This window comes from Sphaerochaeta halotolerans, from assembly GCF_003429665.1.
GTDB classification, from domain to species: Bacteria; Spirochaetota; Spirochaetia; order Sphaerochaetales; family Sphaerochaetaceae; genus Sphaerochaeta; species Sphaerochaeta halotolerans.
The window spans coordinates 230686-288356 of record NZ_QUWK01000001.1 but is presented as its reverse complement, the minus strand read 5'-3'; the positions used below and the strand labels follow the sequence as shown (position 1 = coordinate 288356).

Annotated in this window: 52 protein-coding genes (2 of these 52 only partly in view); 14 read left to right on the top strand and 38 right to left on the bottom strand. The window is 47.5% G+C overall.

The annotated features are described in order from the left end of the window. From DYP60_RS01300 to aroE, 3 genes are all read right to left on the bottom strand, one after another. Positions 1 to 680: the beginning of a polysaccharide biosynthesis protein gene (locus DYP60_RS01300; protein ID WP_117329052.1), read on the bottom strand. Its footprint begins 1138 nt before the window's first position; 680 of the gene's 1818 nt are visible here — the first part of the coding sequence; it begins with the start codon at positions 678 to 680; its stop codon lies beyond the left edge, outside the window. A gap of 146 nt (positions 681 to 826) precedes the next feature. Continuing rightward, complete coding sequence (locus DYP60_RS01295) at positions 827 to 1354, bottom strand: transcription termination/antitermination NusG family protein (protein ID WP_117329051.1); 528 nt, start codon at positions 1352 to 1354, stop codon at positions 827 to 829. A gap of 34 nt (positions 1355 to 1388) precedes the next feature. Next, on the bottom strand, positions 1389 to 2264 hold the full coding sequence (gene aroE / locus DYP60_RS01290) for a shikimate dehydrogenase (RefSeq protein ID WP_117329050.1): 876 nt from the start codon (positions 2262 to 2264) through the stop codon (positions 1389 to 1391). 218 nt (positions 2265 to 2482) lie between these two features. On the opposite strand from aroE, the gene DYP60_RS01285 reads away from it, so the two are divergent. After that, positions 2483 to 3196 carry a transglutaminase-like domain-containing protein gene (locus tag DYP60_RS01285; RefSeq protein ID WP_117329049.1) on the top strand — a complete coding sequence of 238 codons (714 nt, stop codon included), beginning with the start codon at positions 2483 to 2485 and terminating at the stop codon, positions 3194 to 3196. A 9-nt stretch (positions 3197 to 3205) separates the two neighbouring features. Here the strand turns inward: DYP60_RS01285 and DYP60_RS01280 are convergent, their stop codons facing one another. Next, complete coding sequence (locus DYP60_RS01280) at positions 3206 to 4015, bottom strand: DUF2238 domain-containing protein (RefSeq protein WP_117329121.1); 810 nt, start codon at positions 4013 to 4015, stop codon at positions 3206 to 3208. A gap of 333 nt (positions 4016 to 4348) precedes the next feature. Between DYP60_RS01280 and DYP60_RS01275 the strand changes: the two genes are divergently transcribed. From DYP60_RS01275 to DYP60_RS01255, 5 genes are all read left to right on the top strand, one after another. Then, positions 4349 to 6469, top strand: coding sequence for a GumC family protein (locus DYP60_RS01275; RefSeq protein ID WP_117329048.1), 2121 nt, complete (start codon positions 4349 to 4351; stop codon positions 6467 to 6469). 51 nt (positions 6470 to 6520) lie between these two features. Continuing rightward, on the top strand, positions 6521 to 7699 hold the full coding sequence (locus tag DYP60_RS01270) for a hypothetical protein (RefSeq protein WP_117329047.1): 1179 nt from the start codon (positions 6521 to 6523) through the stop codon (positions 7697 to 7699). Positions 7700 to 7752: 53 nt separating this feature from the next. After that, positions 7753 to 7911, top strand: a complete 159-nt coding sequence (locus DYP60_RS01265) for a hypothetical protein (RefSeq protein ID WP_237446307.1) — start codon at positions 7753 to 7755, stop codon at positions 7909 to 7911. Positions 7912 to 8386: 475 nt separating this feature from the next. Beyond that, positions 8387 to 8683: a type II toxin-antitoxin system RelB/DinJ family antitoxin gene (locus DYP60_RS01260; protein WP_117329046.1), complete on the top strand. Its 297-nt coding sequence runs from the start codon at positions 8387 to 8389 to the stop codon at positions 8681 to 8683. Beyond that, positions 8673 to 8963, top strand: a complete 291-nt coding sequence (locus tag DYP60_RS01255) for a type II toxin-antitoxin system RelE/ParE family toxin (protein ID WP_117329045.1) — start codon at positions 8673 to 8675, stop codon at positions 8961 to 8963. The genes DYP60_RS01260 and DYP60_RS01255 overlap by 11 nt, the downstream gene beginning before the upstream one ends. Before the next feature lie 91 nt (positions 8964 to 9054). Here DYP60_RS01255 and DYP60_RS01250 read toward each other — a convergent pair whose 3' ends face one another. The 4 genes from DYP60_RS01250 to DYP60_RS01235 all read right to left on the bottom strand — a co-directional run bounded on the left by DYP60_RS01250 (position 9055) and on the right by DYP60_RS01235 (position 13807). Continuing rightward, positions 9055 to 10251, bottom strand: a complete 1197-nt coding sequence (locus DYP60_RS01250; RefSeq protein ID WP_117329120.1) for an ATP-binding protein — start codon at positions 10249 to 10251, stop codon at positions 9055 to 9057. Between the two features lie 308 nt (positions 10252 to 10559). Continuing rightward, positions 10560 to 11780, bottom strand: a complete 1221-nt coding sequence (locus DYP60_RS01245) for a BREX system ATP-binding domain-containing protein (protein WP_117329044.1) — start codon at positions 11778 to 11780, stop codon at positions 10560 to 10562. Beyond that, entirely contained in the window at positions 11764 to 13029 is a 1266-nt protein-coding gene (locus DYP60_RS01240) for a BREX system ATP-binding domain-containing protein (protein ID WP_202384433.1), read from the bottom strand. The genes DYP60_RS01245 and DYP60_RS01240 overlap by 17 nt, the downstream gene beginning before the upstream one ends. 13 nt (positions 13030 to 13042) lie before the next feature. After that, the gene (locus tag DYP60_RS01235; RefSeq protein ID WP_117329043.1) at positions 13043 to 13807 is read right to left on the bottom strand and encodes a hypothetical protein; all 765 of its coding nucleotides are present in this window, start codon (positions 13805 to 13807) and stop codon (positions 13043 to 13045) included. Positions 13808 to 13895: 88 nt separating this feature from the next. Between DYP60_RS01235 and DYP60_RS01230 the strand changes: the two genes are divergently transcribed. Next, positions 13896 to 15515 (top strand): DEAD/DEAH box helicase, encoded by a 1620-nt coding sequence (locus DYP60_RS01230; RefSeq protein ID WP_117329042.1) that lies wholly within the window; start codon positions 13896 to 13898, stop codon positions 15513 to 15515. Between the two features lie 440 nt (positions 15516 to 15955). Here DYP60_RS01230 and DYP60_RS01225 read toward each other — a convergent pair whose 3' ends face one another. The 8 genes from DYP60_RS01225 to DYP60_RS01195 form a co-directional block, all read right to left on the bottom strand. Beyond that, the gene (locus DYP60_RS01225; RefSeq protein ID WP_117329041.1) at positions 15956 to 17296 is read right to left on the bottom strand and encodes an ATP-binding protein; all 1341 of its coding nucleotides are present in this window, start codon (positions 17294 to 17296) and stop codon (positions 15956 to 15958) included. Positions 17297 to 17749: 453 nt separating this feature from the next. Then, positions 17750 to 19258 (bottom strand): galactarate dehydratase, encoded by a 1509-nt coding sequence (gene garD, locus DYP60_RS01220; RefSeq protein ID WP_117329040.1) that lies wholly within the window; start codon positions 19256 to 19258, stop codon positions 17750 to 17752. Beyond that, the gene (locus tag DYP60_RS01215; RefSeq protein ID WP_117329039.1) at positions 19255 to 20745 is read right to left on the bottom strand and encodes a tripartite tricarboxylate transporter permease; all 1491 of its coding nucleotides are present in this window, start codon (positions 20743 to 20745) and stop codon (positions 19255 to 19257) included. Before DYP60_RS01215 ends, garD begins: the two co-directional genes overlap by 4 nt. A gap of 15 nt (positions 20746 to 20760) precedes the next feature. Continuing rightward, a complete protein-coding gene (locus DYP60_RS01210) occupies positions 20761 to 21216 on the bottom strand; it encodes a tripartite tricarboxylate transporter TctB family protein (RefSeq protein WP_202384434.1) in 456 nt (151 codons plus the stop codon). A gap of 71 nt (positions 21217 to 21287) precedes the next feature. After that, positions 21288 to 22319 carry a type 2 periplasmic-binding domain-containing protein gene (locus DYP60_RS01205; RefSeq protein ID WP_117329038.1) on the bottom strand — a complete coding sequence of 344 codons (1032 nt, stop codon included), beginning with the start codon at positions 22317 to 22319 and terminating at the stop codon, positions 21288 to 21290. 475 nt (positions 22320 to 22794) lie between these two features. Continuing rightward, the gene (locus DYP60_RS01200; protein WP_117329037.1) at positions 22795 to 23709 is read right to left on the bottom strand and encodes an AEC family transporter; all 915 of its coding nucleotides are present in this window, start codon (positions 23707 to 23709) and stop codon (positions 22795 to 22797) included. 15 nt (positions 23710 to 23724) lie between these two features. Continuing rightward, entirely contained in the window at positions 23725 to 23928 is a 204-nt protein-coding gene (locus DYP60_RS13935; RefSeq protein ID WP_133299262.1) for a hypothetical protein, read from the bottom strand. A 4-nt stretch (positions 23929 to 23932) separates the two neighbouring features. Then, on the bottom strand, positions 23933 to 25258 hold the full coding sequence (locus DYP60_RS01195) for an enolase C-terminal domain-like protein (protein WP_117329036.1): 1326 nt from the start codon (positions 25256 to 25258) through the stop codon (positions 23933 to 23935). Positions 25259 to 25575: 317 nt separating this feature from the next. On the opposite strand from DYP60_RS01195, the gene DYP60_RS01190 reads away from it, so the two are divergent. After that, on the top strand, positions 25576 to 26367 hold the full coding sequence (locus DYP60_RS01190; RefSeq protein WP_117329035.1) for an IclR family transcriptional regulator: 792 nt from the start codon (positions 25576 to 25578) through the stop codon (positions 26365 to 26367). Between the two features lie 82 nt (positions 26368 to 26449). Here DYP60_RS01190 and DYP60_RS01185 read toward each other — a convergent pair whose 3' ends face one another. The 4 genes from DYP60_RS01185 to DYP60_RS01170 form a co-directional block, all read right to left on the bottom strand. Next, a complete protein-coding gene (locus DYP60_RS01185) occupies positions 26450 to 27355 on the bottom strand; it encodes a dihydrodipicolinate synthase family protein (RefSeq protein ID WP_117329034.1) in 906 nt (301 codons plus the stop codon). A gap of 13 nt (positions 27356 to 27368) precedes the next feature. Continuing rightward, on the bottom strand, positions 27369 to 28253 hold the full coding sequence (garR, locus tag DYP60_RS01180) for a 2-hydroxy-3-oxopropionate reductase (RefSeq protein WP_117329033.1): 885 nt from the start codon (positions 28251 to 28253) through the stop codon (positions 27369 to 27371). A 237-nt stretch (positions 28254 to 28490) separates the two neighbouring features. After that, complete coding sequence (locus DYP60_RS01175; protein ID WP_117329032.1) at positions 28491 to 29447, bottom strand: D-2-hydroxyacid dehydrogenase; 957 nt, start codon at positions 29445 to 29447, stop codon at positions 28491 to 28493. A gap of 121 nt (positions 29448 to 29568) precedes the next feature. Then, the gene (locus DYP60_RS01170) at positions 29569 to 31701 is read right to left on the bottom strand and encodes a KamA family radical SAM protein (RefSeq protein WP_117329031.1); all 2133 of its coding nucleotides are present in this window, start codon (positions 31699 to 31701) and stop codon (positions 29569 to 29571) included. Between the two features lie 226 nt (positions 31702 to 31927). Between DYP60_RS01170 and DYP60_RS01165 the strand changes: the two genes are divergently transcribed. Together DYP60_RS01165 and DYP60_RS01160 are read left to right on the top strand one after the other, a co-directional pair. Beyond that, a complete protein-coding gene (locus DYP60_RS01165; protein ID WP_117329030.1) occupies positions 31928 to 32788 on the top strand; it encodes a DUF2156 domain-containing protein in 861 nt (286 codons plus the stop codon). Positions 32789 to 32790: 2 nt separating this feature from the next. Further along, the gene (locus tag DYP60_RS01160; RefSeq protein WP_117329029.1) at positions 32791 to 33570 is read left to right on the top strand and encodes a GNAT family N-acetyltransferase; all 780 of its coding nucleotides are present in this window, start codon (positions 32791 to 32793) and stop codon (positions 33568 to 33570) included. Here the strand turns inward: DYP60_RS01160 and DYP60_RS01155 are convergent. Beyond that, complete coding sequence (locus DYP60_RS01155) at positions 33567 to 34784, bottom strand: hypothetical protein (RefSeq protein WP_117329028.1); 1218 nt, start codon at positions 34782 to 34784, stop codon at positions 33567 to 33569. The two genes, DYP60_RS01160 and DYP60_RS01155, sit on opposite strands and share 4 nt — an antisense overlap. A 102-nt stretch (positions 34785 to 34886) precedes the next feature. Continuing rightward, positions 34887 to 35546 carry a Crp/Fnr family transcriptional regulator gene (locus DYP60_RS01150; RefSeq protein ID WP_117329027.1) on the bottom strand — a complete coding sequence of 220 codons (660 nt, stop codon included), beginning with the start codon at positions 35544 to 35546 and terminating at the stop codon, positions 34887 to 34889. An 88-nt stretch (positions 35547 to 35634) separates the two neighbouring features. Here DYP60_RS01150 and DYP60_RS01145 point away from each other — a divergent pair, with 88 nt between their 5' ends. Continuing rightward, a complete protein-coding gene (locus DYP60_RS01145) occupies positions 35635 to 35958 on the top strand; it encodes a cupin domain-containing protein (protein ID WP_117329026.1) in 324 nt (107 codons plus the stop codon). A 2-nt stretch (positions 35959 to 35960) separates the two neighbouring features. After that, positions 35961 to 36572, top strand: coding sequence for a 4Fe-4S binding protein (locus tag DYP60_RS01140; RefSeq protein ID WP_117329025.1), 612 nt, complete (start codon positions 35961 to 35963; stop codon positions 36570 to 36572). An 87-nt stretch (positions 36573 to 36659) separates the two neighbouring features. Here DYP60_RS01140 and DYP60_RS01135 read toward each other — a convergent pair whose 3' ends face one another. Next, positions 36660 to 37337, bottom strand: coding sequence for a peroxiredoxin (locus tag DYP60_RS01135; protein ID WP_117329024.1), 678 nt, complete (start codon positions 37335 to 37337; stop codon positions 36660 to 36662). 224 nt (positions 37338 to 37561) lie between these two features. Here DYP60_RS01135 and DYP60_RS01130 point away from each other — a divergent pair, with 224 nt between their 5' ends. Continuing rightward, positions 37562 to 40432 (top strand): PAS domain S-box protein, encoded by a 2871-nt coding sequence (locus tag DYP60_RS01130; RefSeq protein ID WP_117329023.1) that lies wholly within the window; start codon positions 37562 to 37564, stop codon positions 40430 to 40432. Positions 40433 to 40466: 34 nt separating this feature from the next. Here DYP60_RS01130 and DYP60_RS01125 read toward each other — a convergent pair whose 3' ends face one another. The 4 genes from DYP60_RS01125 to DYP60_RS14495 form a co-directional block, all read right to left on the bottom strand. Next, positions 40467 to 41693: an MFS transporter gene (locus DYP60_RS01125; protein ID WP_117329022.1), complete on the bottom strand. Its 1227-nt coding sequence runs from the start codon at positions 41691 to 41693 to the stop codon at positions 40467 to 40469. 73 nt (positions 41694 to 41766) lie between these two features. Continuing rightward, positions 41767 to 43290, bottom strand: a complete 1524-nt coding sequence (locus DYP60_RS01120; RefSeq protein ID WP_117329021.1) for a histidine kinase N-terminal 7TM domain-containing diguanylate cyclase — start codon at positions 43288 to 43290, stop codon at positions 41767 to 41769. A gap of 60 nt (positions 43291 to 43350) precedes the next feature. Beyond that, complete coding sequence (locus DYP60_RS01115) at positions 43351 to 43563, bottom strand: DUF4180 domain-containing protein (protein ID WP_272916405.1); 213 nt, start codon at positions 43561 to 43563, stop codon at positions 43351 to 43353. Positions 43564 to 43603: 40 nt separating this feature from the next. After that, a complete protein-coding gene (locus DYP60_RS14495; protein WP_237446308.1) occupies positions 43604 to 45196 on the bottom strand; it encodes a GNAT family N-acetyltransferase in 1593 nt (530 codons plus the stop codon). A gap of 71 nt (positions 45197 to 45267) precedes the next feature. On the opposite strand from DYP60_RS14495, the gene DYP60_RS01105 reads away from it, so the two are divergent. Then, on the top strand, positions 45268 to 46020 hold the full coding sequence (locus tag DYP60_RS01105) for a fumarylacetoacetate hydrolase family protein (RefSeq protein WP_117329019.1): 753 nt from the start codon (positions 45268 to 45270) through the stop codon (positions 46018 to 46020). Positions 46021 to 46394: 374 nt separating this feature from the next. On the opposite strand, the gene asnB is transcribed toward DYP60_RS01105, so the two are convergent. The 11 genes from asnB to DYP60_RS01045 all read right to left on the bottom strand — a co-directional run. Continuing rightward, positions 46395 to 48071 carry an asparagine synthase B gene (gene asnB, locus DYP60_RS01095; RefSeq protein WP_117329017.1) on the bottom strand — a complete coding sequence of 559 codons (1677 nt, stop codon included), beginning with the start codon at positions 48069 to 48071 and terminating at the stop codon, positions 46395 to 46397. 86 nt (positions 48072 to 48157) lie between these two features. After that, positions 48158 to 49351: an aspartate aminotransferase family protein gene (locus DYP60_RS01090; protein WP_117329016.1), complete on the bottom strand. Its 1194-nt coding sequence runs from the start codon at positions 49349 to 49351 to the stop codon at positions 48158 to 48160. Continuing rightward, entirely contained in the window at positions 49348 to 50235 is an 888-nt protein-coding gene (gene argB / locus DYP60_RS01085) for an acetylglutamate kinase (protein ID WP_117329015.1), read from the bottom strand. Before argB ends, DYP60_RS01090 begins: the two co-directional genes overlap by 4 nt. Beyond that, positions 50235 to 51455, bottom strand: a complete 1221-nt coding sequence (argJ, locus tag DYP60_RS01080) for a bifunctional ornithine acetyltransferase/N-acetylglutamate synthase (protein ID WP_117329014.1) — start codon at positions 51453 to 51455, stop codon at positions 50235 to 50237. Before argJ ends, argB begins: the two co-directional genes overlap by 1 nt. 13 nt (positions 51456 to 51468) lie before the next feature. After that, entirely contained in the window at positions 51469 to 52509 is a 1041-nt protein-coding gene (gene argC, locus DYP60_RS01075) for an N-acetyl-gamma-glutamyl-phosphate reductase (protein ID WP_117329013.1), read from the bottom strand. A 97-nt stretch (positions 52510 to 52606) separates the two neighbouring features. Beyond that, entirely contained in the window at positions 52607 to 53293 is a 687-nt protein-coding gene (locus DYP60_RS01070; RefSeq protein WP_117329012.1) for a GNAT family N-acetyltransferase, read from the bottom strand. A gap of 30 nt (positions 53294 to 53323) precedes the next feature. Further along, on the bottom strand, positions 53324 to 53695 hold the full coding sequence (locus tag DYP60_RS01065) for a hypothetical protein (protein WP_117329011.1): 372 nt from the start codon (positions 53693 to 53695) through the stop codon (positions 53324 to 53326). Beyond that, a complete protein-coding gene (locus DYP60_RS01060) occupies positions 53692 to 54345 on the bottom strand; it encodes a cytidylate kinase-like family protein (protein ID WP_117329010.1) in 654 nt (217 codons plus the stop codon). The genes DYP60_RS01065 and DYP60_RS01060 overlap by 4 nt, the downstream gene beginning before the upstream one ends. 61 nt (positions 54346 to 54406) lie before the next feature. Beyond that, on the bottom strand, positions 54407 to 56413 hold the full coding sequence (locus tag DYP60_RS01055; protein WP_117329116.1) for an HD domain-containing phosphohydrolase: 2007 nt from the start codon (positions 56411 to 56413) through the stop codon (positions 54407 to 54409). Then, entirely contained in the window at positions 56413 to 57351 is a 939-nt protein-coding gene (locus DYP60_RS01050) for a sensor domain-containing diguanylate cyclase (protein WP_117329115.1), read from the bottom strand. Before DYP60_RS01050 ends, DYP60_RS01055 begins: the two co-directional genes overlap by 1 nt. Before the next feature lie 141 nt (positions 57352 to 57492). Beyond that, positions 57493 to 57671 carry the final stretch of a glutamine synthetase III family protein gene (locus DYP60_RS01045; protein WP_117329009.1) on the bottom strand. The gene runs 1915 nt beyond the window's last position, so 179 of the gene's 2094 nt are visible here — the last part of the coding sequence; the start codon falls outside the window, past its right edge — the gene reads right to left on this strand; it ends in the stop codon at positions 57493 to 57495.

Here is a 57671-nt window from a genome sequence, read left to right as displayed (position 1 = left end):
TTTGCTGCATCGACGGCAAGAAGCATTCGCTCCTGATCAATCTGGGTAATGGCAATGATCAAGGTCTTGGCTTTCAGGTTCTGAAGAACCTGGGGCAACTCCTGTACACTCCCGTAGACTTTCACCCCAAGCATGTAGGTGCCATGCAGTTGGATCTCATCATCCACGAACCCCACAATATGGTAGGGAAGCTTTCCTTTCTGATACTGACGAACCAGAGTATTACCCAGCTCCCCTGCACCATAGATGACTGCACGAGGGTGTTGGTTGTTGCTCTGCTTGTTTCGATACACTAGGACAGTGCGATACAAAACACGCGAACCCATCACCAAGAGAAACCCAAAAATATCGGCACTGACTATGAATGGGATCAAATCACTATGAAAGCCGAGATAGAAACCAATCAGGAGTATCCCGAGGATGGTTACTGGGATAAACGCAGTTAAACCTCGGCCGAGCAGGTCGAGGGAGCTCTCACTAATTCTAATGTGGTAAAAACGAACAGCAAAGAGAAGAAAGATGGTGGCAAGGATATTGAAGTAAATGAAAGAGTCGAAATTGAATGGCAGTGTTTGAAATACCACCCAAGAAGCCAAGAAACCTGCAAGCAACAAGAGCACTGCATCCATTGCCATCAGGACAACCCAGCGCAAATAACGACTCTTCACCAATTCACTCATGGACTATCACCCCTGGTCTGTATCTTTTTCTGCTCCCATGCAGAATGTGTAGCACAATATCCTTGTGACACAGGAGCTCAGGTAGCGCTACTATACCATGCCAATCATGCCCTGTAAATGAATCGTACAGAAAACGCTCTCTTTGCCTACCTACTCACTTCCACAAACTCAACAGGCATGCTTACCCTTCTAACCACCTCTGCAAACTGGAATTCGACCATGACCCTACTATGACGATAATCGACCTTCACGATCGTACCCATGAAGTCCTTCATCGGACCTTCAATAATTCTGATCGGCTCTCCTTTCTTATATACTACCTTCGATGATGTGATGGTTCCCTTGTTGTGCATGATCCAGGCAGCATACTCGTAGTCTGGGCCTTGAAGCTCAATGGTCTTGTTTAGGTTTTTCAAGAAACCATAACAACCGGGAAGCTTGAGCACATCTCGGCTAAAGTCCTGGAGGGAAATCTCACTGGAGAGTAAAAGATACCCAGGAAGGATTGGATGGTCAGTCATGATCTTCTTTCCCTTCCGTCGGTCAATCATCCGGCGCATGGGAATGAAGGCCATCACCTCATCTTCCTCAAGTTCTCGACTAAAGAATTTGAGCAAATGAGCCTTCACATACTCCTCTCGTCCTGTCCTGCAAGCAATGAAGTAATAGTTCATAGTCGCCCATAGTACAGTATTTGGTACATGTTTGTCATCCGATTGAGAAGGCTTTCTCTAGTGCCGCCCTCATCACTTGAGCATCAGGAACCATTCCTGTCCAATTCTGTAGACCAAGAACTCCCTGGTTCACCAACATTCCCAGTCCATCAAGGGTAGTGGCTCCCACTTCCCTTGCCCTTTTCAAAAAGGCCGTATCGGTGGGGTTGAACACTACATCACAGGCAATGACATCCTGAAGCCCCTGTGAGAAAGCAACATCTATGCAGCGCTTCTCATCGAAAAGACCAACACTGGTAGCCTGCACCACCACCAAACCATCCTCTTCTATCTGATAAGTACCCTCCCAAGCTTGGGTAGATACCGTGGTCTTCGTGACTCCCCTCAAACGCTGCGCAAGCGCTTCGGCTTTTTCCCTGGTTCGGTTTACCAAGATGACCTCTTGCACCTCACAGAGGACCAGCTCAACTGCAATGGCGGAGGCAGCTCCCCCAGCGCCAAAGAGCACCACTCGCCTCTCACTGAGATTCCCGACCTGCTCCTGCAAGGACTGCAGGAACCCCTTGCCGTCAGTATTATCCCCTTGGTAGGTGCCATCTGCTTGCAAGGTAATGCAGTTCACAGCATTGCTGAGACGTGCACTCTCGGTGAAACTGTCGAGGTAGGGGAAAACCAGTTGCTTGAAGGGAGCGGTGACATTGCCTCCTGCTACTTTCAGAGCTTTCAACCCTTCCAATGCTGTTTGCAACTGATTTGGTTCCACTTCACAGGTGATGTACTGACCGGGAAAGTCCATGGCCAAAAAAGCTTCTTCCATCATATATTGGGTGGGGTTTCCCACCACGGGGTTTCCAATACAGAAAAACAGGGAAGGGAGCGGGCCCTTCATCAGTGCATGTAGTGTATCCATTACCATCTCCTAATAATAATTCACCCTATACTTACGATAGGTGATTGATTTTTGATGATATAATTCCGGGACAGAGGACCGCATAACATTTAAGTCTCCTCTCTCTATCGTAGTACAGCTTTATCTCTCTGTCTAATGATTCTACCCAGACCCGTATCATATTCGTGTATGGCAAGAACACGCTCTTAGTGTTATACTGTGGTCCAAGAGAGGTTTAGATGCAATCGGATGAGCAACAATACAGAAGAGCAACACCGCTCCTTGATTATGAACACCCTGCTATTGTAACACTCATCCAAAAGCAAGGGTGGCTCTCCCTCCCTACCTCTGGCGAGCGTATTGATGCAGTCTATACGTTTGTCCGTGATGCAATACCCTACGGATATGCAGAGAGCTTTTGTGTCCCCGCTTCAACAGTACTCGTCCAAGGTATGGGAAACTGCCTTACCAAGACCACGCTCCTGATGGCCCTTCTTCGTGCAGTAGGCATTCCTTGCCGGCTGAAGGCGGCCATGATCAGCAAGGTCATACATCGAGGATTACTCGGTGGAATCTCCTTCCTTTTCAGTCCAAGACATCTGCACCATGCATGGGTGGAAATACAGTACCAAGGCAGCTGGCTTGAGATCGGGGGACATATTGTTGACCGTCCATACCTGGAAAAACTCCAGCAGAAGTTTGCCAACTTCATCGGGAGCTTTTATGGCTACGGAATCGCCGTCTCTCACTTCCGAAATCCTCCTATCAGGTGGGAGGAAAAGGAGACAGCAATCCAGAGCAAGGCAATCAGGGAAAGCCTACACACTTTCAGCGATCCCGATGCCTTCTTCCAAGCCCACCCGGAGGCAGAACGAAGAACACACGCTCTGACCTACCGACTGATTCTCCGTCCCAAACTCAACAGATCCATCCGAAAACTGCGCAGAAGCTGAGTTGCTGCTCTACCTGGATTCTTCCTTCTCAACCAATGTTGGTACAAAGTACTTGAGGAATCCAGCTTTTTTCGAACGATACTTTACATAGAAATAGCCGGCAATGCTGAACGCAACTGCTCCGATGAAATTCACGAAGAGATCCTCCATGGTGTCAAAGAGCCCAATGTCCAAGTACCCACCGACACCCAACGGCTTCCCCTGTACCACAACCTCTTCAATACCGCTGATGGTTATGATCTTCTGGCTGTTTGTGGGATCAAGGGAGACTGAGTGTATGGTGGCAATCACGGTATCCTTCTGCATGTCCAAGCCAAAGGCCACATCCATGAAGAACTCAAAGAACTCCCACATTACCCCAATGGTCATAGAGAAGCAGAAGGCGACGATGGCAACAAAGAAAGGAGAGAGCCGAATGGAGAACCGTTCATTCTGGTTAAGTATATCCACGAGGGAGAACCCGATTGCCGCTGCCAAGAAGCCGTTGAAGGTGTGCAGCAATGTATCCCAGAAGGGAAAGGTCACATAGTAGGAACGCATTTCTCCGAGTATCTCGGCTGCGAAAATGAAGAAGAAGATGAGGTTCTCCAAGGTATCTGGAATATCAATACGGGTGTTTGTCTCTATAAGGGAAGGAATGGTGAACAGGATAAGGGTAAGCACACAGAGAAATACGTTTTCATAGTTGCCGTTGAAAAGCTGGGCAACCAACACGAGGACCACAATGAAACGCAGGGCATAGTGCACGATACGTGCGCTATCCTTCTCCTTCAGTGCCTGACCAAGTGATTTCTTCTCTGGAGCTTTCCACTTCTTCATGGTTGGTATTGTGAGGGGAGAACGTATGACGGTCAATAGCGTTTTTCCATATCAATGAGTAATTACAACCTCTTACAGGCAGTTTTTCGATACAAACCTAGACACTTGTTGCCTTATGACAACTAATCGTTTTCCTAAACTATATTTACTTTCACCTCTGTACATGGTATCGTTTAACGGTTTAAAGAATCACTCTAACAACAAGAAACTATGCACACCTTCGTACCGCACCCAAGTATGCTTGTTGGCGGAGCTATTCTTGCACAAGAGAACATTTCGTCGGGAAAGCGAAATTGTCTCAAAATTTTTGCATAGGGAAATGGGGACGCAGGTATGGAAGAAACGTTGTATGAGGACGAAGGTATTAGCATCAGTGAACTTATTGGCATAGTATTGAAGCATTTCAAACTGCTTCTTATAGTATTTGGCATCATCGTTCTTGCATGTGTGGGATATATCTTGACCAATGATCCCACCTATACCGCAACGACCACGGTAAGCGTGGAGTCAATCAAGAATCTTACTGCTTGGGATACTTCAAGAGGCGATATCAGGAACATCACTACCGAACTCCAGTTCCTCACGCGTGATGAGACTGTTCGTAGTGCCTTAGGGCAATTGAACCTTGCCTCTTACCAAAGAAAGGATGGCTCCACCTATGAAGACCTACTCACTGACAAGAAGAAATTCAAAGGTCTACAGGAAGCAATCACAACCAGCGAGATAAAGGACACCAATTCAGTCTCCATCTCACTTGAACACTCCAATCCTGTGTTTGCCCAAGACTTCCTTAATGCACTAACCAGTGAATTCTCAGCATCTCTCCTTGCCTTTGCAAATACAGACCTTACCTTGCAGCATGATGCCTTGGATAGGCAGCTGGAAGAGAGTACTACCCTTCTGGAATCAAGCAAGGTAGCATTAGCTGCGTTCCAAGAAGAGACAGACATCCTCTCATTGGAAGCAAATAAATCGGCATATCAGCAAATTCTCTCCCTCATCCAGCTCCAACTGGCAGGAGTTGCTCCTGAATCATCATTGGAAGCCTCTCTCCAATCTCTTGGAGTACAGGATGAGCAGACCCTTCTCCTCACCTCCAGATATTCAGATGCTTATAGACAGTATCTATATGATGAAATCGCACGACTACTGGTGCAATCAAATACATCTGAAGAGAACGCAGTTCGTAACCCGGAACTGGAACTTGCACTAACCAACCTAGAAGCTCAATTCTCTGAGCTTTTCCGCTCCCAAGGTTTCGATGAACTTGAGGCCCTTGAAAGAACGCGTAGCATCACATCAAGTGTAGAATTTTCAATCCTTAGTGGGTTGGAGAGCGAATATCTAAATAAGCTGAAAACTGTTACCAACCTCCAGCTCGAATACTCAGAACTACGTAATGATGTCTCCAGAGAGACCAGTACCTCTGTTAGCTTGACTTCACAGATACGATCTCTCGACTCATTCCTTGCTTCAGAACGTACTGCAATACAAGAAGTAGAACCAGTGAAACTGGTAAACGAGGATGGGGAATCAAACAACCTCCTCATTTTGGCAGTTGGTGTGCTGCTGGGAGCAGCACTTGCTCTCTTGGCTACCCTGCTTGCTGAATACCTCTCTGACACGATTGATGACGAACAGTCCCTTATCAAGATACTGGGTAAGGAAGGAAAACTTCTTACCACCATTCCTCTAGGGAGCAAGGATATCAACACCGAGATGGAAATTCTCGAGCATCCTGATTCCGCTGCAGGAAGCGCATACACCCATCTTGCCGGTATTTTAATGTATGCTCCAAACACCAATATTTTCACACTGGGAAGCTTGAGTTATGGTGAAGGAACTTCCTACACGACACTCAATACAGCACTCTCCATGGTAAAGAGCGGCAAGAAAGTTCTCGTCATTGGTACAGCAAACGAGGGAATGAACTACCAACGCCTCTACGCAAAAATTACAAGCCATGTTGAAATTGCTTCATCGGCCAACCTGAAAACCTTCTCCCTCGACAAACCCTGCAAACCTGCTGGAGAAAATCCAGAACTTTCTATTGTAGCAATAGAGGCAGGGCCAAAGGAACTGGGACAGATTCTCAACAGTTCACAGTTTGTCGAGTACCTTGGCAGTGTCTCTGCTCTCTACGATGTGGTACTCATCGATGGACCAACCTTCCGCTCTGCTTCGAATCTGCTCGCAGTTTCAAGAGCCACCAATGGCTTGATCTTGAACATCCGTAGCTTTGTAGGGTCTCGTGGGATGCTGAAAGCACTGCTCCATACATTTGAGCTCTGCAACCTTCCACTTGCTGGTGTTATCCTGAACAATATTGCAGGCAAACCTTCCTATCAGGAGAGACAGGAAATCAAGGCACATGACAAGGCTTTGACTGCACTTATGTCTGGAAATGGGAGTGGTCGTGAAGCGAAGCTGTTAACGAAAGCGTCGTCTCGCTGATGGATGGTACGCTGTCCCACCTCCTTGTAAGGAGGGAGCAGGAGAGAGTGAATGAGATATAGATTGTTATTGCAGGAAACTGAAAACACACTTCCCTCTACACCCGCTCTCCTGCAGGTGTTGCTTCCTGTCTATTTACTACTTCTCTTACTTGATCAGTTCTATCCCATTCCCCACATTGCGGGCATCTCCTTCTTGCTGGCTTTTCTTTGTACCATCATAACCTTATTCACTCAACGGAAGGAACTGGAACTAGTGGACTACCTCATCGGGGGAGTGTTGGTTGCACTTCTGGTCTACGGGAAAACCATTCAAGGACCGGAAGTGTCTCTTCTCAGTGGATTGGGGTACTCCTTGGCTGGGTACAGTATAGGAATTCTGTTCGTGTACACCACTTGGGCGAAGAAGATCTTCCGTATCTTTTTCATCATTTCCTCTGCCCTTCTCGCCATCGCAGTCTGTAGTATCTCGACAAATCTGCCCATCTTGAGCGGTATCAGGAAAGTTCCTCTTACCTATATTGCAACCATCATGTTCTTAGGTGAAGGGTTGCTCTATATTTCGGATTTCTACAACAAACGATATCGTCCAGCCATTTGGCCTGCACTTGTCTCTGTAGTGCTTTCCTTCTGCGCAAGAGGGCGGGCTGCAATCATCATATCGATGTTGTTCTTGACTGCAATCATCGTGATCAACATACGCTTCATTGCTTTCTACTATATTGATTCTGGAACCCATTGGCTGAAGTACTATCGGCTTCCACTTCTACTTGCTTTGATTATGATCGTAATTGCACTGGCATTGCTCCTTCCCCATCTCTACCGTTACTCCCACTTTGGCCAGTATGGATTTACCAATACAGGGAGGCTGAGTGCAACAACGCGGTTCTTGAATGAACTGACACCAAAGAAACTCCTAACTGGTTTCACCCCGTCTTTTTTAGCCACCAAAGGACTTCCAAACTCCTACCTGTGGATGATTGCGACCTTTGGCATCTTCTCTGCCATTCCCTTCCTGGCAATTCTCTTCAGTCTCTATCGCCTATTGCCTACCTCATCCCTTCTCTTCAGCCTCATGGTCATCCTTGCGGCATACTTCCTTGGAGAAATGGTGTACCCCTTCCGATATGGAGACATTCTCTTCGTTCCCTTGGTCATCAGTGCATTCCACGCTGACCGGATCTACATCCCAGGAAAGCATGATGAACCATCGTTCTGGGAACGGTATTGATTACCATCCCTCTACGTAGAAAGTACACCTTGCAGGTGGTCTTGCACTCTCTGATGTTCAAATCCGATGAATCCCTTGGTGGTGGTCAGTATGTCTCCAACAACCTGAAGATTGCTGTCATGGTACTGGGAATGCTCCTTGTTCTCATCATCTATCCTTTTGTACAGAGACACTTCGTCTCAGGCTTAATGCTTGGTGGAGTGAAGGGTTAACCACAAGAGAGAAGCCCTACTGGTTCCCTAAGGGGACTGGTAGGGTTCGATACTGTACTAATTATTTACTGAATGTATACATACTTCAGTATTAGCTGATCCTATGTAAAAGGGACACGTACAAATATCAACATGCTAGTGCTGTATTTTGCACACTGTAGTAACCATTACTCGAGAAAATTAGTTACTACATCCACTATTATTTCGATTTTTTGGTTACTCTGCTAACCTAAAACAAGCACTTTCTTATCTAAATATTAATTGCAGAAGCTTATCCTGCTAAATTTGTAGTACGATACTACATATACCTGAAGGAGATTCCCGGCCGAACAAAGCCTAACCAGCAATCAGTTGCAGATAATTATGGGATTTTCTTGATCTTCGGTAATAACGGGCTGATTACCCTATGCAATGTATGTGCATTGTATTGCCTACATCACTTGGGAATGATAGAATTTCAATAGGGAGAAACTATATGGCTAGTACAACAATCAGTTTGAGAACGGATACGGAACTAAAGGCTCAGGCCGAGGAAATCCTCAATCAACTTGGAATGACACTGAATGGAACCTTCAACATGCTTCTTCATCAGATTGTGAGGGAAAAGTCAGTGCCATTGAGTTTGTCTCTTGCTTCCGAGAATTCATTGTATGCAGATTTGCTTGTTGCAGAAGATGAACGTATAAACGGGTATGTCGGTAGAAGTGGAGATGAAATACTTAAGGATTTTGACTTGATTGTGGCAGAGGCTGAAGCCAAATATGGGGTTTGAAGTTATTGTCTCCAGAAAAGCCGATGAAATGCTTGTCAGTCACGTAAGATTCCTTGCCCAAGTGAGCATTCCTGCTGCCAAAGTATTGAGAAATGAGTTCTGTTCTGTTCTTGTTAAGTTGAAGGATAATCCCTTCCAATTCCAACTGGAAGAGGATCTTGGATTACCTAGCGGAAAATACAGACGGGTTGCTTTCGCTAAAAGGTACAAAGCAGTCTTCTCTGTTTTTGAAAATAGCGTGTTTATTGATGCCATCATTGATTGTAGACAATCAATGTGACCTTTCCAGAAATAAGTCATAAAGAATCGGGAAGGAAATCTGTGGGCAGAAAATATATGACTAAAAATACAGCTATATAGACATGTGCTCTCTAGTATAAAAAGCCAAACAACCAGAGAGGAATCTTCCTCCCAAAACCAAACTCAATATCATCAGAGGCAATATATGCGTCCTCTATCCCCTGCAGCTGCCTTCTACTCTTCTTTTTCCCACCAACTTCGATAGTATAGGTTCCATCAACAAGAAAATCGCTCTGAGGAGAGAACGTGACAGTAGACACCTGAGATAGCTGGCTTGCAAGAAACGTCTCTCGTACCGTACCCATTGAGGGATTATTGTACCCTAAGGTATACATGAGATTCGTATTATCCAAGAATATCTTATCAGGTTTCTGCAAGAGACCAATCCCAGTGGTGCTTCTGTAGAGCAATCGGATTAAGTTTGCCTGTTCCAAATAGGTGATGTATGTAATGAAGGTCTGTCTATTGATTCCTATCCGTTCACTCAACTTGGTAATATTTGGCACAAACGGAGCTGATTGCGCAATAATTGACAGTAGTTGCTTAATCTTCGGGATATAGGCAGGTTCTATACCACGCAACATCGGCAATTCTTGCTCTAATATCACGAGTACAGTCTCTTCCAATCGCATAGAATAATCCCCTACACCCTCAAGATAGTAGGGGTAATATCCGATTTTCAAGTAATCTGAAAAATACATAAAGGGTTTGATATGCGAAACAATCTCCTGAGCAATCTGGCCATGCTTGTCCAAAAGATCAGTAATTGAGAACGCTGGAAATGTCATCTTTGTTTCAATCTCCAGATATTCACGGAATGAGAGCCCAGGCAATTCATACATCAGTGCTCTCCTACTCAGATCAGCCTTGCCCCTTTCCAATTCAAGCAAGGAGGAACCAGTGAAGACGATATGAAGCATAGGAAATTCATCATACAGGTTTTTTATAGCAACAGCCCAATCAGGATATTTATGCACCTCATCCAAAAAGATATGGGTACCCCCATGCTTTACGAAGGTATCAACAAATTCCAGCAAAAGATTATTCGCAAAATATAGATTGTCCAAGCTTACATACAGAGCAACATCAAGATTATTCTGAAACGTCTTTTTTATGTGTTGCAAAATGAGTGTAGTTTTCCCACATCCTCTTGCTCCCTTGATTCCCACAAGCCGAGCATCCCATGAAACGGCAGTCTCAAACTCCCGTACCAAGGTCATATCAGTATACTGTAACCTTCTTCGATAAAACTCATACAATCTATCCATACCGAAAGCATACAGCATATTCTCTATTTTGTACACTGCATTCACCAATTTTTAGATATTTTGGTTACTGCACCAACCAATATTCTTGTTTTTTGGTTTCTTCGGAAACCATTTCTCTATTTCCAGATGCCTGTAATTGTACTCAAAACACTCTATGGTTTTATATACGTGGAATACTGTATCAATTTGCTGGAATATTTCAGACAACACTGCAAAGACATCATGTATTCAAGAGAAAGTGCCTCCAGCCGTACTTCATTACCACAGAAACAACTCCCGATCTCTCCCTAAAACAGGAAAGATCAGGGTCAATGATCAAACAGCTGTTCAAAGGTAGGAGCACTCTCTTCCTCGCTCTCTTCTTCTTCGTAATGCCCCTCTTCCAACTCTCCAACCAAGCTCTCTTCTTCCGTCTGGTAGAGGTAGAGCTGATCGAGGTACTCGATAGCACTTCGAATTTTTGAGCGCAGTAAATACCCACTTCTATCCACCCGCTCCAAAAGCTTTTCCAGCGCTACATTTGGTTGCCAGTCGTAGGCTTTTGCATGAAAGCGTACAATCTTTTCCAGGATTTGCTGCATCTCCTCATGGGTAAGCGGCTTTAGCTGAGGAGCTTTCACAATAGCATCCAGCACTGACTTCATGGGCTCTTGTCCCTCAGGATACAACTCCTCCAGATTCTGATACTCATTCTTTGCCTCAATAATATCCTCCGTGTAGGAAGAACTGAAGGCAAAAAGACTGAAGGTAGCTTCCAGCTGCTTGGCCGGGAAAAGAAACGAAGCAAGATTATTGTACGCCTTCGCCCTTGCCTTCTTGCTTAGGCGGCCAATGAGCTCTGATTCATCAAAGAGAATCACCCACCCATTATATCCGAGCTGCACGAACAAATGGCTGAGAAATGCTACATAGTCTTGGGCGTGGCGAGATTTCACAAAATTCTGGTTGAATACCACCTTTTCACCAAAAATCCTACGATACATTTTCTTGATCTGGAGGTTGGGTACAAAGTCCCCTTCCAAATCAGTCTGCAGCAGGAACTGCTCTTCCATGTCATCCGTATTGAGGTAGGAACGTAGCAAATAGTACAAACGGTCTGTCTCAAGCTGTGTTGCCCCATAGAGCAAGAGGTCGTTCGTCAAAGGGGAATTCGGTGAAAGTTTGTTCAGCTCCTGGGTAAAACCTGGCTGCACGTGGTTGGGCAAGTAGGTATTGTTTACCAACTTTGGATAGACCAAGTAGAGTTTGTCCAGAGGTGTCTCTTTACTCAAAGAAATCAAGGAAACGACCATGTTTCTCTGGTGGGCAAGGGTATAAATGGTATTGATCAGATGCGTTTTCCCTTCACCATATTTCCCGCTGATAATCATGGAATCACTCATCTTGGACTCACTCACTCCATCAAGTTTCTCGATGACACTATCCAAGAGTTCTTGTCGAGCTTCTGCAAAGTGGTGGCCAATCGCCTTGGAAGGAATCCCTGAGCGCAGGGCCTCGATCATATGTCTTTCTTCATAACCCCAACTCATGTTCTTCCTCCTCAGCATCATCTTGTTGGGCAAGGAACCCCAACGTCGCCTGATTGACCAAACGGGGGAGTGACACACCCCCCATTTTTGCCTGCATGATCAAATGTTGTGCTGTCTCTACACCCAGCGGAGATGCCTGTACATTGATATGCTGCACAAGATCAGCCAGTCTTTGGCTCATCTCCACCAACAATGCAGGTGAATACTCTTGAAGCGCTATTGCATCGAGATCGGCAATGTCGTTGAATTTGTTCACTCGTTTCGAACGTACCTCATTCTGGATCCGCATCCAGAGCGCCTGGTAGGACTTCAATCCAGCATTCTCGTTGTCGAGCAACTCCCCTGAGAAGGCATAGACCACCATGAAGTGATTGAATGTATCAATATCATCAATCAATTGTCGGATGCTTTCATACGTATCTTCCCGTTTCATCTTGGTGTAGTGGAGTGGATTCATACCTGACTTATCAACCAGGATTTCAAGATTGTCAACTGTCACCAACAGGCCAGCATATCCACTTAGATGCACTAATTCAGCAAGACTTCGCAGCAAATTACGGGCATTATACTTGGTAATCCTTGTTGGGGCCAAACCCAACGGCCTGAGCAAGGTCATCCGAATCTTTTTATCTCCATGCATCCATGCCAGAAGAAGCTCCTTGTTTGTTTCTTCCAAGACTGGATGACCAAGCAAGGAACCACAGAGTAAACTACAAGCGAGGGAAAAGTTATTGTCCATCTTTGGATTATCAAGGAACATCTCTTTTAGCTGGTTACGCATCTCTCGCCTGGTTATGCCATCAGCAAGGCCTTGTTGGGCGAGAAAATCAATGAACGTGCGACCAGTGCCAATATCTTGGCTCTCAAACCCCATTGCATGGACAATCTTATCACTGCAATGATTGAGCAAGTCCATGATATTGGCTTGTCTGAGCACTTCAAGATAGAACTCCCTAAAATCATGCAACCAGAGCGTTTTTGCAGAAATACTGACCGTTACATACTTTCTTTGCTTTGCAAGGGACTGCAAGAGATGAAGGGTATGGGTCTTCCCACTTCCCTTCCTTCCCGTGATGAACTTGATCTTGCTCCCACCTGCCTTGATGAACTCATCAAGATATTTCTCCTGATAGAAGTCAGTAAGAAACTGAATCCCAACTGAAAGTTGATTGAGCAACTGTTCACTCTCGGGGACTTCTCCTTGAGAAAGCTGGGCAATGGTTGCACGCATATTGGTCTGCATTTCCATCAAACTACCTCTTTTAATAGAATCGTATGGTTGCGAGATAGTACTCTCTTCCAGTCTGGTCAAGAATCCTCAGTGCCTTGGAGTTGTTTCTGCTTGGACCAAACTGGAAGGACCGTCCTCCCTTTACTTCCACCTCTTGGGCATCAAAAAGTCGAGCGATATCAAAGGCATAGCTTTGCTGATCATACTCCTTGCGTGAGCGGCTCATCGGTACCAGGTATTTATAGAGTGTGGTCAGGTAGATATCTGCTCCTGCTTCCTTTCCAAGCTTCAAGCAAGCAAGATCATAAGCAGCGGCTAACTCAGTGGCAAACTGGTTCGCTCTAAAGGATGCCTTATACAGTTTTTCTTGCCCTGCCTTGACAATGGACACCAAGGTGGATGGACGGAGACAAGAGACCTTCTTCCGGTCAAGATATGCTTCCTGGTTCTCTACATCAAACCGTACCTTGTAGGGAAACATCTCGTAGACGGGGAAATCGCCGATGACATCAACATTACTCTGTTCACACTGACTCAAGAGCTGTTGGGCAAAAAGCCCGCTTTCCATGTACTCTCTGGCATCAAAGGTTGAAAGCAATGCTTTGATACTACTGGTCAAATCAGACAGCTCATCGCTTGCTTGATGCAATAGCTCAGTGTCTGAAATACTTTTAGACAGGTCACCACTGCTCATGTTCTTAGCTATAGCTTTTTGTAGTTTGGTTACCAATTTGATCTTTTCTTTAATTGCCTTCTCGTACGCAAGATATTCGTTATATAAAATTTCGTAGTCCATGACTTCTCCTTTCTGGGCATACAAAAAAGCATAAATGATGGTGCGGTTCTATGCAATCCCTTTTACCATTATCGCATGATCTTATTGCATGACATTGCTTGAGGAAGACCTCTCGTGGTATCTTGTGCCAAGGAGCATCAAACCCATGGGCTTATCCCTTCATGCATGGCAAAAACAGTGCATCGATTCCTGGCTGGAAAGGCAGGGACGTGGCGTTGCGCAGGTAGTAACCGGGGCCGGAAAAACAATTCTAGCCCTCTATGCAGCAAAAGCATTACAAGCACGACTGAAAACCAAACTCCAAATTGTCATCATAGTGCCTAAGACCTTCCTAATCGGACAATGGAAATCAGCCATTCTTTCACACCATGAAGACTTAGGAATACAGAGGGAAGATATCGGGTGGGTCTGTGGTACGCACCATCAGGACCATGACAAGCCTGTCATGATTTATGTAATCAACTCTGCACGATACAAGCTTTCTTACATCCTGCACCAGCAACTCAAGAATGAGATGCCCGTATTGCTCATTGCCGATGAGTGCCATCACTATGCCAGTCCAGAAAATAAAAAGATTTTCTCGTTCCTTGAATTGTTGGATGAGCAACAGAAGAAAAACTACTACTCACTTGGCCTTTCAGCAACACCACAAGGAACGGGATTTGAACAGTTTCTGGTTCCTTCTCTTGGACCACTCTTCTATACCTATGGTTTTTCAGATGCAATGCTAGAAGGGGTAATCAACCAAGTGGTCATCTACAATGTTGCCTTGAAGATGACCAAACACCAAGTAGATAAATATGAGGAGCTTTCTGGGCGAATAACCACAACGCTCAGAAAACTCAAGAAGATGGTTCCTTCCCTCAAGAATCTCAAAGGACCTGCATTTTTCACTGAACTACAACGACTTTGTTTGAGCGAGATTCCATCAATTGCCGAAACCGCAAACCTACTGCTTACACTGTTTTATCAAAGAAGGGCTCTTGTGTATGAAGCACCCCAGAGACTTGCCTGTGCCTTTGATCTTATTGCTTTGCTTGACTCTCGCAGCAAGATTATCATATTCGGGGAGCGCATCAGCCAGAGTGAAGCACTCTATGCGAGACTGAAACGCTACTATCCCAACCAAGTGGCACAGTATCATAGCGAGTTGGGAGAGACAGAGAGAACTCTTGCCCTAAGAAGATATCGCTCGGGAGAAGCACGAATCCTTGTCTCATGCAAGGCATTGGATGAGGGACTCGACATCCCCTCTGCAGATGTAGGTATTCTCCTTGCAACCACCTCTGAACAACGACAACGTATACAACGGCTAGGGAGGATTCTCCGGCTCCAAGAAGGCAAGGGAAAAGCAAGCTTGTTCTACCTCTCTCTAGCCCATACCATTGAGGATAACGAGTTATTGGATGCAGGGATCGATTCAGTACAAGAGTGGCATCTCCAGTATACAGACCACTTCATCCATTCAGCATATGATGAGCTTGCGGATACACTGTTCGATACCATGCAAGAGAGAAATGCCTCTACAAGAGGGCTTGAGGTACTACTCAACCAGGGCAGAGTCCGCAATGACTGGTTTGAAGATCCAGAGGTGTTGCAAGAAATGTACAGAAAGGCAACACTTCCACAAGACAAGCGGTACTATTCCCATATGCGCTCCCTCTCCTTGCTCAGAATGAAAACTCAAACCATCCGTTCCCATGAATAGATTGATTCATTGTACACTAACCGGTAGGTTCTTCTTAGAGAAAGTTTTATGATTTTCTTACATGCATGCCATTTGCTGAAACAGAGATTTGGTAAAACTTTGCATGAGTACACACACTGTCTTCATTAAGCAAATGCAGGAAAGGAATAGAACAGTGTGGAGGTATCTTATTACAAAGGTAATTCACAAATCCTGGAAGTGATTCTGGTGCCCTTCTGACAACCTCAGATGCAGGACAAGGGATTCCTCTCCTTGCTACCCTGCCTTGCAGCCAGGCAGGCGTTCTCAGAATCGTTACTTCCCACCAAGAGTTCTTCCGGGTAGTTCCCTTGCCTCTTGGCTTCTGGCTGTAGTACACCACAGAGGTATAAGGAAACTATGCAAAGAATATGAGAAAAGGATAAATGTTGAATTGCTGTAACAATGCTTCTGCGAGTGAACTATGTTGCTTGTATCCCTAACGCCATCGTTATAAGTTGTTCACTCCAATCGGCCATGAAAAGAGGTATATTGAGCATATCTCCATCAAATTTGAGATTCTGCAAAGAGTACCTGATCCTCAGCGGGAACGCCTCTCCATGCAGTCGTTTTATCGCCTTCAACGAAGGACTCGCAATATTGGTATCTGCCTTCACTTCAATAGGAATAACCAGATTCTTGTATTGCAGGAGAAAATCAACTTCATAACGATTGTCGCTACTTGTCCAATACCTCAGAGGCACGGGAAAGGATGCTGAGAGAGACTGCAAAATATAGTTCTCAGCAAAGGAGCCTTTGAACTCCGTAAACAATTGGTTCGGATTAAGAAATGAGGAAATATCAAGCTGGGACAACCTTCTGAGCAAACCGATATCGGCCGCATAGAGTTTGAAGGATGAGAGATCCTCGTAGGCCGACAAAGGCAGTGCAGGCTTGGTGCATCTTGATACTTTAATAACCACTTCTGATGAAACCAACCAATTCAGCGCAGCTTCATATTCCCTAGCTCGTGCACCCTGCTTTACGAGCTGATATAAGAATTTTTTGTTCTCTCTTGCTAATTGAGAGGGAAGCGAATGCCAAATATGCATCAGCTTGGGGTACTCTCTTGGTTCTGGATGCTTTGCAAAATCCCGCTCATACGCTTGTATAATCGACCAGAGGATTGAATCTATACTTCCACTGTCGCGGTCGGTTACCCAACGGGCAAGCACTTCGGGCATCCCCCCCAGTAAAAAATACTTCTTAAAGTGCTCAACCAGTGGATTGAAAAATGCCTCAGGAATTGATTCCATATCAGACTTGGAATCCAGATATGACACCAAACCTGTCTCGTTCTCTGCAACCAACATCTCCCTAAAAGTCATGGGGTGAATTTCCAAGAAATCAACTTGGCCAACAGGAAATGAAGAGGGCTTTGCAAGAGAGACACCCAATAAGGACCCTGCGCAAGCAACATGATATCCATTCCCTTTTTCATGAAAGTACTTTAATGCATTCAAGACGTTTGGTGCGTCTTGTACCTCATCAAAGATAATCAACGTGTTACCCTCTGTTATAGGGAATCCCACAACAAACTGAAGATTATCTACTATCCTGGAAACGTCTTTGGTAGTTTCAAAAAATTGCAGGTATTCTGGATGTTCATCGAAATTGAAATACGCTATGCGCTCATAGTATCGCTTCCCAAATTCCTTGAGCAGCCAAGTCTTTCCTACCTGGCGAATGCCTTGCAAGAGAAGGGGCTTGCGATATGGCGATCGTTTCCATGCCAACAGTGATTGCATTGCAGTTCTTTCCATACAAATCTCCCCCTCGTTCTCACTGGTAAGTATAGGATGACATAAGGAAAAAAGCAAAATATAATCACATAATTTTTGCATAATATGTGATAAATACCACATGTTTTGCATAATTTATGTGATTTGTTATAGTATATGAGTTTTTTAAATACTTTTACAAAAAACCTACCCAATCCCTGCCTCTTAGGCAGGAACCAGATAGTGTGGAGGTTATCTTATTACAAAGGTAATTCACAAATCCTGGAAGTGATTCTGGTGCCCCTCTGACAACCTCAGATGCAGGACAAGGGATTCCTCTCCTTGCTACCCTGCCTTGTAGCCAGGCAGGCGTTCTCAGAATCGTTACTTCCCACCAAGAGTTCTTCCGGGTAGTTCCCTTGCCTCTTGGCTTCTGGCTGTAGTACACCACAGAGGTATAAGGAAACTATGCAAAGAATATGAGAAAAGGATGAATCATGTAATCGGAGCTGGATTGAAAAAGCAGAGGAAGTTGTTCAGTCCATACTGTTCACTGAATGGTTTCTTTCCGCTTGCAACATCCAAGATTAAATTGAACAAACGCTCCCCGACCACTTCGACAGTCTCCTCTCCAGTGGCAATGGAGCCCGCATCCAAGTCGATCAAGTCCTGCCACATATGCTTCAGTGCATTGCGGCTGGATACCTTGATGACTGGAGCTTCGGCCAAGCCATAGGGTGTTCCACGCCCGGTCATAAAGACCTGGACGGACATCCCACTGGCAAGCTGGCTGGGGCCACAGACAATATCGCTCGCTGGGGTGGCCGCGAAGATAAGCCCCTTCTTGGTGGGGAGCTCACCCGGCCCGATCACTTGGACAATGGGAGCATGCCCACTCTTCACGATAGAACCCATTGCTTTCTCAACGATGTTGGAAAGACCACCCTTCTTGTTTCCCGGAGTAGGATTCGCACTCCGGTCCACACTCCCCTTTGCAAGGTACTCATCATACCAACCGATTTCAGCAACCAGCTTCTTGAGAGCTTCCTCGTCCTTGCAACGCTCGGCAAGCAAGTGCACCCCATCACGAACCTCAGTGACTTCACTGAACATTACCGTAGCACCACCGGAAACCAAGAGGTCACTTGCATAGCCTGCACTTGGATTGGCGGTCACACCACTAAAAGCATCGCTACCTCCACACTGCATACCAACACAAAGTTTCTCAAGTGGCAAGGTTTTCCGCCTACGCTGATCAAGCTTCTTGAGCTTAGTCTCAGCCATCATAAGCAGCGCTTCCATCATCGGCCCATAACCAGGATAGTCCTGGAGGATGATCACATTCTCAGGAGTGTTCTCTTCATCACTGAGCAGCTTATCAACGGTGAGTTTCTCACAGCCAAGCCCAACCACCATCACCTGCCCACCAAAGTTGGGGTTCTTGATGGTATTCTTGATTGATCGGATAGGAATGACTGCATCTGGAGCATTGATCGCAACCCCACACCCATAGGCATGGTTGATTGCAACCACCCCATCGACGTTTGGATACCTGGGAAGCAGTTCTGCCTTGATTCGTTTCACCAACTGGTCAACCACCCCACTGACACACTGTACCGTGGTCGTGATGGCAAGGATATTCCTGGTACCGGCAAATCCTCCATTCGGGTTTTCAAAACCCTCAAAGGTGGTACGTTTTGGTTGCATAAGTATTACCTCTTCAGGCTCACTGAAGGAGAGAGACTCCAAAGAAGGCTGAAGGGGAAGCTCAAGGGAGTTCTCATTGATCCAAGACCCCTTCCTCACATCTTCAAGCAGATAGCCAAGCACCACCCCATAGCGGATGACCTCATCCCCTTTCTGCATATCCTGCAGGGCCACCTTATGGCCCTGGGGGATATCAGAGAGAAGTGTAATACCATCAACTACATCTCCCTTACGGGAAGCCTCTGTAATAATGGCAACCGTATCCCTGGAATCAATCTTCAAGAGCAGTGCATTCATTTTTTTGTCTTCCTCGCCAGTCGCTTTGATTTCCACTCATCATAGAAAGCATATACAAGGGAAATAACAATCAAGACCCAGATGGCGTTTCCGATCGGACGGGAGAAGAAGGTCATCAGGTCCCCTCCGGATCCCTTGATAGAATCAACAAAGTACTTCTCAAGATCACTGCCAAGAATAAAACCTATGAGAAATGAAGGAATACTGAATTTAAATTTGGCAAAGAAATAACCAACCACACCAAAGAAGAGCATAGCCCATACATCAAACATGTTTCCGTTCTGTGTAGCATAGCTGCCGACCGTACAGAGCAGAATGATGACAGGATAAATCCTAGCCTTCGGGAAGTTGATCACCTTAACAATATACTTGATCGGGTAGAACATCACCACATACATGAAGATGTTTGCAACACCCATCGCAACCAGAATGGTCTTCCAAATATCCGGGTTGTTGGTAATGAACAGCGGTCCCACCTGGATACCCTGGAGCATGAAAGCTCCGATAAGCACTGCAGTGGTACTGTCTCCGGGGATACCAAGGGAAAGCAAGGGGATCAAGGCCCCACCGGTCAAGCCGTTGTTAGCCCCTTCACTTGCAACCAGTCCACCAATATAACCAGTACCAAACTTCTCTGGGTGCTTGCTCATGCTCTTTGCCTGTGAATAGGAGAGCAAGGAAGCAGCAGATCCTCCAACGCCGGGGAGCACCCCGACAAAAGTCCCGATAAGACCACTACGAATCAAATTGAAACCCTGCCCCTTGAAATCCTTGAAGGAGAACTTCCTTGTCTCATGGTTCAGGTCGATGTTCTGGTGCTCTTCCTTTACCCCAGTCTCGGCCTCCTGGAATATCTGGACCAGTGCAAACAATCCAATGAGTACTGGCAAGAGCTGGAAACCCATGCGAAGATCAACACGGAACAACTTGGGTACCATACGCATCGTGTTGTTGTCAGCAAACTGTCCAATAAGAGAGATCAAGACACCGGCAAATCCGGCAAAGATTCCCTTGATCATACTTCCCTTGCTCAAGGCAGCTATGATGGTCAGAGCAAATACGATGATCAGGAACTTCTCAATAGCTGAAAAGTTGATCGCCAAGCGTGCAAGCGGTGGAGTGAAGAACCAGAGACTAACTAGGCTAATTAAACCACCAATCAAACTTGCGGTAATACCAATCCTGAGTGCTCTGAGTCCCTCACCACGCTTTGCCATTGGAAATCCATCAAACCCAGTACAAATAGATGACGGAGTTCCAGGGATATTCAGCAGAATCGCAGGAATCAAACCGCCTGAGATACCACCAACATAGAGTCCAAGCAAGAGAAACAGGCTGGTGGTTAGATTATAGGCATAGGTAAGAGGAAGAAAGATAGCAATGGCCATCGTTGCTGTCATACCGGGAAGGGAGCCAAATATAACTCCGATGCATACACCGAGCAATGACATGAAAATCTGTAACAACCCAAACGAAAACACTTCCATAGCTTTCCTCCTTTATTACGGCAGGGTAATCTTGAAGACCTGGCCGAAAAAGAACCAGATTAGCAGCGAGGAAACGACTGCAATAATCAGGGAGATCAGCAAGGACCTAAAGTCATGATTCGACCAGAATTTCTTGGTCTTGAAGGCAACGGGGATGGAGGAAAGCTGGTTAATTCCTACAAACAATACATTAAACAAGAATATGAAAATAATCGATGCAGGAAGAAACCCAAGCAATTCCATAGAGGGAATATAAAGAACAAGAAGGATCAAGGTTCCAGGAAGGCGTACCTTGTCCCAGTTCTCCTCAAAGAAGTGGTAGTTCTTGAAGTTGAAGAATGGCGTTCCCTGTCTCTTGCACTTCAATGCACGCTGGATCAGCATGATGATGGCCAAAAAGGCCAAAATACCCATGATAATGGGCGGGAAGATCCAATGGGATGTAGAAAGTTTGTAAGTAATATGCGGCATAGGTTTCTCCTCATAGACTGACTGCAGGGCATAGGTCCTGCAGTCAGTATACTGATAGGAATTACAAAAAGTTACAGAACAAGATCGTCCAAGGACGGAGCTCTGTCGATCAAACCCTGGAGGCTGTCACGCTTTGCATAAATGAACTGCTTGCTCTCTTCGGCATTGAGGTACTTGCCGGGGCGGAAGTTCATCTTGCCCAGGTCAGCTCTCAAACCAGGATCAGCATTCACACTCTTCATTGCAACATCAAGTTCAGCCACCAATTCAGTTGGGAAATCCTTCGGCAAATAAATCAAGAAATCTTTTGCGAAGCGGAACTCTTTCCCATCAAGGGTGATGCCCTGATCCGCATAACTGGTTTCATTAACACCATCGATGTTGTCCAGAAGTGCCATATATTTCATAGCAAGCTTCGGATCATCAGTCTGGGTGTATTGCAGAAGGCTGGTGTAGTCAGCGAAGATTACGTCCGCATTTCCGTCCCAGAGCATCTGGAGCTTGTCCCCAGTGGATCCACCAATAACTACGCGGATTCTGTCAGCAATGTCAGCACCATAGGTGTCCATGACCCACTGCCAATATACGATGAAGCCAACATGAGAAACACCACCGGCTTCACAAGCCATACGTACTACTGCATTAGGATTCTTCTTCAAGTACTCAGGAATCTCTGCAAGACTTTCATAGGGAGCCTCAACCTTCGCACCCCAAGCACTACCAGGGTTCTGTGCAATACGAGGACCAACTGTCATGTTCTCAAGGCTGTACATCTCATCATATGCCCCGAAGGAGATACCAAGATAGGTCATGTCATGAAACATCATGATGGTGTTCCCATCGGGTTTGACGGTCTGCATGGCATCAAGCGCTACAGCAGCACCTACTGCATCTACTTTCAGGTTTGCACCAAGAGCCTTGCCAAGATAACGGCTGACAGTTTCTGCAATCAAATAGGAATCACCACCGGTTGAGGTGGAACCAATGACAACACGAACATTCTTCCCTTCAAAAGTGGGAACAGCTTCCTCTGAGGCACCTGCTGCGAACAGCGCACCACCAGCTAACAACAAACAGAGCGAGAGAAGCAATAGTTTCTTCATAACGATACTCTCCTTTCTAAACTAACCATCCCCAGATGAGGATTTCAACATAAGGATCCCTGCAATAGGTCCAGATCCAAAACAGCAGAAATGCCATCACTGCTTGGCAGTATCATACCTGCCCACATGATAGCCATATCCCTATCAATAGCCTAAGCTTGGTTTTTCCATATGTCAACGAAAAAAATTATAATTTTCAAAAACATTTTGATTTTTTTATAATAAATGATAAATTTATCAATTAAGTAGTGAAAGAATATACATTTTTTTGAAAATGGCAAACCCATCGAGTAAAAAGCACCAAGAAAAGTGTTTACTACTTATTATACAACTACTTATATAGCACTATATCCAATTCAATTTCAATAATTCTTTGTTTTCGATTACGGTAGTAGTGCCATAACATCAAAGAATAATACGATTTTCTATATAATACCATTAGAATTTTGCTATGTTCCTTATCACACATAATATACTATAACACCATTCCCCAAATCGGAATGGAAATCAGGGAAAGAAAGGTACTTACAATGACCAACTTTGAAGCATAGATGGTATCCCTTCCGTATTTGGAGGCAAGAATTGCCGTGGAAGAACCTCCAGGCATCGCCGCCAAGATGACCGAAACTCCAATAATCAGCGGATCGAGCCCGAGGAGCTTTGTGACCAGGAAGGTGACCAAGGGAATGAAGCCGAGGCGCAACAAGGAAAATCCAACAAGATTCCTGTCTATACGCAGCTGTTCCTTATTCATCTCAGCAAACAAGGATCCAATGAGCATCATCGACAAGACTGTGGTACAACCAGCAAGAGAAGAAAGAGTCATCTCCATGAAAGGAGGAATCCTGACGGGAAACAACATCCACAGCAACCCTATGTACACAGCAACCATGCAGGGGTGTAGAATTACTTTCAGTGCTGCCTGCTTCTTGTTCACTGCTGCAGGATTAAAAATAGAGAGACCAGCAGTCCACATGACTATTCGCTGGGGAATCAGATAGATGGATGCATACATGAATCCAGCTGCCCCGAAGAGTTCCCCTGCTATGGGGAGCCCAAGAAATCCAGCGTTTGAGACCAGCAGGCCATAACGCAACACACTTTTCTTCCCCTGTTCCTGCTTACGATAGGTCACTTTTGAAAGCACGTAGCAAAACAGTTGTATCCCCACCGAAACAAAGAAGATGATTGAGAAGGAAAGCAACAACTTCCTGCTGACATCCATCCTGAAGGAGAGAATGATACTGCAAGGCAAGGTCACATAGAGCACCAGGTCAGTCAAGAACCCTTTCGTACTCTCTTGAAACAAGCCCACCTTGCGGAGCAATGCCCCTACTGCCAACAAGGCGAAGAGTTGCCCTTGCAGATTCCATAAACTCACGAGATCCATATGCACTTTCTTCCTTCAGTGTACTGGTGAGGGGACGGCAAGCATCCGTCCCCTCATAGATTGATTCCCCAACGGAGCGAGAGGAAAGGAATCAGCATGATGGTTCCTCTCCCGAGCGAGTGCCGGGAAAGCAAGGTGAGATACCCCGTCCCTTGGGGCGGAAAAGAAAGCAACGCCTCCTGAGTCCAGGGCTTGCCCTGGGGTATTGATACCTTTCATTGTCTCAGCGGACCAAGGCAGGCCTCTTCGGGTCGAACTTCCAGCCAGGGATCAGGAACTGCATACCCTCTGCATCATCCCGTGCGCCAAGCTTCTGGTCAACATACAACTGGTGAGCTTTCTCAACTTGGGAACGATCAACTTCGATGCCCAAGCCTGGCTTGCCTGTCAATGCTATATGTCCATCTTCAATCTTCATTGGATTGATACTCAGGCGCTCAATCCCTTCCTGCCAGATCCAGTGGGTGTCGATTGCCGTCGGATTACCCGGAACGGCCGCAGCTACATGGGCGATCATGGCTAGGGAGATGTCAAAATGATTGTTGGAGTGGGAACCCCAGGTAAGACCAAACTCATCACAGAGCTGACCAACCCTGACCGCACCACTCATCGTCCAGAAGTGACAATCGGCAAGGGGGATATCCACGCTTTGCAACTCCAGGGAGTGCCCCAACTGCCTCCAGTCGGTAGCAATCATGTTTGTAGCGGTAGGAAGACCTGTAGCACGACGGAACTCACTGAGAATTTCCCGTCCACTGTACCCATGCTCTGCACCACAGGGGTCTTCACAGTAAGTGAGGATCCCGTGCATATCTTTACAGAGGCCGATAGCCTCCTTGAGAGACCAACCTCCATTGGGGTCGAGGGTCATGCGAGCATCTGGATTGGCTTTCTTCAGAGCCTTAATCACCTCAATTTCCTGATTACCCTGAAGCACGCCCCCCTTGAGCTTAAAATCCTTGAAGCCGTAGAGGTCCTGACTTGCACGAGCAAGCTCAACCACCGCATCGGCATCAAGGGCTTCTTCATGGCGTATGCGATACCAATCCTCACTGTTCTTCTCATCAGAGTAATACGGAAGGTCAGTCTTCTTGCGGTCCCCGATAAAGAAAAGATACCCGAGCACCTTCACACGGTCCCTAATCTTTCCATCCCCCAGAAGGGAGGCAACAGGTACTTCAAGGTATTGGCCCAATAGGTCCAGAAGCGGAGCTTCAATTGCTGTTACCACGTGGATTCCAGTCCGTAAATCGAAGGTTTGCAGACCCCGTACATCATTCTCGTCAGTGCCGAGTGCTTCCTTGACCTTCAGGAGCGTCTGCTTGTACTCGCTGATCTTAGAACCCTCAACCACAGGCTTCACATCTTCAAGGGCCTTGGTGATCTTCTGACCACCCGGGACCTCACCAACTCCGGTGTTTCCCTGGCTATCGGTCAAGATGACAATATTACGGGTAAAATATGGCGCATGGGCTCCACTGAGGTTCAGCAGCATGCTGTCCTTACCTGCTACAGGAAAGACTTCCATTTTCTGAATATAGGGAATCATAATATCTCCTCCTAGCGTATGGGCAGGTACATTAAGGTATTCTGTGTACCGTATCTATTCCATGCTATAGTGCTTTTTCCAATATGTCAATTTTTATTATAGATTTTATAATTTATATTTAGTTTTTTATAAATTTATTTGAGCTTATTGCTTGCAAGTCTTTCGCTTCATGTACTATGCATTACTCGTTATATCTCATGTATCGATGTTATTGAGATGGTCTTCGTATTTTCTTTGATAATTTCATAATTACATGCAATACTATAATTGTGTTATAATAATTTGTATATATTTCAAATAGGAAAGAGGACGTTACCATGCCGAATGACACTGACAAATACAACATCAAAGCTGTTTCTCGATGCTTCCAGATACTCGACTATGCCGCTGAGCAAAATGGCCCCATCTCCATCCAGGATGTCTGTACCGCCTTGGACACCAACAGCAATATGGCTTTTCGCCTGCTGGCAAGCTTGCAGGGGTCAGGGTACATGACCAAAGACCCATACACCGGCTTGTATGCAATCAGCCTGAAGACGCTCAAGCTCAGCAGAAGTGCACTTCACTCCCAGGAAATCCGGAAAGTCACCATGCCCTACCTGGAGCTGTTGTGGAATCAGTTCCCCAAGGCAAACGTCAATATGGCAGTCTTCTACAACGGGGAAGTACTTATGCTCGACCGAATTGACACCCAGAGCACTCCTCGTACCTATTTCACCCCAGGCAGGCAGCTACCCTTCCATTGTACAGCTTTGGGCAAGGTCCTGACCAGCGAGATGGATGAAAAAGAACTCGATATGCTCATCGAGCAGAAAGGCCTTGCAAAATATACCGAGCAGACCATCACCAACCCAGCCGCATTCAAGAAAGAGCTTGCAAAGGTTCGAAGCGAAGGTTGCGCCCGCGACCGCAATGAGTTCATCGACGGAGACAATTGCTCAGCTGTTCCCGTGAGAGGCAGGGATGGAAAGATCATAGCCGGCATCAGCGTAAGTGCCCTGGTCTCAAATATGAGTGTGGAGGAGATCGAGAGAACCATTCCCCGGCTGAAGGATACTGCTTCCAGGATCTCCTATATGATGGGATTCACCACAACTCCGGTCTTGTGATCTAGCCAAACCATAAAGTATGCACAAGAGGGTCGTCGTTGCTGATGACCCTCTCATTGTACAGGATAGTTCTGGAAACGAGTTATTCCACGACGTCGAAGCCACCATCGATGAGGCTCTGACGGAGGTTCTCCATCTGAGCGGCCGGGCTTGGCATCGTGGGAAGGTAGGGCCTGCCCACCTTCATCCCCACCAGGTTCGCCAGGTCCTTTGTTGCAACCGGGAAGCTCGACTTGTCGGTCGCCAGGCGGATCGGGTTCAGCCTCAGCTGTGCCTCAAGCGATCCCTTGATGTCCCCGGCCACGTACCTCTCGTAGATCGAGCACACCAACTCCGGCAGGTAGTTCGCCGTCGAGCACACCGCCCCCACCGCACCGACCCCCAGGCCGGAGTAGATCAGCGTGTCCTTCCCGCTCAGCACCTTGAAGGAGATGTCGGCGTTGCGCCTCACGAACTCCATCGTCTGCGTCAGGTCCCCGCTCGAGTCCTTCATCCCCACCAGATTAGGGATGCTGTGCGCCAGCTCCTGGACCAGGTCCTGGCTCATCGCGTACCCGCACCTGCCGGGGTTGTTGTACAGCAGCACAGGTACCTCGGGGACTGCAGCGGCTATGGTACGGAAGTGCTGCTTCAGCTCCTCCTCCGTCGGCCTCAGGAACATCGGCTGCAGGATCGACACGCTCCTCGCCCCAAGGCGCACACCCATCCTCGCCAGGCGCACGCACTTGCTCGTGCGTATCGCCCCAACCCCCATGTAGATCGGCACCCGCCCTGCACACTGGTCCACCATGATCTTCAGGGCCTCTTCCATCTCGGCCTCTTCCATCATGTAGAACTCGCCGTTCGACCCGAAGGCAAGGATACCGGAGCATCCCCCCTCGATGACGAAGTCCACCAGGTTTCTCAGCAATCCCTCGTCTATGCGCTCGTCCTCCGTAATCGGGGTCACGATCGGGGGTATGATCCCCCTGATGAATCTCGTATCCATGCATCTCTCCTTGTCAGTCGCCGATCTTCGTCCCGCTGACCTTCTCATAGTAGCGGGCCAGTGCACTGTGGTCCTCACCTCCGAAGCCGTCGGCGTGCAGCGTCTCCATCATCTCCCTCACAGAGGCCGTCAGGGGCAGCGGGGATCCCACCCCGTGGCCCGTGTCCATCGCATTGGCAAGGTCCTTGATGTGCAGGTCGATCTTGAACCCCGGCTTGAAGGAGGAGTCCATCATCATCGGCGCCTTCGCATTCATCACCGTCGAGCCTGCAAGCCCGCCCTTGATCGCGTCGAAGACCAAATGCGGGTCGACACCGGCCTTCTTCACCAGCGTGAATGCCTCGCTCACCGCTGCAATATTGAGTGCTACAATAATCTGGTTAGCTAATTTGGTCGTATTTCCGGCCCCGATCGGGCCGCAGTGCACTGCACTGGCCCCCATGACAAGGAGGATATCCTTGAGCTCCTCAAACAATTCCTTGTCCCCTCCGACCATGATCGCCAGGGTCCCATCGATCGCCTTGGGCTCCCCGCCGGAGACCGGGGCGTCGAGCATCTTGACCCCTTTCTCAGCACAGGCTTTTTCGATCTCCTGGCTTGCAAGCGGCGCAATCGAGCTCATGTCTACAAGCTTCAACCCAGCTTTTGCACCCTCGAGCACTCCCTTCTCACCCATAACCACTGTCTTCACGTGCGGGCTATTGGGCAGCATCGTGATCACCAGGGGCACCTGAGCCGCCACATCCGCTGCCGAGGTCCCGGCCGCTGCCCCGGCGGCAACCACCTCTTCCACACTCGCCTTGTTCAGGTCGAAACATACAATCTCATGCCCTGCCTTCAGCAGGTTCTTTGCCATGGGCTTGCCCATGATTCCCAGTCCTATAAATCCAATCTTCATAGTAGTATTCTCCTCTTACATTTAGATAATCATGTATAACGAATATGGCATGCCGAACACCCTTGCGGAGGGCATGCCACAATCCCTAGAAGCACTGGTGGCTCCTAGGGATAGAGTAAGGTGAGACGTTAAATCTGTCAACTAAAATTATAGTTTATTGCATTACTATTATATTTTTATAACTTAGTTATATATTTTTCAAAATGCATTATACAGTCAATGATAACAGGGCAATCATCACCCGTTCACCACATTCTCTGGATTCTCAGCAAGGAAGGCCTTGAGATTCCCTACTGCAATATCCATCAATCTCTGACGGCTTTCCTTGGGGGCCCAACTGATATGGGGAGTGATCAAGCAGTTCTTTGCCTGCAAGAGAGGATTGTCCTCCTTGATTGGTTCAGAAGAGACAACATCCAATCCCGCAGCAGCAATCTTGCCGCTGTTGAGGGCATCGGCAAGATCCTGTTCTACAATAAGTGGCCCTCTACTGTTGTTGATAAGGATTACCCCATCCTTCATTTTCTTGATGCTTTCCTTGTTTATGATGCCCTCGGTTTCAGGGAAGAGAGGGCAGTGTAAGGCGATCACATCACTTTCTGATAACAAGGTATCCAGGGAGACATACGTGTCTTTCAACTCAGGATTCTGATAGGAATCATACGCAATGACCCGCATTCCAAAAGCTTTTGCAATCCTGCCTGTCGCCTGACCAATCCGTCCATAGCCGATGATACCCATCGTCTTGCCGGCAAGTTCAATGAGCGGATAGTCCCAGAAACAGAAATCCGGAGCCTTACTCCATCTACCATCCTTGACCGCATCACTGTGGCGTTGAACGTGGTGACAGATTTCAAGCAACAGGGCGAAAACAAACTGTGCCACTGCGTCTGTACCATAGGTGGGTATGTTGGTGACTACCACCCCACACTCCTTGGCTGCCAGAATATCTACCACATTGTACCCAGTAGCCAGCACCCCGATATACCGTATTTTTTCAGCGTTCCTGATTGTTTCCCTTGTGAGCGGGGTCTTGTTGGTTATGATGATATCGGCATCAGCGACGCGCTGTGCAATCAAATCATCAGGAGTACGGTCATACACCGTCACATCTCCCAGTTCAGCAAAACCATCCCAGCTCAGGTCCCCTGGGTTCTCGGTATATCCATCCAAAATGACAATCTTGTGTTGCATACAGCCTCCTCCTATAGATATAGATACTTTAACCTACCTTTCTCCCTTTCCTCAATCACCTGGAAATGACAATTCCCCTCCTTATAGCAGAAGGGGAATAAACGCAAAGGAAATTGGTAATCTAGCGAACCACTCCCTCAAATACTGGATTACGAGGAGAAAGACTTCCAGCAGAGTATCCCCAAATGGAGGTATATTCAGCAGGATTCTCTCCCATTTCCTCCAACTGCCTTAGGTAATGGGCTATCGATTTCGATTCAATAATAACCACAGAACCCATCTCCTCAATCACCTTGCTATGTGGTCTGGTATGGTCAAACTCAAACTCCAGGATACGTCTGCCATCATCGGTTATACCGATGGTCCTGAAGGTATTGCTCTTCCCTACTCCTGGTAGGTTGATTGTATTTCTGTCGGTTGCAAGGAACGGGATTGCAGCTCCCTCACGCACCATGTTGATTTGCTCAACCATCTTCTTCGCCTCACGCATGAAGGGACGAAGGGTGGCAAGATAGCGTTGAGGCACTTGTCCGATGGAACTCTCTTCAAGTTGCTCCTGCATGCTCCTTGCGTTGGTTGCAAACAATTCCCGGTTCTCCTTGAAACCTTTGACAGTGAAGGTATAGTAAGGAAGTACTCCGATATCATTGAGAACCTTGCGCAGTTTGGCCGTATGCCCACGCCTGCTTGCCGCAACCGTGAAGACTTCCTGGTTGGTCACTGCCCAACCTGCATCGAGCAACCGCTTGATTGCCTTCTTGGTATCGGGAGTAATCTCCATAGCAGAGGAGATGTGTGTCTGGATCACACATTGGTCAATACCCAGCTTCTCTGCTTCAGCCTTGAAATCGGAGAGAACTTGCACAAGATCCTTGGTAACTCGTTGGGGAAGATAGACCGGGATTTTCGTCCCAAGACGAACCCTCCGCATGGTCGCATATTGATCCTCTTGCGAGCGTTGTTTGTTGTCTTCCAGCTTCTTTCTGGCCATCTCAAGTACTGCATCAAGAATTGAACGCAAAGACTTGACCGAACTCATGAAGGCATCCCCTCCGGTGATCAGGATATCCCAAAGATATGGGTCATTCCGGAAATACTCCATATTGGTGGCAAGTCGCTCTTCCCATGTCCGTTTTGGACGAAGCTTCTCCAGCTCAAAATTGAATCGTCCCGCCTGGAAGTCATACATCCGTTGGCAGTAGGAACAAAGCCCCCCGCAGGCTCTCCCCATTGTGTCCGGAATAAAAATTGCCACAGTAGGATACCGTCGGTGGACATTGTGTGAGGGAAGCAACCACCCAGCTGCATTAGGCTCCCCAGGTTTTGCGATATCTTCTTTCTCCCAGGCAACAATTGATCCAAACTCTTCCAAAAGGTCCTGGCTATAGAAGAGATAGGATCGTAGGGCAAGGTCACTTCCTGGGTGCTCCTGCATCGCCCTTGGACGGGTATCAATGAGCGAAAGGAAATAGGGAGTGGCAAAGATGGGAATACCCTTTCTTTCCGACTCTTTCATAATCCTGAGCGTCTCAGCATCCATGCTATTGTCTAGGTAGCGATTAAGCTCTTCAGCACTCCTCAGGGCAAAATGCAGGTGGAATCTGTCCTCCTTCCACCAAGCGAGTACCTGCTTGCGCTTCTGCTCATGACTCATGTCATCCCTAAACTGATAAAACGAACTCTTCCTTTTTCGGCCCTCAATTTGTTTGATCAGGAGCTCAACAATTCGCTCCTTATTCTTCGCCCTCCAGACAATCACCTCAGGGTCCAAGCCACTTGGATGGGAAGCCATCCACTGCTCTACCTGACTTCTTGCAGGAATTATACGGTCCTCCACTCCACTCAGCTGACCGATCAAATGGGCCATATCCTCAAGGAAATCAAGATGAACGGAAGTCTCTTGTCCCAACAAAACACGACGCAAAAGCGTGATAGGACGGGAAACAACAGTTTCTCCATGGAGGTTCAGGTCTTCATAGACAGCTCCTTCATGGTCGAGATAGTCCATCATCCTAAGGTATGCCATTGAGGTACTCATCAAGGTATAGTAGTCCTGTTCAGTCTGCCCCTCTCCAGTGTAATATGACCAGGCTTTTGGGAATCTTTGTTGCATCGTTGCAGCCGTCTCTTCACGGAGACGAGCTACCAAAGCCGCATCATCAAGCTTCTGGTCAAGGAACAAGGAGATAAGTTCTGGATTGTCTGCCTTCATCTTGGCGACAAGTTCAGCAATGCGATTGATAGATGTATTCATGTGCTAAAGATACAGGCATGGGTTATCTGATGTCAAGTATTCTATATTATTTATTATAATATAAGCATTTAGATTATTTTTAGATCCATGCTTTTGCATTTGACACCCTTATTATCCTCGTTATTGACATATCGCTTAGAGTCCCAACATCCCTCTCAGAGCCATTCCCGACTTGACTATCCTGAGAAAAGAACGTATGAATATATGCGTATATATTAGAGGTATTATGTTAGAATTCCATACACCGTCCCTTGCGGACAAACACTTGTTTCCTACTCACAGCAAGCACCTTGCCTATGAATATTACTATTCCTATGTTGCACTCTGGGCAGATGCAATCGGCATTACCCTATGCAAGACTGACACGGCCTTGTATATGCATCTTGAAGATGATGACTGTTTTCTGCTCCCCATTACCGATGACCTTCCTGGGGCAATGCAGGAACTCGAAGCACACTGCGCCGAAACCGGCCAGCGGTTTCTCCTTGAATGTGTACCCACCAAGGAAGCTAAACAGCTGAAGGAGATGGGTTACCAGGCCGAGCATGTCAGAGATCTTGATGACTACCTTTATGAAAGTGAGAAGCTCATCAAACTCTCTGGCAAAAAGTTGCAGAGCAAACGCAACCATATCAACCAATTTGAAAAGCATTACACCTATTCAGTGCGTGCCTTGAACAGCAAGGAATTGCGTGATGAGTGCTACAAAATGGCCTCCACAACCTGGCTCGATGGCAAGGACTGCACTACCAAAGAGATCAAGGATGAGCTGGGAGCACTGAAGCGGGCGCTCGATGGTTGGGATGAACTCAATTTCAAAGGAATCCTTGTCTGTGTAGACCACAATCTCACTGCTTTTACCATCGGTGAAGTTATCGACAAGGAGATGGCAATCGTACACTTCGAGAAGGCCGATACGTCTTACAAAGGGATCTACTCCGTCATCAACCAACTCTTTGTCAGTGAATACCTTTCAGATGTTCACTATGTGAACAGGCAGGAGGATGTGGGCATCCCAGGACTCAGAAAAGCCAAGCTCTCTTACAAACCAGACCTCATGGTAGAGAAGTACCGGGTGACAAAGTAACCATGATCATAGAGCGGGCAAAACCCAGTGACTATCAGGATCTCAAACAACTTTGGCTCATCGTATTCGACGAGGAGCCAACCTTCCTGGAGCACTTTTTTGCCACACGCATCTCCTATCAAGACATCTTTGTAGCACGGGAGGATGGCAGGCTGGTCAGTGCACTCCATGCACTGCCCCTCCATTATTGTAAACAGGGAAAAGAATATCCAACAAGCTACATTGTAGGGGCAGCAACCTACAAGGAGTACCGAAGACGGGGTATCATGGGCAATCTTCTGGAAGCAACCAGAAAAGCCTACGACCACCCCATCACACTTTTTCCTGCCCTCAGGTCTTTCTATGAAGCAAACGGATACTTCACCACCTCTTCAGTGCTCTCCTTCACCCTGGAAGCAGCCAAAAAAACACGGGAGAAACCGACCACCAAACACACATTTCAGAATCTGGATGCAATCTACCGAAGCGCTACCAGAGAAGAGGGAGCCCTCGTACGGGACGAAGAAGCATGGACCTTTCTCACTGACGGCTATGAAGTACTCTCTGTAGAGGGCGGCTATGCCTTCCTCAGTGAAGGAAAAGCCGTAGAGACCATGGTCCTTGATACCAATGCTGCTGAGAGAATGCTTTCTCTTCTTCATGATAGAGGAATCACAGAAATGCATACGCTCGCCTCTTCTCCGCTTGTCACGCTTCTTGGAAGGGAAAAAGGAGTGCCCATTCCGATGGGAATGAGCACTTCAGAAGAACTACAAGGTGTGTATATCGCTGAGCAGTATTAGCGCACTACGCCCTCGAAGTGTTGCGTCCACGTGTCTCCCTTGTCGTTTGTAACCTGCAAGGAGAACGGTATAACCGTCCCTGAAGGGGCATCTGAAGCGATGACAAAGCGGAAGGTGTTCGCTTCTCCCCGTACCTGTTGCTTGCTGCTGGTTGCCCAACGACTGTTGTTGGTACTCATCAACCCGGCATCCAAGGAACCAAGATAAATCTCATCAGAGAGAATGCGTACATACTTGCTCTCGCTGGTAAGCTTTGCCCGTAGTCCTGTAAGATCGACTGTCCCGGTATTGGCATAGGAAAAGCCCATGCTGATCTGGGTATTGGGAGGAAGTGCATTCTTGTCATAATAGAGAACGGTGATATCCTCAATGGCAAGCCGCTTCCAAAGTGCCTCAAAATAGCCACCCTTTCCTACTTTCTCATACGAAGAGGGATCAGTGATCAAGGTTCCTGTGCTCTTGTCGTACCAACCGGCGAAAATGGCTGACACATCATCAGTTACCGGGGTGGGAACCGTAACATCCTCTGTTTCAATGAACAAGTCAGTCCCACTGAGTGGGTCAACAAAGCGAACCCCTTCCTGATAGATGGCATAGAGGGTTTGGTTGGTATAGCTCATCTTGATCGTCTGGCCTCCTTGGTAGGTGACTTCATCAGGGGTCAGGCCCCAACCTGCAAGTACTCCAAGGCGAGCTGAGTTCATGCGAAGCTGTCCACTGGAGGGCAAGACAATCTCACTTCCGGGGACCTTGCGGATCTGCTGTCGATAGCTGTACCGATAGTTCTCTCCTTCTGAAGAGAAATCTAGGGTGAGCGTCGGACGGTAGTACGGGCTGTTCTCATACAACCATTCGGCATACTCACTCTTCTGTGGTTCATCAAGAGACAGAATCTGCTCAAGTAGATAATCGCTTGTGCTCTGGTCCATATGGTAGGTGGACAACAGATTCAGATGCTCTCGAGCTTCATAGTAAGATTCCCTGTCCCCTTTGGAGCGGGCTTCATACATCCGCTTACGAGCCTGTTCTGCCTCATTGGCTATGGCCTCATTGAGCTTATCGTATGACTTGGTGATCGACTCAAGACTCTGACTGCTCAAGTCCTTGCTCTGGATAGTGGCATACTGCTCTTCTGCAGTCGGGGTCGCTGCCACAGTCATCATTCCCACAGTAAGAATTACAGTCATCAATAAGAGTATACGTATTCGTTTCATAGGATTTCCTCCTTTCATCTGCATAATCTGTTGTATCTATCTACTGTAATATCAACACACAATAAGGAAGGCAACCAGCAAAGCGAAATCTTCATGTACTCTTTAATTCTGTGAAGAAATATGAAGCTCCACCCTCCTCCCTGAATAACTGAGAATACCTTCCTGAACCAAGGAAGCAAGTTCCCGGCTAAGTGAGGTTCGGGCGAATCCCAAACGCTCTGCAAGCTCTTTCTTCGAAGTAGGCAGAACAACGGTAGTGCTTCCTTGGATTCTCGAAAGATTCTGCAGGTAGGCAAGCAGACTTTTTCTCAAGCTCTCAGCAGAGAGCTTGGTAACCGTCATACTCAACTCATGCGCACGATCACTGACCAGGTTCAAAAGAGTAGAGAGAAATTCCACTCTTGCTTCACAGAGGTCAAGCACCAGTGCCCTGGGAAGGTGCAACACAGCCGAATCATCATCACTGACTACTGTCATTGGATAATGGTTGTATCGACTGAACAGAAGCGTTGCGCCCCACACATCACCTGGTTCCAGTACTCGTACCTTGAATATCTTCCCCTCGTCATCCACGCTCTGGACGGAGATGGTTCCTTCTATCACCACATCGAGGGTGGTGCATACCTCCCCACTGAGATAGATCATCTGGCCCTTGGAGTAGCTACCGAGGCTTGCGCCTCCTTCAGAAAACAAGGAAGCGAGCAATTCCGATCCAAAGTCCTCAAACAACCAGATATTTTCCAGCAATGGAAGGATATCCATGGAAACCTCCAAAAGTGTAACATAGGTAACAGTATAATGTACAAGATACCGGTATGCTAGGAATATCTATCGCTTAAAGGAGTCAAGCATGATTGAAACAGTATATGCCTACACGAAAACTGACGAGAAAGTTATTGAAAAACTGGTGGGAGACGACCAGGTCATGATTAACCATGTAGTCCTGGGCAATGGGGAGGCACTTCCTGAGCACTTCAGTGACTCCAATGTCTATCTCACGATTGTACGGGGAATACTCTCAGCTACCTTTGGCGATCAGGAAGCCCATTACTGCCAAGGTGCAATCGTGAACGTGCCGGCCAACACCAAGATGAATATCGCAAACACCCATGATGAACCAGTTGAGTTCTTCATTGTAAAAGCACCCCATCCAAGGGTATACAAGGAACAATAATCATGAAGAAAACCATCCAGCGGATAGTGCAAGTTCTTTTTCTCGGTCTCTTCCTTTTCTTGCTCATCAGGGGCAAGGTACAAGTGTGGATCGGCATCTTCCTCCTTTCACTTGTACTCTCTCTCTTCTTCTCCCGTTTCTACTGTGGGTGGATCTGTCCAATCAACACACTCCTGAAGCCGATTACCTTCCTGAAGAAAAAGTTTCGTGTGGGCAGTATAAGGACACCTTCCTTCCTCAAGAACGGAGTACTAAGAATTTTGTTGTTGGTAGCCTTCCTTGGGTTGATGGTTTTCACCTTGCGCTCAGGCAAACAACTGCCAGTGCTCCCAGCACTCGTAGCCATCGGTGTCTTCCTCTCGCTCTTCTTTGAAGAAGAACTCTGGCATCGCTGGCTCTGTCCCTATGGAACCCTTCTTTCGCTCCCCAGCAGGGCAGCAAAGAAACAGATGGTAATCGATGCTGAGCTTTGCACCAACTGTGGCAGATGTAAAAGGGTCTGTCCTTCTGGAGCAATCGTGAAGGAAGAGAAACATCGAATCATCAAGAGCGAGTGCCTGGTATGCCATGAGTGTGAGCGGGTATGCACCAAGGGTGCCATCAGTTACAAATAAATCATAACCATTGTCTAGGTGAGAATAGAACAACAGGGAGAGCAAAAGCTCTCCCTGTTGTTGTGATGCTTTTTTTACTGTGGTACGTTATTTCTTCTCTTTCCGGAAGCAGAGGAACCAATCAAGGCAGTATTGGTTCTCATCCTTGCTTTCCATCCGTTCCTTGGCGGTACCGCATGAACCTGGGGTGGGGATGATGACATCCTGACCTGGTCTCCAGTTTGCCGGAGTAGCGATATGCTCCTTGTCAGCCTTCTGTAAGGCCATCACCACGCGTTTGATCTCATCAAAGTTACGGCCAGTGGAAGCAGGATAGTACATAATGGTTCTCACCACACCTTCGCCATCGATGATGAAAACAGCACGAACCGCCTGGGTGGATGATTGTGACTGGACCATGCCATACTTCTTGGCAACATCCATCTTGATATCCTCAATTACCGGGAACTTGACCTCAATACCCTTCATTCCGTTCCATTCCAGCTCCTGAATCTTTCTCAGCCATGCAATGTGTGCATAGAGGGAGTCGATGGAGAGACCGATAAGCTCAGTATTCATTGCCTTGAACTCGTCAGCCATGGAGGCAAAGGTCATGAACTCCGTGGTACAGACAGGGGTAAAATCAGCGGGATGGCTGAAAAGGATCACCCATTTTCCCTTATAGTCCTCGGGAAAGTTGATATCACCCTGTGTGGTCACTGCATGAAAGGCGGGGGCCTTGTCTCCAATCAAAGGAAGTGTTGCATTGTTCTGTACTTCGTCCATTTCTATAATCTCCTTGGTATGTGATACGTTTGTTGTATGCAGTAATAGTAATCATTTCTTTTAATAATATCAAGTACTTATTGATTATTATTTTTATTAAGTATAACTGTATCATTATTCCCTTGGAAACAATACATTTATGATAATTCTCGTCAATCTGCTCTTTTTTCGTCATTAATTCCTTGTCATTTTAGGTAACTCATCTGTAGAATTGCAGTACCTATATGCGTAAGAAGAAACGAGTAAGTATTCGAGGCAATTTCATCATCGGCCTGCTTCTTATCTGTGTAACCCTGATCTTTATCGGGGTCCTGAAGAACAGGCTGACTTCCCAGGCGATTGAAACCAATCGCTTGGTTTCCCATACCTATAAAGTGATCACAGAAACCAATGCCATGAAACGCACATTCCAAAACATCCGCATCAATGAACGCGGGTACTTGCTTACCGGGGACCGCTCCTACATGGAAAGCATCGGGGTGAGTACCTACTCCTTCGACCAGCGCCTCATGAAGCTGAGAATCCTTCTGAAAGAGAACGAGGAACAGAAAAGAAGACTGGACCTCCTGAAAATTACCTTTGATACATTGATCGATGAGAGTGTACAACCCCTCTTGCAGTATCGCAAACCCATTCTTGAAGATTCAACTTTCTTAACCGAGCAGGAAGAAATCTTGGAACTTTTCGAACACAGCGAAGCCATCTCCAAGACATTGGAACAAATTCTTGATGATATTGAAGCTGAAGAATATACACTTTTGGAAATGCGTCAGAGTGCTGTAGAAAGATGGTCTGCCATTGACCAGAAGGTCACCTTCCTTGGGCCGGTATTGGTCGTTATTATTGCATTCCTCTCTGGGATTGGGGCGATCAATCGACTGGAGGTCTACCAGAAGCAACAAGAGAAGGACCAAAGGGAACTGAGGGAGGCCCGTGATCGCTTTGCCAGCATTATCAAGGGTTCAAACCTAGGCTCGTGGGAGTGGAATCTTATAGATAACACTATCAAGATCAATGACATGTGGGCAGAGATGCTTGGATACACAAAAGAAGAGCTGGAGCCCACCACCTTTGATACCTTCACCCGCTTCGTTCACCCCAAGGACCTTGATAGGGCCTTGAAGCTGCTTGAAGATCACAAACTCGGCAAGAGTGAATTCTATAGTTGTGATCTTAGGATGCAACACAAGGATGGCCATTGGATCTGGGTCTTCGATCGTGGACAAGTGATAAGCCGCGATGAGAATGGAAAGGCCCTGCTCATGAGCGGAACCCATGCAGACATCACTGAGCGCGTCCTCCAGGCAGAAGCACTTGAGCAAAGCGAAGAAGAGAGCAGAAGACTTTTTGAGGCAATGAACCAAGGCTTCGCATACTGCCAGATTCTCCTTGACGAGGAAGGGAACCCCAATGACTTTCTCATCCTCAGGGTAAACAAGAACTTTGAAACACAGACCGGCCTCATTCCTGAGTTTTCTGTGGGGAAGCGAATCACAGAACTCTTGCCGCATGTAGAGCCCTATTGGTTCACTCATAACGGGGAGGTTGCACTTACAGGGAAATCAAAAACGTTTGAGGCTTTCAACAGTGACTTGAACCGACTCTTCAGGATCTCCTCATTCAGCCCTTCATATGGCTACTTTGCCATGATCATCGATGACATCACTGGCCAAAAGCAGATGGAAAAACAATTATACTATGAGAAGACCCTGTTCGAAACCACACTGCTCTCTGTTGGTGATGGTGTTATTTCCACCGATGCAGAGGGGAATGTTCAATTCATGAACAAGGTAGCTGAAAAGCTCACCGGCTGGCAGGCAGACGAGGCAAAAGGCCGGCCATTTGAAGAGGTGTTCAAGATTCTCTGCGGAAGCGACCGCCACCCTTGTCCAAATCCAGTGAAACAGGTACTGGAGACCAAGAGACAGGTTGAACTGGACGAGGATACCATTCTGATCGCACGTGATGGGGACGAACGTTTCATCAACGACAGCACAGCCCCCATTCTCAGCGCCAACCAAAACGTTACCGGTGTTGTCCTTGTCTTCAGGGACAGTACCAACCAACGGGTCAAGCAGGATGAGATCCGGATGCTGAGCGTGACAGACCCCCTGACCACGCTCCCCAACCGGCGCTATTATGAGCAAGCAAAAGAGGAGTTGAATGAGGAGCCCTACTACCCCCTTACCTTGGTACTTGCCGATGTAAACGGGCTCAAGCTTACCAATGATGCGTTCGGTCATAAGACTGGTGACGAGTTGCTGCGCAAGGTCTCTGAAATCATGCGCAAGACCTGCAGGGATGACGATATTGTCAGCAGGATTGGTGGTGATGAGTTCGTACTTCTGCTTCCTCAAACCGATGCGCTTCATGCACAGTCCATTGTAAATCGTATCAACAAGGCTTTGGAGAAGGAGAAGATCAGGGGAATCCAGCTCTCTGTCTCCTTTGGCTATGCAGTAAAGGAAAAGGACGAGGAGAGTTACGAGGATACATTCAAGGTTGCAGAGGACTCAATGTACCGCAACAAGCTCAAGCAGAGCATGACCTTCAAGAAACAGGTAATCGACACCCTGCTCTCCAAGCTTTTTGAACAGGAGGAAGGAGCCGAGGAACATAGCAATCTGGTTGCATCCTTGGCGAGTGCGTTTGCTGAGGTGCTTGGATATCGTAAGGAAGAGGTGAAAAATCTCAGGCTTGCAGGGCTGTACCATGACCTGGGCAAGATTGCCATCACCCCGTCCATTCTCTCCAAACCAAAGGAAGAGCTCACCCGAACCCAGGTCATGGAATTGCAGAGACACACTGAAATCGGATACAACATTCTTCGCTCTGTTGGGGAGTATGCCCCCTTTGCAGAGGCGGTGTTGCATCATCACGAAAAGTGGGATGGTAGTGGATATCCACAGGGTCTGAAACAGGAAGAAATTCCAGAGAGCGCCCAAATCCTTGCCATTGCAAACACATATGCAGACCACCTTCCCTCACTGGGGTTGGAGAAGACCATTGCATTCATGCAGGAACGGTCAAATACCTATTTCAACCCAGCATTGCTTGAAACATTCATAACCAAGGTAGTAAAGGCTCAATCCTGACGGAAACCAGTCTACAATGTGAGCAATAGTACGATCAGCTCTCCCTGGTTACACTACCCGCCTGGTAGGTTTTCTGTGTTGATCCATAGACCAGGCCAACGACAGCAAGCAGAATTCCCGAGATGATTAACAGCCACTCCACAGGAACCCTGTCGGCCAAGGGGCCGAAGAGCAAGATTCCCAGCGGGATTGCACTACCGCTCAGCAGTTGCACAATAGAGAATACCCTTCCCATCTTATCTTCATCTGTTATCTCCTGGATCATGACAATCTCAGCAGAGTTCATCACCGGGACAAAGATTCCTCCAAGTCCAAGGATGATGAGATAAATAAGAAAGGTGGGCGCAACGCCCAAAAGGGCGAAACTCAAACCAAAGGCAACCAAGGAAAGTGCAATGGCACGAACCTTGTTGGAAAAAGATCCCTTTAGGGTTATGATCAACCCACCCAACAAGGTACCTGCCGTCCATACCATTTCATTGGCAGTCAACTTCCACACATCACTACCAAAGCTCCGTTCCACCAACAGAGGGGTCAGGATTGCAGCTGGGGTGATGAGAAAAAAGGAAAAACCATAACAGATCAGGAGATTACGCAACAGAGGCTTATGGAAGGTATAGGAGAGACCCTTTTTAATGTCTTGTATCATACTGGTCCCTTCCTCCAGTCGCTTCCTAGCCCCTACTTTGATGAAGGAAAAGGTCACCACTGCAAAAATGGCAGTGACCACATCGAGCAAGAGCGTCCAGGTAAGATCAAATAGCCCCAGCATCATGCCACCAACAGCGGGAGAGAGCAACAACAACACTGAATTGATGCTCTGGTTCACCCCTTGGATACGCACCAGGTGTTCCTCACTGACCAATTGGGGAATGATGGCATTCACGGCAGGGGTCTGTATCCCGCTTCCAATGGAACGTACCACTGAAACAGCAAGCAGGGCTCCAATGGAAGATGAACCCCTTGCATAGAAGAGGACAAGGCCTAGCGTGGCTAGGGCGATGAAACTATCAGAGAGCATGATCAGGTGCTTCCGGTTGTACCGGTCTGCCCACACCCCACTGGAAAGACTGATCAGGAGATGGGGAACCATCTGGGCAAGGGTGGCATACATCAGGAACACTCCTGATGAGGTCTCAAGGGTGATGTACCAGATAATGGCATATCCTACGACTGAGGAACCAAATAGGGAAAGATTTTGGCTTATAAGAAACAGGACAACAGATTTCGTAAAAAGAGCATTGTTGCGTTTTGTTTTCATAGTAGTACCATGGGTTTCTATAAGAACAGGGAAATAGGTTCTCCCTACCGGCTCTAGCACTGTAGCGAGCGCTTTAGGCTCTGTCCAGAGGTTTGCCTCGGAAGCGGACACAGTTCCTTCCTGCTTTTTTTGCCTCATACAGGCAATCATCAGCCTCTCGATAGAGTTGGTCAAAACTGGTGGATCGACCAGAGGAAACTCCCAGGGATACGGTCAGACGAATGGAGTGCTGCTCATGGTTGAACACCTGATTTTCTACATACCTCCTGAGATGTTCGGCAAAAGCAACCGCCTCTTCCCTGCTTTTATGGGAACTGAAGATGGCAAACTCTTCACCGCCAAACCTACAGGTTATGCTCGATTTATCAACTTCCACTTTGAGTATGGCACCGATGGATTGCAGGACTGCATCACCACAGCGATGCCCCCACTGGTCATTGACCTGCTTGAAGTGGTCAAGATCGAAGTAAATGAGATGTGATAATCCAGAGGTCAGGGAGAGCTGTTTTTCCACCTTTTCTATGAACGTCTGTCTGTTATAAAGCCCTGTAAGCCCATCAATCTCTGCACGTTGCTGTAGTTCTAAGGTACGCCGCTTGAGCAAGGTAATATTCTGGATCAGGGTGATGACCCCAATGACCTCCGTGGTTTTCGAGGTAATCGGGTAGAGTTCAGCGAGCAGTGACTTTCCATTCAAGGTAAAATCAAAGGAGGCTCTCTCATTCTTGCGTACAGCGTTTCCCCACCTGGGAATCTGAAGATACATCTGCTCTTCAACCGAACCCATATCAGTGTCCAGAAGTTCCTTTGCTGCAGGATTCATGTCTACAACGCGACCTTCCCCATCACAGATGACAATGCCTTCTCCTAGAAAGCGAAAAGCCTGTTCCCTTGCAAGTGGGGCAAGCTTGAGTAGGTCAAAACGATACATTCCAAAAAGAAAGAAGAGCCCAGAGAGGGCAAAGACCCCACTGATGGGCAATATCTGAAGAAATTGTTCATTACTCACTACCTTTGCCATGGCATACAGAAAGGGAATCACTGCACCCAATAGAAGAATGTATGACTGTTTTCTCATGGAGGAACTGGTGGTTGCAACAAAGATGATTACCAATACGAGAGAAAAAACCATGAGGAAGAAGTTACCTGAGATCAGGAATTTGCCGAGGACCGTAGTCTCTACCACCAAAACTGAAAATTGTGAAGAATTCACCAGGGTTATGGAATTACGAATCCAATGGTGCAGGAAATCTGTCCCTACCAAGAAGATGCCTACCCCCTGGTAGAGATAGAGTATCCTACCAATCTGTTTTTGCCTGTCTCTCCAATATCCTGTATATGCCAAACAAAAAAGCAAGGAGGCAACAGGAGTGTAGAATACTCCAATTTGGCAGATATTGCGCCATAGCACTTTGAAAAAATAGGTATAGCTGACCATTTCTGCGAAAGAGGTCACAGACCAAACAAGCATGAACAGAACTGTAATGAACAACTCTTTTGCAGCACGTTTGCTTCGAACTTTCCAGACTGCAACAAGCACGCTGAGAAGCATACCAATGGAAAGCAAATTAAAGAAAAGGACGGGGAAGCTAAGCATTTTGACTCCTCGAGATTTCCTGCATTGTACCAGAGAATAGTGGAAATCAGCAGAAGAAATTTAGCTAACCAGCCAATTCATTGCCTTTTCTTCCTCTTCTGTGAAGTAAATTTCCTTTCCCTTGTTGCTTTCCAGGATAAAGGAGCGCAAACTGGAGCTACCAAGAGAGGTGAAATCCCCTACAATGGCAAGCCGCATCTGGTAGGTCACAAATTTCTGGAGCACTTCTCCAGCAATCTGAGAATAAAACTTCCTTTGAGGACACCTTTGCAACCACAATTCCGTTCTTGGTCATATAATCAATCTTCATGAACTACTCACTTCTCTTTCCAAGATACTTCACCATCACATACGCATCCCCTCTCTCATCGACAACAGCGAACCCAAGGCGTTGATAAAGACTGCAAGCCCTGTTCTCTTTCTGCACGGAGAGAGATACCCTTTGATATCCAGCATTGCTCACAACGGTACACATCTCCTCAATAAGCTGACTACCCAGGCCCTTACTGCGGTAGGAGGAGTCTATGGAAATACAGAGCTCTGGCGTTTCTTTATCCAAAAATCCATACCCTGGGTCATGGGAATCAAACAACCGTACCCAAACAGCACCAACCACCTTGCCTTGGACTTCTCCAACCAATGCGTAATCTCCTTCCCTGCCAAAGTCCTGCACATAGTGACGGAGTGAAGGATCATCCAGAACTGATAAAGGAGGAGGCACTTCACCTTCAGCCACATAGATGGCTTCATACAAGAAATGGTTGAGCAACGCATATTCTCTTCTCCATAGAGGTCGAATGGCAAGTACATACTTCAGAGAGGCTATTACCTGCATGTTCGCACTATGGGGATGCATATCCACCCCTTGGACGACCTGTACCTGGTAGAATCCGTTTTGAACCAAGTACTGTAGGTCCCTTTTCAAGGTACGCTCCTGCCTGCTGAGATAGATTATCCGCTTTGGTCTGATGGTAATAACGGACTCCAAAAGAGAACGTTTACATCCCTCTTCCGATGGAGAGAGAAAGAGAATGTCACAGGCCTTTCCCCGTTTTGCAAGTTGCCGGAGCTGTTTCTCGTTGTTTCCCACAAAACGCTGTACATGCTCAAGGTCATTCAGTGCTGCCTCATCACAATAGGGGGTATGTTCCTGCAGTACATAACCCTGGCTTGCTCCTTCTCCCACAGAAAGCAAAGCCAAAATGCCATGCATGGTGCAGCAGTCAATTACAACATCCCCCTTCTTGATATGGGCAAGTTCCATCACTTTCTTGTAGAGTACCTCCGCCTGGGAGGGAGAACTGGGGAAGTCAGAAGTAGGAGGAAGGGAGAATTTCAGAGTACAGAGGGTCTCCTCGATTGCTGAACGACCCCAAAATGGAAGGGGATTGTTCACCCCGTCAGTCAGGACAATACCGATTATCTCAGCATGCTCCCTTCGCAATGCGTGCAAAAAAGAAGCAAAAGGAGGCTCTATCTCCTCTGAAAGGGTAAAGCACAGGAGTACCTGTTCCAGGTCCCCTCTGAGACGCAGTGACACTTTTGTTGCCGGGAAGGAAGTATCGAGGTCGTGTTCAATTGCAAGACGTTTGATGGTCTTCAGTATCCGCTCGGCCAAGGGATGCCTAAGCATGCATGCCTCCAAGGCAAGGAATTGATTCTGCCTTGTACTTACTACTCCTGAAGCGAACTTTCCACGCCAGTCCAATCCAAATTGAGCTTCCACATGGTACAGGAACCCTTCTTTCTCCTCCATTCCGACCATTGGCTCTACACGATCGGCAAGCTGTGCAAACTGGGTATGTAGGTAAGTACTTTGGATCTCCAGCTGCTTGTGATAGGGGTGTTCCATGAGTGGACAGTGACCGCAGACACGAAGTGCGGGACATTTGGCATAGGTTTCCATACCCACTACGGTGCGGGTAAAAGCGATGTTTGTCAATTGTATTTGTCCACTCTCTTTGGTATGCTTACGCTATGAAATACGTACGATTCAAATACCAAGAAGAGGTCTTATATGGCCTGCTCTCAGAGAATACCATCCAGGTGCTCAAAGGTTCACCCTTTACAAGCTATACCGAAACCAATGAAAAGCTCTCCTTGGAAGAGGTTGCATTGCTTACTCCCTGTGATTATTCAAAAGCCATCTGTATTGGTTTGAACTATAGTGACCATGCCAAGGAATTCCAACTTCCCATCCCCACTGAACCGGTGGTTTTCATGAAGCCTTCCACTGCTGCACTTGCACCGAACAAGGAAATCATCTACCCAGAGATGAGCAACCGTCTCGATTACGAGGCTGAACTTGCCGTGGTTATCGGGAAGAAGGCTCATTTTGTCAGTGAGGAAAATGCTGCTTCTTACATACTCGGGTACACGTGCGCCAACGATATTACAGCGCGGGACCTGCAACCAAAGCAGGGTCAGTGGACGGTGGCTAAGAGTTTTGACACATTCTGTCCCTTTGGACCATACATCAGCAATGAGGTCGACCCGAGTAATCTTACGATTGAAAGCAGGGTCAACGGCAGGACCATGCAGAAGTCCAATACCAGCAACCTAATCTTCTCCGTACCCTTCCTGGTAAGCTACCTATCCCAAGTAATGACATTGCTTCCCGGAGACATCATCCTCACTGGAACGCCAGGAGGTATCAGCGGGATGCACAAGGGAGATACGGTGGAGATCCTGATCGAAGGACTTGGTGTGCTTCGCAACACCATAGCTTGAAGAAAGAGCCGATGGGATTAGTGTCCTATCGGCTCCTCTCTTCAGCAATCCAATTGAGGATGCCTCCACACGCTGTTCGTTGTGCAGGAAGACAGGTCAATATCCAGATCATTGATGCTGACCGAGCAATTTGCCTCGTTCAATATATTCTCTGCATAGTATTTATGAATAACTTACAATATATTCTGAAAACCAACAATCCAATTTCAGAATTGTACTTGCAAATCCATTTTGGATCATTCCTAGAGAAAACAGAATCGTCCGAATACCCCCTGGCACACCTGTTGCCCAGGGAGGACTTGTCCTCCCTGAACAACTGCTCGCTCTGGTTGCACCAAAACCCAATGTCGTTGCTCAACTGAGCATCCTCATTTCTAGTAGGCGGACTCATGCACCCCGGCTACCGCTCTCCCACTCGGTTCATTCATTGCCTTGAAAGCGCGATCCCATTCCAGAGCCGTCGCCGTGGAACAGGCAACAGAATCTTCCCGTGGAACGCAGCGCGCCGCACTCTCACTGGGGAAGTGGGAAGCAAAAAGGGTACGGTAGTAGTACTCCTCCTTGGTGGCAGGGGTGTGGATCGGGTAGCGTTTTGCCGCCAAGGCAAACTGTTCATCGCTGACCAAAGAGCTGGTAAGCTGTTTCAACGTATCAATCCAGCTATAACCTACCCCGTCACTGAACTGCTCCTTCTGCCTCCAGACAATCTCATCTGGAAGATACTCCTTGAACGCCTCTCGAAGAATCCACTTCTCTATGCGCTTGTTCTCCCCAACAACCGGGCAGAGCTTCATATCAGGGTTCAAATTCATCGCAACATCGATGAACTCCTTGTCCAGGAACGGTACCCGTCCCTCAACACCCCAAGCAGCCAATGACTTGTTCGCCCTCAGGCAGTCATAGAGATGCAGCTTGGAGAGCTTCCTGACTGTCTCCTCATGGAACTCCCTGGCATTGGGTGCCTTATGAAAATAGAGATACCCACCGAAGAGTTCATCACTTCCTTCTCCACTAAGCACCATCTTGATCCCCATTGAGCGGATTACGCGGGCAAGCAGGTACATCGGTGTTGCTGCCCTGACCGTGGTGATATCACTGGTCTCCAGATGGTAGATGACATCACTGAGGGCATCGAGAGCCTCCTGGATGGTGAAATGTACCTCATGATGCACCGTCTTGAGATGATCAGCTGCAATGCGTGCAGCTTTCAGGTCGGGAGAACCTTCGAGTCCAATGGCGAATGAGTGGAGCCGTGGCCACCAGGCATCCTCCGTATCGGCACTTTCCACACGTTTTTGTGCATATTTTGAGGTGATTGCCGCAATGATGGAACTGTCCAAACCGCCGGAGAGCAACACCCCGTAGGGAACATCACTCATCAGCTGACGCTTTACCGCTGCTTCCAGTGCCTCACGAACCTGTTCTATCGTACCACCATTGTCCTTGACCGCATCATACCTGGTCCAAGAACGTTCATACCACTTCTTGAGTGTTCGCTCAGGACTGTAGTAAGATTGTCCAGGAGGAAAGAGTTCAATAGCACTACAGGTTCCTTCCAAGGCTTTCAACTCACTTGCCACATAATAGTGCCCCTGGTCATCCCACCCTTGGTAGAGAGGAATGATACCGATATGGTCACGGGCAATGAGGTACACATCCTTTTTCTGGTCATAGAGGGCAAAAGCAAAGATACCATTCAAATCCTCAAGGAAGTCAGGGCCTTTCTCCTGATACAGAGCCAGGATGACTTCGCAGTCACTCTGCGTCTGAAACGCATAGACTCCCTCATACTTTTTTCTGATCTGCTGATGATTGTAGATTTCACCGTTGACAGCCAACACCACATTCCTGTCTGCGCTATACAGCGGCTGACCTCCTGAGAGTGGGTCGACAATAGCTAGTCGTTCATGACTGATGATGGCCTTCTCCCCTTCATACACCCCCGACCAATCGGGACCACGGTGACGAATCTTCCCTGACATGGAAAGAATCTGGGAACGAAAGTCCTTCGCACTACGCTGGATGTCAAACATTCCTACAAATCCACACATCATATACCTCCAAACGTAAAAAGACGCTCCTTGCCCAGTATTTGGGTAGGAACGTCTTTGTTCTTGGAAGGATACTACCTGCTCTTTTACAAAGTTGCAAGTACCTCATCCACTACAGCGAGTACAGCATCAATATCTTTTTTCTCTACAACCAAGGGAGGAACAAAGCGCAGCACATCACTTCCCGCACTTGCCACCAGCACACCCTTGGCAAAACAGGCATCCACCACCTGACGGGGAGGAACGGTGAGAACCAACCCATTGATCAGTCCCTTGCCCCTGACCGCAATGCAGAGATCAGGGTAGCGAACCACCAGCTGCTCAAGCTTCGCTCTCAGATACTCCCCCATCTCCTGGACATGGGCGCAGAAAGCAGGATCGCTGAGACGCCTGACCATCTCTCTCACTGCCGCCATTGCCAGTGGATTGCCCCCAAAAGTAGAAGCATGGTCACCAGGGGTGAAGATGTGGCTTGCTTTTCCTGTAGTAAGCATTGCGCCACAGGGGACTCCACCTGCCAAGGCCTTCGCCGTGGTAAGGACATCGGGTTTCACGCCATAGGCCTGATACGCAAAAGGCTTTCCACTACGTCCCATCCCACACTGCACCTCATCATAGATGAGCAAAAGATTGTGCTCGTCACAGAGGGAGCGAAGCCCCCTCAGGAATGCAGGTTCGGAGGGAACAATTCCTCCCTCCCCCTGGATCGGCTCCACAATGATGGCACAGGTCTTTTCGGTAATGAGGGCTTTCACACTCTCAAGATTATTAAACTCTGCGTAGCTGAACCCTTGCGGAAGGGGTGCAAAGTTCTTATGGTACTTCTTCTGTCCAGTTGCGGTAACGGCACCGTAGGTCCTGCCATGAAATGAATTCATCATGGAGATGATTTCGCTACGGGGGGCCTCACTCTGGTGCCCGAACTTCCTGGCAAGCTTGAGGGAAGCCTCAATGGCTTCCGCCCCGCTATTGCAAAAGAACACTCGCTCCATCTCTGCAAGTGTGCAGAGCTCCTTTGCCGCTTCCACCCCTACCTTGTTGTAGTACAGGTTTGAACAATGCAAGAGTCCCTCGGAAACAACCTTGTTGATTGCATCAGAAAGACCAGGGTCACCATATCCAAGGGCATTGACGGCGATTCCGCCAACAAAGTCGAGATAGTGCTTACCCTCCTCATCAATGAGGTTCATACCCTTTCCACCGGTAAAAACCACTGGTACCTGGGCGTAAGTATCTAATAAGTAATGCTTTCCTGTCTGTATCGTCTCTTGCATGCTCATGAGCGTTCCTCCTTGGTTACCATGGTCCCGATCCCCCGTGTAGTGAATATCTCAAGCAGGATGGCATGAGGAACCCTACCATCAAGTATGTGAACACTTTTTACCCCTTTTGCCAATCCATCGAGACAACACTGTACCTTGGGGATCATGCCACCATTGATCGTACCATCCTGTATGTATGCCTCAGCCTGTTTGGTACTTAGCGTTCTGATGATGGAGGAAGGATCATCCTTGTCCTTGAGAATCCCTTCCACATCGGTGAGAAACACCAGCTTCTGTGCGGAAAGGGAACCAGCAACAGCACTGGCCGCATAGTCTGCATTGATGTTGTAGGTACTTCCTTCCTCATCCGATCCAACCGGGGAGACCACCGGAACAAAGTTGTTGGATAGTAGTGTCTCAAGTAAACTCGTATCGACCTTCTCTACAGTGCCAACGTAGCCAAGGTCGCGTCCTTTCTCATCCAACTTCTTTGAACAAAGCAGTGTACTCCCATCCTTACCACTGATGCCGACTGCACTGATGCCTACCTGCTCCAACTCACTGACCAGACTCTTGGAGATGGAACCACTGAGTACCATCTCGGCAACCTGGGCTGTCTCAGCATCGGTTACACGCAGTCCATCAAGGAACTGGCTCTTTTTTCCCAGACGGTCGAGCATGTTGGTAATCTCCTTGCCTCCGCCATGGACAACCACTGGTTTCAAACCGATGTACTTGAGCATTGCGATGTCTTGGATAACCGACTTTTTCAGCTGTTCGTCAACCATAGCCGAACCGCCATATTTGACCACGACAATACTTCCGGCGAATGTCCTGATGTAGGGAATCGCCTCGATGAGTACCTCAGCCTTGAGAATCTCGTTTTCCATCCTGTGTTTCATCAGCTTCTATAATCTCCATTGATCCGAACATATTCGTAGGAGAGGTCACAGCCCCAAGCGGTGCCTTCCCCCTCTCCGTCCCCGAGTATTGCAAGCGTCTGCACATCCCTCTCAAGCAGGATTCCCTTGGCCATATGCTCGTCAAAATCCAAGGGAGAACCACCGGCTACCACTTGTATCGTCCCCTTGGAAGAAGAGAAAAAGAGGTCCACACCATTCGGATCAAAACAAGCTCCACTGTACCCCATGGCACACAGAATCCGTCCCCAGTTGGCATCACTGCCAAAGAAGGCTGTCTTGACCAGATTACTGCTAATGATTGAACGGGCAAGGGTTTGGGCAGACTGTTTGTCCTTTGCTCCCTTGACTGTTACCTCAAGGAACTTTCCAGCCCCTTCGCCATCACGAACGATTGCCTTTGCGAGCTCCTTATGGACATACAGGAAAGCCTGGGTAAAGGCTTCCCACTGACTGTGGGAAGGAGAAAGCGCATTACACCCACTCTTGCCATTGGCAAGGACCAGGACGGTATCATTGGTCGAGGTATCCCCATCCACACTGATCATATTGTAGGTGTCACGGATGGAGGACCCAAGCAACGCTTGCAGTACTGCCTTATCGATGGTTGCATCGGTGGTAATGAAACTCAACATGGTTGCCATGTTGGGATGAATCATCCCAGAACCCTTCGCCATACCACCGATGGTTACCTGCTTTCCATCAATCTCAAGGGAGACAGCAATTTCTTTGGTGAAGGTGTCGGTGGTGAGAATAGCCTTCGCAGCTTCACGAGCACCTTCTCTCGAGGAAGCAAGCACCTTTGCGCAGGCATCAATCCCAGTGACAATCTTATCCATGGGCAAAGGAAGCCCGATGATGCCGGTAGAACAGACCAGTACTTCTTCAGGCAGCAAACCCAACGTCTTGGCTGTATGCACGGCCATAGCCTCTGCATCCCTCTCCCCTTGGGAAGCAGTGCATGCATTGGCATTGCCACTGTTGATCACAATAGCCCGAGCCTGGGGAGAAGAAGAAACCAGCTTCTGGTCCCAGAGAACCGGGGCTGCTTTCACCAGATTGGTGGTAAAGGATCCTGCAAAACTACAAGGAACCTCACTGTGCACCAAGGCAAGGTCTTTTTTGCGTTTCTTGACACCGCAGGCTACACCATTGGCTGAAAATCCCAAGGCAGCGGTAACGCCACCATCTATTATCTGCATCACTCTATTTCTCCTATAGGGGGCTGGCAACCGTGGAGGCAAGACCAGACTCTTCGCCCAGGTTGCACCGGATATTCATATTTTGCACTGCCTGACCGGCAGCTCCTTTGACCAAGTTGTCGATAGCTCCAATAGCAATAACTCGATTGGTTCTTCCATCAACCTTCCAACCGATGGCACACATGTTCGTGTTCTTGACATATCGGGTCTCAGGAAGACTGGAGCCCATCAAGCGTATAAATGATTCACCAGCGTACCACTTCCGGTATGCCGAGGTTATTTCCGCTTCACTGACCCCTTCCTTCAGATTGGCGTAACAGGTAGAGAGAATCCCTCGATGCATGGGAACCAGATGCGGGGTGAACTGCACGACAAGGTCTGCACCGTTTAGTGCACTCAACTCTTGTTCAATCTCCGGGGTATGGCGATGGGTTGCCACACTATATGCCTTATATGACTCATTGACCTCACAGAACAATGAGCCCAGCTTCTCAGATCGACCAGCACCACTGACACCGCTTGCGCTGTCTATGATCAAGGAAGTTGGATCGACAAGCTTCTCTGCAACCAAGGGAGCCAGGGTGAGAATACTGCAGGTGGTATAGCAACCGGGGTTTGCAATCAGGTTTGCTGTTCCAATACGATCACGATGCAATTCACACAGCCCATAGACTGCCTCCCCAAGCAAATCCTTGCTCCCATGGTCACTCTTGTACCAGCTTTCATAGACACTGCTGTTGCTGAGCCGATAGTCAGCACCGAGGTCAATAATGATGCAACGCTCCAGTATCTCCTTGGTCACCTTATGACTCGCCATCCCATGGGGAAGGGCAAGAAACAAAACAGAGCACCGCTTGCTGGCTTCCTCAATGTCCTCCTCTTCCAATAGCAGGTCACATCCTCCCTGAAGAGAGGGATATATCTCACTGAAACGCTTTCCGCTGTAGGAGTGTGAGGCAAGGTAGGCAATCTCCACCAATGGATGATTTACCAAAAGGGCAACCAATTGTGACCCTGCATAGCCTGTAGCACCAATGACTCCAACTTGTAGCATACGTTCCTCCGTATCATCAATATTAGTATAATTATACAAAAATATTCCTCTTTGACCAGACTCTTTGCATATATTTTCACATAATTGTGTATAAATATTAATTAAACCAATACACCAGCTCTGCAGAAACCTCCAATCCAAGCTTCCTCTGGAGTGAGAGAGACGCCGTATTGCCTGCCACCACATGGCAGTAGGGGGTTATGTCCTGGGAAAGCAGGTGATTGATGTAGGTACGCTCCAGTGCTTCCCCTACATGTCGCCTGCGATACTGGGGCAGCACCTCCAACATGCCCATTGAACACTCAATATGTCTACCCATGAAACCAGCTAGATTGCCATCAGTCTCTGCAGCTATCATGACCCCTGCTTGAAATCGTTCAAGGATATACGCTTCATCGACAAGCTTGTAGTGTTGCAACACCACAGGAAGATCACGATCCATAAGGGGGCGTATGATGATGGACTCATCTTCAACAAGCAATTGTGTGGAGGGATAGACAGCCTGCATGCACTCCAGCGGATCAGTGAGTCCCCGCTCCTTGAATGCAGAAACGAGAGGTCCTGCGTGTACAGAGATTGGACCTTTACTGGTAGGCACAGCCTCGGCAAAGGTGTCTGCTGCCTCTGGATTGAATAGTGTGGCGACATACGCTGTATCCTGAACATGGAGCAATACACCATCTTCATCAGCAATGAGAACTTCTGCTACGCCCTCTTCCAATGGTTCAATCAGGTCAATATAGGTAGTTCTCCCCCTTAGGGAGAGTGTTTCGATTACATCCATAGCCTACTGTAACTCAAGATTGTGCATCTGTCAGTCTCTCAGACTCTTAATTCCATGAAAGGTCAGCCCGACAAGACTGAGGTTATAGAGAACCAGCATGAACCCAGACAAGACAGGAGAGGGATCCCTCAGTACCATCAGCGCAAAGAGGGTACAAAGCATCAACGGGAGAAAGATGAACAGCAAGGTCGCATCCATCCTTCTTGTCATGGTTCCAATGGTTAGGAACAAGGCCCCAATACAGGCTACCAACCCGAGCTCAGCAGTAAGGAGGTAATTAAAGAAGAACTCCCTGGAAACTATCAAGGTAAACAGGGCGAGCAATACGGGTGTAAGGAGCAATACCAAGAGCACTGCAGTTCCCACCACCATCAAGATTGCACTCGGTGATCGTTCTCTCATGCTTCATCTGATCCAAGCATCTTTTCAACAAGCTTGAGCAATACGTCATCAACCACAAGGTCTGCTCGGCTGGTCTTGGCATCAATTCTTGGTCGCTTCATCAATTGCTGATAGGCATCAGCAATCCAAAGCGTTGCTGTTTCTGGTGGTACGATACCGGTATCAATGACTAGATCGAAGAGAGAAGCATCACGTTGGTTGTACTGCAAGTCGGACTGTACAAAGGATGTTCTTACCAGTTCCTGATCTATGAGCGCTTTCCTTGTCTGTTCATCAGTTCCACCCCGCTCTTTCTGCTTTCTCTGGACCCTGAGTTCAAGTGGAGCCTTTATCCTTACATTCAGGACATCAGTATAGCCTTGCAGAAGACCAAACCCTCCTCGTCCGAGCATGACTACATTGCCAACCTTAGCAAATGCACGCATGACTGCAAGCAGAAAGTCAACGGTCAGGTAGCGGTGTTGGTCAAATCGTTCCCAAAATGTAGGAAGACTGTCATAGACTTCGTCAAACCCACTGAAGCCATACTCATGCATGATTTTCTCAATATCTTGCTTGTCCACGAAGGAAAGCCCCAGTTGCTCGGCCACTTGCTTGGCAATAAAGGTTCCTTCACTGCCAATCTGACGGGAAATAGTAATGACTCCCATAGACACCTCCTCTGGTAATTCCATGGTAAGTCCGTACCTCTCAGCTGTCAAGGAACGGCCCTTACAGGTCGTCATAGGAGATGACAAGTACCTGTTCAATGAAGAGTTTAGCAAGCTCAGGATCGAACTGGGATCCTGCGCACCGCTTAATCTCCTTTGCTGCTTCAAGGGTAGAGACTGCTTTGCGGTACGTTCTCTCACTGGTCATCGCATCATACGCATCAACAATGGCAATCATTCTGGATTGCAGAGGAATTGTCGTTCCTCGTATGGCCTTGGGATATCCAGTTCCATCATAGCGCTCATGATGGGCAAGCACATAGGGTGCCAACGCTTGCATGTCCTCTACTGAGCTGAGAATACGAAAGCCAATCTCTGCATGCCTTTTCATCTCCTCCCACTCCAAGGGGGACAGCTTTCCATCCTTGTTGAGAATGTTTTCAGCAATGGCAATTTTTCCGATATCATGCAGCAATCCCACCAGACGCAACTCAGTACACAATCGTTCACTGAGACCAAAGGCTCTTCCCAACTGTTCACTGAGTTCACTGACTCGCCTTGAGTGGGCCTCTTCCCGTTTATTCTTCTCATGGAGCGTGTTGATAATGGCATAGACTGCTTTCCCCTGCATCTGGGGGCTATCGAGCAACTTTTGTGTGGCAAGGTGCTTCTCAGCCAACTGTACGGCCTCATTCAAATCAAATGGTGCATCCTCTACCACATAGAGTCCGAAACTGATTGAAGGAGCAACAGCATCCATTACTCTGAGACGTGATACTTCCTCCGAGGCAACCTCAAGACGAGGCTCACACTCCCTTGCTGTATAGCCAGGCAGCAAGAGTGCAAACTCATCGCCTCCAACTCTGAAAAGGAACGAGCAATCAGGGAAGGTTTCTTGCAATATGACAGCGACCTGTTTCAGGATTCGATTTCCTTCCTCCCGTCCAAAGGCCTCATTGATAATCTTAAGCCGATTCATGTCAGAAAACACGACACTCAAGGGTAGATTCCCCTCCAAAGGCATGCTGCTGATCACCCGCTCGAACTCTACCCGGTTGTATAGATCAGTTAGTGCATCGTGAGTAGATGCATAGAGAATCTGCTGTTCAGCAAGCTTCCGTTTAGTGATATCGACGGTCATACAGAGGCTGTTTATATCTACAAGGTTCTCTTCAGGGAATACACAGAGGGACAGATTCGCCCAGACGGTTGAGCCATCCTTTTTCAGGAAACGCTTATCCAACGTAAGGGAGTCCTCTCCCCCAGTATACATCCTTTGTGTGACGCTGTTGCTCATCTTCACATCTTCAGGGTGGGTGAATTCTGCCCAAGTATGACCAAGCACCTCTTCCCTTGAATATCCCAATATATCGAGATAACTCTGGTTGATATTCTCAATTTCCCCCGTTCTGAGGTTGGTCAGTGACATCCCAATCGGTGCTTTTTCAAATATTGTCTTAAACTGATGTTCGCTTTTTCTCAAGGCAGCGATATCGTTCAAACGGTAGACTTGGCTGAAGAGCAGGAGACAGAGCAAGTATGTTCCTATCGGATAGAAAACCAGAATGGGAAATGTCATCACAGAAAAGACCTGAACCCTCACCGAAGAGGGCATAAGCAACATGCACAGGAGCATGATTACATGGTTCAACAAACCAACAAGATAGAACTCGATATTGATATTGCTCCGTTTCTCAAGCACTGTGGTGTAGCGGAAATGATGCCAAAGCGTTCCAACAATTGTACTTGAAATGATAGTCGCTAATCCTGCATAGAGACCAGCTCCGCCATTCAAGACTCTGAATATTGCCATCATCAAGCTTCCAATAAATGTCGGTAGTATTCCAAAGACCATACCCGAGACGACAATAAGGATGGAACGAGAATCAAATACAACACCTTGTTCGAGAATGAAAGGGTTGAGCATTACCAAGATTCCTACGACACCAATAATGAACCCAATCAGGATATGGTAGGAATATACCTTTTCTGGGTTCTTGAATGGATAGGTAGCGAAAAAGACACTGAGGGTCAACAACATTGCAATGTTGAAGAGAACATTAGCCATTAGAGTTCCCTCATAGATGGGGTAAACAAACATACCTTATTCCTTCCTGACGCTTTTGCTCTATACAAGGCAATATCAGCTTCGCTAATCAAAGAGATGGAAGAAATATTAGGACCTTGCACCCGGGCAACACCTATAGAGATGTGAACATTCAATTCCAGGTTCTGGAAGAAGAACGGCTTTGAAGCGACATGTATTCGCAAATCCTCTGCAATTGCAACTGCCTCAGTATCGCTCTTGTTTGTCACTGCAATGATAAACTCGTCCCCACCGTATCGTGCAATAGCTCTACTATGCTTGATTACCTCTCTTACACGAGAGGCAAACTCCTGAAGCACCGCGTCCCCAGCTAGGTGCCCATAGGTGTCGTTGATATTCTTGAAATGATCGATGTCACAGATCAGGATATGAGCCCTCCCCGCTTCCCTGAGATGAAGAGAAACACGTTGCAGGAAGTAGCGACGATTATACAATCCAGTCAGGGGATCTATATTGGAAAGATCCCTGAGTTGCTTATGCAGGGTCCGCCTCTCCGTGATGTTGATGATCAGCACTGACACAGCCCGCTGCCCCTGATAGGGTTTCTCCAAGGGATACATCCGGGCCTCAAACCATTGCGTTCCCCCCGGGCCATTCTTGGTGGTAAGGGTGACGTCCTCGGTTTCCAACTGGTAATCGAAGGTGTTCAGTTTTCCTGATTCCAAGGTATGATGCACCTGCCCCATGAAGAAGTCAGCAAACTTCTTGGGCATAAAGCCATAGATGTTCTTTCCTTTCAAGGGAATTCCATCATCATAAAGCGAGCGTTCTGTTCCTCCGAGTACCTCAAGATAGGTACCATCCTCACCCACCACGATAAAAGGGTCTGGAATGGTGTTGAACAGTGACCTTGAAATATCATCAAGGAGAGGAATAGTCTGTTCTTGCTTCGTTTTCATACCCCACATGGTAGTCTGCAAAAGCAAGGAATTCAATTGGCTTGTACGGTTATTTGTAAGAAAGAAGACACTGAATACCCTACAAAGAGGGGGCTTTCCGACACAACTCAGAAAGCCCCCAGCACGAAGCAACACAACGTGTTACACGGAATACAGAAGTGATTCGTATGTGGGAATGGGCCAGTACTGCTGATCAGTGAGGAGTTCAGCAGTATCACACAGAGAGCGAACCTGTGCCATCTGGGCAAGGACTGTATCATGATAGAAGTAGCTTTCACTGCTTATATCTTCTACCATTCTCGCTTCCAGGAGTTGCTGTT

What these genes read in the sequence shown, in the direction of transcription:
- DYP60_RS01295 (WP_117329051.1), bottom strand. Translation starts at nt 1,354, where the DNA reads ATGAACTATTACTTCATTGCTTGCAGGACAGGACGAGAGGAGTATGTG.
- aroE (WP_117329050.1), bottom strand. Translation starts at nt 2,264, where the DNA reads ATGGATACACTACATGCACTGATGAAGGGCCCGCTCCCTTCCCTGTTT.
- DYP60_RS01285 (WP_117329049.1), top strand. Translation starts at nt 2,483, where the DNA reads ATGCAATCGGATGAGCAACAATACAGAAGAGCAACACCGCTCCTTGAT.
- DYP60_RS01280 (WP_117329121.1), bottom strand. Translation starts at nt 4,015, where the DNA reads ATGAAGAAGTGGAAAGCTCCAGAGAAGAAATCACTTGGTCAGGCACTG.
- DYP60_RS01275 (WP_117329048.1), top strand. Translation starts at nt 4,349, where the DNA reads ATGGAAGAAACGTTGTATGAGGACGAAGGTATTAGCATCAGTGAACTT.
- DYP60_RS01270 (WP_117329047.1), top strand. Translation starts at nt 6,521, where the DNA reads ATGAGATATAGATTGTTATTGCAGGAAACTGAAAACACACTTCCCTCT.
- DYP60_RS01265 (WP_237446307.1), top strand. Translation starts at nt 7,753, where the DNA reads ATGTTCAAATCCGATGAATCCCTTGGTGGTGGTCAGTATGTCTCCAAC.
- DYP60_RS01260 (WP_117329046.1), top strand. Translation starts at nt 8,387, where the DNA reads ATGGCTAGTACAACAATCAGTTTGAGAACGGATACGGAACTAAAGGCT.
- DYP60_RS01255 (WP_117329045.1), top strand. Translation starts at nt 8,673, where the DNA reads ATGGGGTTTGAAGTTATTGTCTCCAGAAAAGCCGATGAAATGCTTGTC.
- DYP60_RS01250 (WP_117329120.1), bottom strand. Translation starts at nt 10,251, where the DNA reads ATGGATAGATTGTATGAGTTTTATCGAAGAAGGTTACAGTATACTGAT.
- DYP60_RS01245 (WP_117329044.1), bottom strand. Translation starts at nt 11,780, where the DNA reads ATGAGTTGGGGTTATGAAGAAAGACATATGATCGAGGCCCTGCGCTCA.
- DYP60_RS01240 (WP_202384433.1), bottom strand. Translation starts at nt 13,029, where the DNA reads ATGGAAATGCAGACCAATATGCGTGCAACCATTGCCCAGCTTTCTCAA.
- DYP60_RS01235 (WP_117329043.1), bottom strand. Translation starts at nt 13,807, where the DNA reads ATGGACTACGAAATTTTATATAACGAATATCTTGCGTACGAGAAGGCA.
- DYP60_RS01230 (WP_117329042.1), top strand. Translation starts at nt 13,896, where the DNA reads ATGACATTGCTTGAGGAAGACCTCTCGTGGTATCTTGTGCCAAGGAGC.
- DYP60_RS01225 (WP_117329041.1), bottom strand. Translation starts at nt 17,296, where the DNA reads ATGGAAAGAACTGCAATGCAATCACTGTTGGCATGGAAACGATCGCCA.
- garD (WP_117329040.1), bottom strand. Translation starts at nt 19,258, where the DNA reads ATGAATGCACTGCTCTTGAAGATTGATTCCAGGGATACGGTTGCCATT.
- DYP60_RS01215 (WP_117329039.1), bottom strand. Translation starts at nt 20,745, where the DNA reads ATGGAAGTGTTTTCGTTTGGGTTGTTACAGATTTTCATGTCATTGCTC.
- DYP60_RS01210 (WP_202384434.1), bottom strand. Translation starts at nt 21,216, where the DNA reads ATGCCGCATATTACTTACAAACTTTCTACATCCCATTGGATCTTCCCG.
- DYP60_RS01205 (WP_117329038.1), bottom strand. Translation starts at nt 22,319, where the DNA reads ATGAAGAAACTATTGCTTCTCTCGCTCTGTTTGTTGTTAGCTGGTGGT.
- DYP60_RS01200 (WP_117329037.1), bottom strand. Translation starts at nt 23,709, where the DNA reads ATGGATCTCGTGAGTTTATGGAATCTGCAAGGGCAACTCTTCGCCTTG.
- DYP60_RS13935 (WP_133299262.1), bottom strand. Translation starts at nt 23,928, where the DNA reads ATGAAAGGTATCAATACCCCAGGGCAAGCCCTGGACTCAGGAGGCGTT.
- DYP60_RS01195 (WP_117329036.1), bottom strand. Translation starts at nt 25,258, where the DNA reads ATGATTCCCTATATTCAGAAAATGGAAGTCTTTCCTGTAGCAGGTAAG.
- DYP60_RS01190 (WP_117329035.1), top strand. Translation starts at nt 25,576, where the DNA reads ATGCCGAATGACACTGACAAATACAACATCAAAGCTGTTTCTCGATGC.
- DYP60_RS01185 (WP_117329034.1), bottom strand. Translation starts at nt 27,355, where the DNA reads ATGGATACGAGATTCATCAGGGGGATCATACCCCCGATCGTGACCCCG.
- garR (WP_117329033.1), bottom strand. Translation starts at nt 28,253, where the DNA reads ATGAAGATTGGATTTATAGGACTGGGAATCATGGGCAAGCCCATGGCA.
- DYP60_RS01175 (WP_117329032.1), bottom strand. Translation starts at nt 29,447, where the DNA reads ATGCAACACAAGATTGTCATTTTGGATGGATATACCGAGAACCCAGGG.
- DYP60_RS01170 (WP_117329031.1), bottom strand. Translation starts at nt 31,701, where the DNA reads ATGAATACATCTATCAATCGCATTGCTGAACTTGTCGCCAAGATGAAG.
- DYP60_RS01165 (WP_117329030.1), top strand. Translation starts at nt 31,928, where the DNA reads ATGTTAGAATTCCATACACCGTCCCTTGCGGACAAACACTTGTTTCCT.
- DYP60_RS01160 (WP_117329029.1), top strand. Translation starts at nt 32,791, where the DNA reads ATGATCATAGAGCGGGCAAAACCCAGTGACTATCAGGATCTCAAACAA.
- DYP60_RS01155 (WP_117329028.1), bottom strand. Translation starts at nt 34,784, where the DNA reads ATGAAACGAATACGTATACTCTTATTGATGACTGTAATTCTTACTGTG.
- DYP60_RS01150 (WP_117329027.1), bottom strand. Translation starts at nt 35,546, where the DNA reads ATGGATATCCTTCCATTGCTGGAAAATATCTGGTTGTTTGAGGACTTT.
- DYP60_RS01145 (WP_117329026.1), top strand. Translation starts at nt 35,635, where the DNA reads ATGATTGAAACAGTATATGCCTACACGAAAACTGACGAGAAAGTTATT.
- DYP60_RS01140 (WP_117329025.1), top strand. Translation starts at nt 35,961, where the DNA reads ATGAAGAAAACCATCCAGCGGATAGTGCAAGTTCTTTTTCTCGGTCTC.
- DYP60_RS01135 (WP_117329024.1), bottom strand. Translation starts at nt 37,337, where the DNA reads ATGGACGAAGTACAGAACAATGCAACACTTCCTTTGATTGGAGACAAG.
- DYP60_RS01130 (WP_117329023.1), top strand. Translation starts at nt 37,562, where the DNA reads ATGCGTAAGAAGAAACGAGTAAGTATTCGAGGCAATTTCATCATCGGC.
- DYP60_RS01125 (WP_117329022.1), bottom strand. Translation starts at nt 41,693, where the DNA reads ATGAAAACAAAACGCAACAATGCTCTTTTTACGAAATCTGTTGTCCTG.
- DYP60_RS01120 (WP_117329021.1), bottom strand. Translation starts at nt 43,290, where the DNA reads ATGCTTAGCTTCCCCGTCCTTTTCTTTAATTTGCTTTCCATTGGTATG.
- DYP60_RS14495 (WP_237446308.1), bottom strand. Translation starts at nt 45,196, where the DNA reads ATGGAAACCTATGCCAAATGTCCCGCACTTCGTGTCTGCGGTCACTGT.
- DYP60_RS01105 (WP_117329019.1), top strand. Translation starts at nt 45,268, where the DNA reads ATGAAATACGTACGATTCAAATACCAAGAAGAGGTCTTATATGGCCTG.
- asnB (WP_117329017.1), bottom strand. Translation starts at nt 48,071, where the DNA reads ATGTGTGGATTTGTAGGAATGTTTGACATCCAGCGTAGTGCGAAGGAC.
- DYP60_RS01090 (WP_117329016.1), bottom strand. Translation starts at nt 49,351, where the DNA reads ATGAGCATGCAAGAGACGATACAGACAGGAAAGCATTACTTATTAGAT.
- argB (WP_117329015.1), bottom strand. Translation starts at nt 50,235, where the DNA reads ATGAAACACAGGATGGAAAACGAGATTCTCAAGGCTGAGGTACTCATC.
- argJ (WP_117329014.1), bottom strand. Translation starts at nt 51,455, where the DNA reads ATGCAGATAATAGATGGTGGCGTTACCGCTGCCTTGGGATTTTCAGCC.
- argC (WP_117329013.1), bottom strand. Translation starts at nt 52,509, where the DNA reads ATGCTACAAGTTGGAGTCATTGGTGCTACAGGCTATGCAGGGTCACAA.
- DYP60_RS01070 (WP_117329012.1), bottom strand. Translation starts at nt 53,293, where the DNA reads ATGGATGTAATCGAAACACTCTCCCTAAGGGGGAGAACTACCTATATT.
- DYP60_RS01065 (WP_117329011.1), bottom strand. Translation starts at nt 53,695, where the DNA reads ATGAGAGAACGATCACCGAGTGCAATCTTGATGGTGGTGGGAACTGCA.
- DYP60_RS01060 (WP_117329010.1), bottom strand. Translation starts at nt 54,345, where the DNA reads ATGGGAGTCATTACTATTTCCCGTCAGATTGGCAGTGAAGGAACCTTT.
- DYP60_RS01055 (WP_117329116.1), bottom strand. Translation starts at nt 56,413, where the DNA reads ATGGCTAATGTTCTCTTCAACATTGCAATGTTGTTGACCCTCAGTGTC.
- DYP60_RS01050 (WP_117329115.1), bottom strand. Translation starts at nt 57,351, where the DNA reads ATGAAAACGAAGCAAGAACAGACTATTCCTCTCCTTGATGATATTTCA.